This is a genomic window from Lelliottia sp. F153 (assembly GCF_002870005.1).
Classification (GTDB): domain Bacteria; phylum Pseudomonadota; class Gammaproteobacteria; order Enterobacterales; family Enterobacteriaceae; genus Enterobacter; species Enterobacter nimipressuralis.
In genome coordinates, this window is sequence record NZ_PKFT01000001.1 from 571,240 (window position 1) to 628,910 (window position 57,671).

51 protein-coding genes (2 of these 51 only partly in view) are annotated in these 57,671 nt (G+C 56.4%); 17 read left to right on the top strand and 34 right to left on the bottom strand.

Annotated elements, in window-relative coordinates; translation table 11 throughout:
• Positions 1-1,542: the 5' portion of a U32 family peptidase gene (locus tag F153LOC_RS02735; RefSeq protein ID WP_102103698.1), read on the bottom strand. The gene continues 423 nt to the left of window position 1, outside the view; the window shows 1,542 of its 1,965 coding nt (coding positions 1-1,542); it begins with the start codon at positions 1,540-1,542; the stop codon falls past the left edge of the window.
• A gap of 80 nt (positions 1,543-1,622) precedes the next feature.
• Entirely contained in the window at positions 1,623-2,150 is a 528-nt protein-coding gene (locus tag F153LOC_RS02740) for a helix-turn-helix domain-containing protein (RefSeq protein ID WP_100780199.1), read from the bottom strand.
• Positions 2,151-2,220: 70 nt separating this feature from the next.
• Here F153LOC_RS02740 and F153LOC_RS02745 point away from each other — a divergent pair, with 70 nt between their 5' ends.
• The gene (locus F153LOC_RS02745; protein ID WP_255409575.1) at positions 2,221-3,408 is read left to right on the top strand and encodes a benzoate/H(+) symporter BenE family transporter; all 1,188 of its coding nucleotides are present in this window, start codon (positions 2,221-2,223) and stop codon (positions 3,406-3,408) included.
• Here the strand turns inward: F153LOC_RS02745 and F153LOC_RS02750 are convergent.
• Positions 3,385-4,260, bottom strand: coding sequence for a helix-turn-helix transcriptional regulator (locus tag F153LOC_RS02750; RefSeq protein WP_102103697.1), 876 nt, complete (start codon positions 4,258-4,260; stop codon positions 3,385-3,387). The two genes, F153LOC_RS02745 and F153LOC_RS02750, sit on opposite strands and share 24 nt — an antisense overlap.
• A gap of 170 nt (positions 4,261-4,430) precedes the next feature.
• Between F153LOC_RS02750 and F153LOC_RS02755 the strand changes: the two genes are divergently transcribed.
• Positions 4,431-5,327, top strand: coding sequence for a DMT family transporter (locus F153LOC_RS02755; protein WP_100780201.1), 897 nt, complete (start codon positions 4,431-4,433; stop codon positions 5,325-5,327).
• A gap of 33 nt (positions 5,328-5,360) precedes the next feature.
• Here F153LOC_RS02755 and F153LOC_RS02760 read toward each other — a convergent pair whose 3' ends face one another.
• Positions 5,361-6,035, bottom strand: a complete 675-nt coding sequence (locus F153LOC_RS02760) for a DUF3313 domain-containing protein (protein WP_102103696.1) — start codon at positions 6,033-6,035, stop codon at positions 5,361-5,363.
• Between the two features lie 139 nt (positions 6,036-6,174).
• Positions 6,175-7,767: an ABC transporter substrate-binding protein gene (locus F153LOC_RS02765; RefSeq protein ID WP_102103695.1), complete on the bottom strand. Its 1,593-nt coding sequence runs from the start codon at positions 7,765-7,767 to the stop codon at positions 6,175-6,177.
• Between the two features lie 112 nt (positions 7,768-7,879).
• Here F153LOC_RS02765 and pepT point away from each other — a divergent pair, with 112 nt between their 5' ends.
• Positions 7,880-9,109 (top strand): peptidase T, encoded by a 1,230-nt coding sequence (gene pepT, locus F153LOC_RS02770; protein WP_102103694.1) that lies wholly within the window; start codon positions 7,880-7,882, stop codon positions 9,107-9,109.
• Here the strand turns inward: pepT and tehB are convergent.
• The gene (gene tehB / locus F153LOC_RS02775; protein ID WP_102103693.1) at positions 9,106-9,702 is read right to left on the bottom strand and encodes a tellurite resistance methyltransferase TehB; all 597 of its coding nucleotides are present in this window, start codon (positions 9,700-9,702) and stop codon (positions 9,106-9,108) included. The two genes, pepT and tehB, sit on opposite strands and share 4 nt — an antisense overlap.
• The gene (tehA, locus tag F153LOC_RS02780; RefSeq protein ID WP_102103692.1) at positions 9,699-10,703 is read right to left on the bottom strand and encodes a dicarboxylate transporter/tellurite-resistance protein TehA; all 1,005 of its coding nucleotides are present in this window, start codon (positions 10,701-10,703) and stop codon (positions 9,699-9,701) included. The genes tehB and tehA overlap by 4 nt, the downstream gene beginning before the upstream one ends.
• 122 nt (positions 10,704-10,825) lie before the next feature.
• Between tehA and ydcK the strand changes: the two genes are divergently transcribed.
• A complete protein-coding gene (gene ydcK, locus F153LOC_RS02785) occupies positions 10,826-11,806 on the top strand; it encodes a YdcK family protein (protein ID WP_102103691.1) in 981 nt (326 codons plus the stop codon).
• Here ydcK and rimL read toward each other — a convergent pair.
• The 4 genes from rimL to F153LOC_RS02805 all read right to left on the bottom strand — a co-directional run bounded on the left by rimL (position 11,801) and on the right by F153LOC_RS02805 (position 16,251).
• The gene (gene rimL / locus F153LOC_RS02790; RefSeq protein ID WP_102103690.1) at positions 11,801-12,349 is read right to left on the bottom strand and encodes a 50S ribosomal protein L7/L12-serine acetyltransferase; all 549 of its coding nucleotides are present in this window, start codon (positions 12,347-12,349) and stop codon (positions 11,801-11,803) included. The two genes, ydcK and rimL, sit on opposite strands and share 6 nt — an antisense overlap.
• Positions 12,350-12,394: 45 nt before the next feature.
• A complete protein-coding gene (locus F153LOC_RS02795; protein ID WP_102103689.1) occupies positions 12,395-14,050 on the bottom strand; it encodes a glucan biosynthesis protein D in 1,656 nt (551 codons plus the stop codon).
• 246 nt (positions 14,051-14,296) lie between these two features.
• Positions 14,297-15,070, bottom strand: a complete 774-nt coding sequence (locus tag F153LOC_RS02800) for an ABC transporter substrate-binding protein (protein WP_100780209.1) — start codon at positions 15,068-15,070, stop codon at positions 14,297-14,299.
• Positions 15,071-15,081: 11 nt separating this feature from the next.
• Positions 15,082-16,251, bottom strand: coding sequence for a pyridoxal phosphate-dependent aminotransferase (locus tag F153LOC_RS02805; protein WP_102103688.1), 1,170 nt, complete (start codon positions 16,249-16,251; stop codon positions 15,082-15,084).
• Positions 16,252-16,701: 450 nt separating this feature from the next.
• Here F153LOC_RS02805 and ompC point away from each other — a divergent pair, with 450 nt between their 5' ends.
• Positions 16,702-17,826, top strand: a complete 1,125-nt coding sequence (ompC, locus tag F153LOC_RS02810; RefSeq protein WP_102103687.1) for a porin OmpC — start codon at positions 16,702-16,704, stop codon at positions 17,824-17,826.
• Between the two features lie 114 nt (positions 17,827-17,940).
• Positions 17,941-18,807 carry a LysR substrate-binding domain-containing protein gene (locus F153LOC_RS02815; protein ID WP_102103686.1) on the top strand — a complete coding sequence of 289 codons (867 nt, stop codon included), beginning with the start codon at positions 17,941-17,943 and terminating at the stop codon, positions 18,805-18,807.
• Here the strand turns inward: F153LOC_RS02815 and F153LOC_RS02820 are convergent.
• Together F153LOC_RS02820 and F153LOC_RS02825 are read right to left on the bottom strand one after the other, a co-directional pair.
• On the bottom strand, positions 18,770-20,278 hold the full coding sequence (locus F153LOC_RS02820) for a carboxylesterase/lipase family protein (RefSeq protein WP_102103685.1): 1,509 nt from the start codon (positions 20,276-20,278) through the stop codon (positions 18,770-18,772). The two genes, F153LOC_RS02815 and F153LOC_RS02820, sit on opposite strands and share 38 nt — an antisense overlap.
• A 42-nt stretch (positions 20,279-20,320) precedes the next feature.
• Positions 20,321-21,664, bottom strand: coding sequence for a VOC family protein (locus F153LOC_RS02825; protein ID WP_100780214.1), 1,344 nt, complete (start codon positions 21,662-21,664; stop codon positions 20,321-20,323).
• Positions 21,665-21,942: 278 nt separating this feature from the next.
• Between F153LOC_RS02825 and F153LOC_RS02830 the strand changes: the two genes are divergently transcribed.
• Both F153LOC_RS02830 and F153LOC_RS02835 read left to right on the top strand, forming a co-directional pair.
• The gene (locus F153LOC_RS02830; protein WP_100780215.1) at positions 21,943-22,866 is read left to right on the top strand and encodes a LysR substrate-binding domain-containing protein; all 924 of its coding nucleotides are present in this window, start codon (positions 21,943-21,945) and stop codon (positions 22,864-22,866) included.
• 288 nt (positions 22,867-23,154) lie between these two features.
• Positions 23,155-25,539 carry a glucose/quinate/shikimate family membrane-bound PQQ-dependent dehydrogenase gene (locus F153LOC_RS02835; protein WP_102103684.1) on the top strand — a complete coding sequence of 795 codons (2,385 nt, stop codon included), beginning with the start codon at positions 23,155-23,157 and terminating at the stop codon, positions 25,537-25,539.
• Between the two features lie 123 nt (positions 25,540-25,662).
• Here the strand turns inward: F153LOC_RS02835 and F153LOC_RS02840 are convergent, their stop codons facing one another.
• The 3 genes from F153LOC_RS02840 to F153LOC_RS02850 all read right to left on the bottom strand — a co-directional run bounded on the left by F153LOC_RS02840 (position 25,663) and on the right by F153LOC_RS02850 (position 28,939).
• Entirely contained in the window at positions 25,663-27,354 is a 1,692-nt protein-coding gene (locus F153LOC_RS02840) for a methyl-accepting chemotaxis protein (RefSeq protein WP_102103683.1), read from the bottom strand.
• 161 nt (positions 27,355-27,515) lie between these two features.
• Positions 27,516-28,634, bottom strand: a complete 1,119-nt coding sequence (locus F153LOC_RS02845) for an S-(hydroxymethyl)glutathione dehydrogenase/class III alcohol dehydrogenase (protein ID WP_100780218.1) — start codon at positions 28,632-28,634, stop codon at positions 27,516-27,518.
• A 29-nt stretch (positions 28,635-28,663) separates the two neighbouring features.
• Positions 28,664-28,939 carry a metal/formaldehyde-sensitive transcriptional repressor gene (locus tag F153LOC_RS02850; protein WP_032610935.1) on the bottom strand — a complete coding sequence of 92 codons (276 nt, stop codon included), beginning with the start codon at positions 28,937-28,939 and terminating at the stop codon, positions 28,664-28,666.
• Between the two features lie 683 nt (positions 28,940-29,622).
• Between F153LOC_RS02850 and F153LOC_RS02860 the strand changes: the two genes are divergently transcribed.
• On the top strand, positions 29,623-30,051 hold the full coding sequence (locus tag F153LOC_RS02860; RefSeq protein ID WP_102103681.1) for a DUF3828 domain-containing protein: 429 nt from the start codon (positions 29,623-29,625) through the stop codon (positions 30,049-30,051).
• 357 nt (positions 30,052-30,408) lie between these two features.
• On the opposite strand, the gene cybB is transcribed toward F153LOC_RS02860, so the two are convergent.
• Positions 30,409-30,939 (bottom strand): cytochrome b561, encoded by a 531-nt coding sequence (gene cybB, locus F153LOC_RS02865; RefSeq protein WP_100780220.1) that lies wholly within the window; start codon positions 30,937-30,939, stop codon positions 30,409-30,411.
• 194 nt (positions 30,940-31,133) lie between these two features.
• Between cybB and gap the strand changes: the two genes are divergently transcribed.
• On the top strand, positions 31,134-32,135 hold the full coding sequence (gene gap / locus F153LOC_RS02870; protein ID WP_102103680.1) for a type I glyceraldehyde-3-phosphate dehydrogenase: 1,002 nt from the start codon (positions 31,134-31,136) through the stop codon (positions 32,133-32,135).
• Between the two features lie 38 nt (positions 32,136-32,173).
• Here the strand turns inward: gap and aldA are convergent, their stop codons facing one another.
• Both aldA and F153LOC_RS02880 read right to left on the bottom strand, forming a co-directional pair.
• Positions 32,174-33,613, bottom strand: coding sequence for an aldehyde dehydrogenase (aldA, locus tag F153LOC_RS02875; protein WP_102103679.1), 1,440 nt, complete (start codon positions 33,611-33,613; stop codon positions 32,174-32,176).
• 197 nt (positions 33,614-33,810) lie between these two features.
• The gene (locus tag F153LOC_RS02880) at positions 33,811-34,605 is read right to left on the bottom strand and encodes a YdcF family protein (protein ID WP_102103678.1); all 795 of its coding nucleotides are present in this window, start codon (positions 34,603-34,605) and stop codon (positions 33,811-33,813) included.
• Between the two features lie 212 nt (positions 34,606-34,817).
• Between F153LOC_RS02880 and F153LOC_RS02885 the strand changes: the two genes are divergently transcribed.
• From F153LOC_RS02885 to F153LOC_RS02900, 4 genes are read left to right on the top strand one after another with little or no spacing between them, the layout of a single operon-like run.
• Positions 34,818-36,470, top strand: a complete 1,653-nt coding sequence (locus F153LOC_RS02885) for an MFS transporter (protein WP_164971766.1) — start codon at positions 34,818-34,820, stop codon at positions 36,468-36,470.
• A gap of 45 nt (positions 36,471-36,515) precedes the next feature.
• Positions 36,516-37,598, top strand: a complete 1,083-nt coding sequence (locus tag F153LOC_RS02890) for an HlyD family secretion protein (RefSeq protein ID WP_102103677.1) — start codon at positions 36,516-36,518, stop codon at positions 37,596-37,598.
• Positions 37,595-38,977: an efflux transporter outer membrane subunit gene (locus tag F153LOC_RS02895; RefSeq protein ID WP_102103676.1), complete on the top strand. Its 1,383-nt coding sequence runs from the start codon at positions 37,595-37,597 to the stop codon at positions 38,975-38,977. Before F153LOC_RS02890 ends, F153LOC_RS02895 begins: the two co-directional genes overlap by 4 nt.
• Before the next feature lie 11 nt (positions 38,978-38,988).
• Positions 38,989-39,648: an O-methyltransferase gene (locus tag F153LOC_RS02900; protein ID WP_102103675.1), complete on the top strand. Its 660-nt coding sequence runs from the start codon at positions 38,989-38,991 to the stop codon at positions 39,646-39,648.
• A 98-nt stretch (positions 39,649-39,746) separates the two neighbouring features.
• Here F153LOC_RS02900 and hrpA read toward each other — a convergent pair whose 3' ends face one another.
• Entirely contained in the window at positions 39,747-43,649 is a 3,903-nt protein-coding gene (gene hrpA, locus F153LOC_RS02905; protein ID WP_102103674.1) for an ATP-dependent RNA helicase HrpA, read from the bottom strand.
• Positions 43,650-43,851: 202 nt separating this feature from the next.
• Between hrpA and azoR the strand changes: the two genes are divergently transcribed.
• On the top strand, positions 43,852-44,457 hold the full coding sequence (gene azoR, locus F153LOC_RS02910) for an FMN-dependent NADH-azoreductase (RefSeq protein WP_095281956.1): 606 nt from the start codon (positions 43,852-43,854) through the stop codon (positions 44,455-44,457).
• A gap of 228 nt (positions 44,458-44,685) precedes the next feature.
• On the top strand, positions 44,686-44,850 hold the full coding sequence (locus F153LOC_RS21725) for a YnfU family zinc-binding protein (protein WP_215628781.1): 165 nt from the start codon (positions 44,686-44,688) through the stop codon (positions 44,848-44,850).
• 78 nt (positions 44,851-44,928) lie between these two features.
• Here the strand turns inward: F153LOC_RS21725 and F153LOC_RS02915 are convergent, their stop codons facing one another.
• The 14 genes from F153LOC_RS02915 to paaA all read right to left on the bottom strand — a co-directional run bounded on the left by F153LOC_RS02915 (position 44,929) and on the right by paaA (position 56,479).
• Complete coding sequence (locus F153LOC_RS02915) at positions 44,929-45,144, bottom strand: cold shock domain-containing protein (RefSeq protein WP_100780228.1); 216 nt, start codon at positions 45,142-45,144, stop codon at positions 44,929-44,931.
• 170 nt (positions 45,145-45,314) lie between these two features.
• Positions 45,315-45,917 carry a phenylacetic acid degradation protein PaaY gene (gene paaY / locus F153LOC_RS02920; protein WP_102103673.1) on the bottom strand — a complete coding sequence of 201 codons (603 nt, stop codon included), beginning with the start codon at positions 45,915-45,917 and terminating at the stop codon, positions 45,315-45,317.
• 10 nt (positions 45,918-45,927) lie between these two features.
• On the bottom strand, positions 45,928-46,863 hold the full coding sequence (gene paaX, locus F153LOC_RS02925; protein ID WP_100780230.1) for a phenylacetic acid degradation operon negative regulatory protein PaaX: 936 nt from the start codon (positions 46,861-46,863) through the stop codon (positions 45,928-45,930).
• A 97-nt stretch (positions 46,864-46,960) separates the two neighbouring features.
• Entirely contained in the window at positions 46,961-48,280 is a 1,320-nt protein-coding gene (gene paaK / locus F153LOC_RS02930) for a phenylacetate--CoA ligase PaaK (protein ID WP_100780884.1), read from the bottom strand.
• Between the two features lie 28 nt (positions 48,281-48,308).
• Entirely contained in the window at positions 48,309-49,514 is a 1,206-nt protein-coding gene (pcaF, locus tag F153LOC_RS02935) for a 3-oxoadipyl-CoA thiolase (protein WP_102103672.1), read from the bottom strand.
• Positions 49,514-49,936 (bottom strand): hydroxyphenylacetyl-CoA thioesterase PaaI, encoded by a 423-nt coding sequence (gene paaI, locus F153LOC_RS02940; protein WP_102103671.1) that lies wholly within the window; start codon positions 49,934-49,936, stop codon positions 49,514-49,516. Before paaI ends, pcaF begins: the two co-directional genes overlap by 1 nt.
• Positions 49,926-51,353: a 3-hydroxyacyl-CoA dehydrogenase PaaH gene (gene paaH, locus F153LOC_RS02945; RefSeq protein WP_102103670.1), complete on the bottom strand. Its 1,428-nt coding sequence runs from the start codon at positions 51,351-51,353 to the stop codon at positions 49,926-49,928. Before paaH ends, paaI begins: the two co-directional genes overlap by 11 nt.
• A gap of 1 nt (position 51,354) precedes the next feature.
• Positions 51,355-52,143, bottom strand: a complete 789-nt coding sequence (gene paaG / locus F153LOC_RS02950) for a 2-(1,2-epoxy-1,2-dihydrophenyl)acetyl-CoA isomerase PaaG (protein WP_100780234.1) — start codon at positions 52,141-52,143, stop codon at positions 51,355-51,357.
• On the bottom strand, positions 52,143-52,910 hold the full coding sequence (gene paaF, locus F153LOC_RS02955) for a 2,3-dehydroadipyl-CoA hydratase PaaF (protein WP_102103669.1): 768 nt from the start codon (positions 52,908-52,910) through the stop codon (positions 52,143-52,145). Before paaF ends, paaG begins: the two co-directional genes overlap by 1 nt.
• The gene (gene paaE, locus F153LOC_RS02960; protein ID WP_102103668.1) at positions 52,907-53,977 is read right to left on the bottom strand and encodes a 1,2-phenylacetyl-CoA epoxidase subunit PaaE; all 1,071 of its coding nucleotides are present in this window, start codon (positions 53,975-53,977) and stop codon (positions 52,907-52,909) included. The genes paaF and paaE overlap by 4 nt, the downstream gene beginning before the upstream one ends.
• A 7-nt stretch (positions 53,978-53,984) precedes the next feature.
• Complete coding sequence (paaD, locus tag F153LOC_RS02965; protein WP_102103667.1) at positions 53,985-54,482, bottom strand: 1,2-phenylacetyl-CoA epoxidase subunit PaaD; 498 nt, start codon at positions 54,480-54,482, stop codon at positions 53,985-53,987.
• 12 nt (positions 54,483-54,494) lie between these two features.
• Complete coding sequence (gene paaC, locus F153LOC_RS02970; protein ID WP_102103666.1) at positions 54,495-55,241, bottom strand: 1,2-phenylacetyl-CoA epoxidase subunit PaaC; 747 nt, start codon at positions 55,239-55,241, stop codon at positions 54,495-54,497.
• 8 nt (positions 55,242-55,249) lie between these two features.
• A complete protein-coding gene (gene paaB / locus F153LOC_RS02975) occupies positions 55,250-55,537 on the bottom strand; it encodes a 1,2-phenylacetyl-CoA epoxidase subunit PaaB (RefSeq protein WP_100780238.1) in 288 nt (95 codons plus the stop codon).
• A gap of 12 nt (positions 55,538-55,549) precedes the next feature.
• A complete protein-coding gene (gene paaA, locus F153LOC_RS02980; protein ID WP_102103857.1) occupies positions 55,550-56,479 on the bottom strand; it encodes a 1,2-phenylacetyl-CoA epoxidase subunit PaaA in 930 nt (309 codons plus the stop codon).
• Between the two features lie 285 nt (positions 56,480-56,764).
• Here paaA and paaZ point away from each other — a divergent pair, with 285 nt between their 5' ends.
• Positions 56,765-57,671 carry the start of a phenylacetic acid degradation bifunctional protein PaaZ gene (gene paaZ, locus F153LOC_RS02985; RefSeq protein WP_102103665.1) on the top strand. It continues 1,139 nt past the right edge of the window, so only the first 907 of its 2,046 coding nucleotides appear in the window; its start codon is at positions 56,765-56,767; the stop codon falls past the right edge of the window.

A 57,671-nucleotide genomic window follows, 5' to 3' on the forward strand; every position in this document is an offset into this window, starting at 1 on the left:
TTTACGGCTGCCGCGCGGATAGTTTGCCAGACGCGCGTCATCCAGCATCTCTGCCGTTTCGCGACGGAACGCGTTCAACAGGCTGTTCGGGACAAACAGCGCGGAGGGCAGGTTCACCTGAATATCGCGCGCGTAGTAGATTGTCTGCCCGAGTTTCGCCACACCTTCTTTCAGGCTGTTCAGCGCTTTTTCGGCGTTATTCGCCTCTTCAAACTGACCGTCCAGTGTATGGGTGACGCTCACGCCATCTTCGCTGGTCATGGTCAGGATCAGCTGCTCTTCCCAGCCGCCCAGTTCGATATCCACGGCGATGCGACGTTCGCTGGAGGTTTTCAGCAGCGCCTGTTGCCAGTTGTGGTCCAGGTTGCGATTGAGCGCCGCATTCGGACGCGCTTTATAGAGATCGGCAGGCATTTCATTTGGCCACACGCGATACTGATTTTCGCCGGTTTTCTCTACCGTATTAGCGCGGAAACCGACAATTTCACGTTTTATCATCACATTCAGACCGTCGCCGTTGGCGAGCGTCTCGGTCACTTTCACGTCGAGATGATCTTTCGCGACTTTTAGCACTTCTCCCACCGGCAGACCGATAAACTTCGGTGAATCGAACGCGCCGATATCGCCTTTTCGCGCATTCACAAAGTAGTCGGTGCTGCCACGGTGGAAGGTTTTATCCGTCGACGGAATAAAGAAATGCTCGGTACGCCCGGCAGACGCGCGCGCCAGATCGCCGCGATCGTCAATGATGGCATCCAGCATCTGGCGGTAGTGCGCGGTGATATTTTTCACGTAGCTCATGTCTTTGTAGCGCCCTTCAATTTTGAAGGAGCGCACACCTGCGTCGATCAGCGCCGCCAGGTTGGCGGTCTGGTCGTTGTCTTTCATCGACAGGAGGTGTTTTTCGAACGCCACCACGCGCCCCTGATCGTCTTTCAGGGTGTACGGCAGACGGCACGCCTGAGAGCAGTCGCCGCGGTTCGCGCTGCGCCCGGTCTGCGCATGGGAAATGTTGCACTGGCCAGAATAGGCAACGCACAGCGCGCCGTGAATGAAGAATTCGATGGTGGCGTCGGTGGCCTGGTGGATATCGCGGATCTGGTTCAGATTCAGCTCGCGTGCCAGCACGATCTGGGTAAAACCGACGTCAGAGAGAAACTTCGCTTTTTCAACCGTGCGGATATCGCATTGGGTGCTGGCATGCAATTCAATCGGCGGTATGTCCAGCTCAAGCACGCCCATGTCCTGCACGATCAGGGCATCAACGCCGGTCTGGTACAGTTCGGTAATCAGACGCTGGGCAGGCTCAAGTTCATCATCATGAAGAATGGTGTTCAGGGTCACGAACACTTTGGCACCGAAACGGTGGGCAAACGGCACCAGCTCGGCGATATCGCGCAGGCTGTTGCTGGCATTATGGCGAGCGCCAAAGCCCGGGCCGCCGATATAGACCGCGTCCGCACCGTGCAGGATCGCCTCACGCGCAATGGAGGCGTCACGGGCCGGGCTTAAGAGTTCAAGATGATGGGATTGCAGGCGCATACTTCGTCGTTATCCGTTATGGTCAAAATGGCGGCTATTGTAGTCAGAAGTCTACGACAGCGAAACCGTTTTGCGTACCTTTAGCGGGGATAATGTATCAACGAATGAAAGTGCACGGTCTGCCCGCTGCTGTTGCGGTAGGCATGGGGTTTATCGCCCGCAAAACGCACGCCGGAATCGGGTAAAATCGTGCGCCAGACGCCGTCGAGACACATCTCCAGTTCGCCACTGATCACCACCACATGTTCAATCACACCCGCTTCGTGCGGCGTCGATTCACTGAGTGCGCCCGGCGCCAGGGTAATCGAAAAGTGGTCAAACTTTAGTGTCTCGTCCCACGGGAAAAGCGGCTTGACGACCATCGCCTGCTGCTGCGGGTCAAAGACGGGCTGCGGGTGTGTTTCCGGTGTAATAAAGGCGGAGAAAGGGACGTTCAGGCCGGTGGCGATTTTCCACAGGGTCGAAACCGTCGGGCTGGACTCGTTACGCTCGATTTGCCCGAGCATCGCTTTCGACACGCCAGTCTCGTCCGCCAGCTTCGACAGACTCCAGCCACGCGCCTGACGCTCGTTTTTCAGCGTTGACGCCAGATGTTGAGTGATATTCATAGATCCTCCCGTTGCCGGGAGTGTACCACTTGTACGCTATAGCGCACAGTGCTACATTCCCACGGACGCTATAACGCACAACGGAGTCTTTATGCGCCCTTCCTCCTCACTTTTTCCGGCGGTGCTGGCCGGTTTCGTCGCCGTGCTGGTGGGCTACGCCAGCTCTGCCGCCATCATCTGGCAGGCTGCGGCCGCAGCGGGCGCCACGCCCCAACAGATTGCAGGCTGGATGACCGCGCTCGGCATCGGGATGGGGGTAAGCACGCTCGCCCTCTCCCTGTGGTACAAATCGCCGGTGCTTACCGCCTGGTCCACGCCTGGCGCGGCGCTGCTGGCGACCAGCCTGCAGGGCGTCACCCTTGCCGAAACCATCGGCATTTTTATCTTCGCTAACGCGCTAATTCTGCTTTGCGGCGTGACGGGTCTGTTCGCCCGGCTGATGAAAATTATCCCACATACTCTCGCGGCGGCGATGCTCGCCGGTGTGCTGCTGCGCTTTGGCCTGCAGGCGTTCAGTCATCTTGAGGGCCATTTTCTGCTGTGTGGAAGCATGCTGCTGGCATGGCTTGTCGCAAAAGCCTTCGCGCCGCGCTATGCCATTGTCGCTACACTGCTGGTCGGAAGTGTGGCAGCCTGGGTGGGAGGTGACGTTGTCACGGATAATCTTGCTTTTCGCGTGGTGCTTCCGGAATTTATCGCGCCGAAGTTTACCTTCACCACGCTCGTCAGCATCGGCCTGCCTTTCTTTCTCGTGACCATGGCGTCGCAAAACGCGCCGGGTTTCGCCACCATGAAAGCCTCCGGATATCCGGTCGCGGTTTCGCCGCTGATCATTTTCACCGGCGCACTGGCCCTGCTGTTCTCACCGTTTGGCGTCTTTTCCATCTGCATCGCGGCGATAACCGCCGCCATTTGTCAAAGCCCGGATGCGCACCCGGACGCCAACAAGCGCTGGCTGGCCGCGGCGGCGGCAGGCGTGTTTTATCTGCTGGCAGGCATTTTCGGCGGATCGATTACCGCGCTGATGGCGGCGCTGCCGCTCAGTTGGATCCAGACGCTGGCCGGGCTGGCGTTGCTGGGCACCATCAGTGGCAGTCTGTATCAGGCGTTACAACATGAGGCGGAGCGCGATGCGGCCATCGTCACTTTTCTGGTGACCGCCAGCGGTGTAACACTGCTCGGGATTGGGTCGGCGTTCTGGGGGCTTATCGCGGGTGGGATCTGTTTTGTCGTGTTATCGCGCTTTCGCCGCGCGTAGCTGCGAGGGGGTTAATCCGAGGGTCGCTTTAAAGCGATTGCTGAAATGGCTGGCCGAGCTAAACCCGCAGGCCAGCGCGATGTCGGTCAAAGGTTGCTGAGTGAACTGCACCAGATTCTTCGCCTTTTCCATACGCTGCTGCATGACGTACTGATGCGGCGCCATATTCATCGACTGGCGGAACATGCGGGCAAAGTGGTATTCGCTCAACGCCGCTACCGCAGCCAGCTCAGCCAGCGTTAACGCCTGGGAGAGATGGTTATTTACATACTCCAGTACGTTGCGCAGCACGAACGGCGAAAGGCCGCCCGTGACGACGGGCAGCTTCCACTGCACGCTGGAATAGTTCTGGATCAGGTGGGTCAGCAGCAAGGTGCTGGCAGTGCTGAGCGTCAGCTGATTGGCCTGCTGCTGCCAGTCGCAGCCGAGCAAAAACTGGCGATAAAGCATCGCGATTTTAGGATCGCTGGCGAAGGTTTTTTCATCCAGCGCGATCGCCGCCGGGCTTTTATCCCAGATCTTCTCACCCAGTTCGCGCAGGTGCTCGTCAGTGCAGTAGAGGTGCACAAAGGATAAATCGTCGCGAATGTCCCAGCTAGACTCGCTCTCTTTTGGCATCAGGCAAAAACGGTCCGGCCCGCCGCCGTTTTTCCAGCCGCTGGCCGTTTTGTGGTAACTCTCGTAGCCGTCCGCCACATACAGGCTCAGGGTGTGGTGGTTACTTTTTACCGTCACCGTATCGTGCTTGTTGTACCACGCCGCCAGCTGGATGCCCGAATTGAGGGCGACCGTCTCCCGCAGCACGGCGTTCTGTTGGCGAAGGGTTTCAAAGGTGTCGTAAGCGTGAGACATAACCGTAACTGACAAGTAAACAGATCGACAGTCTAAGAAGTGTTGCCCCGCGATACCAGTCATGAGGAAACAAAAAAGCGCAAGAATTTGCAAGTGAGCCGCAAGTGGCTGAAAGCGCGGCGGTTCAGTTCCGGTCACACTTCACTTTTACCCTTTGATAAGAGAGAACGATGAACGCACTTCTGTATGGGCTGGTGGTGGTGATCTGGGGGACGACCTGGATTGCGATTTTTCTGCAACAAGGACCGGTTGCCGCGCCGGTGTCCATTTTCTGGCGCTTTGCCGTGGCGAGCGCCGCGATGATGCTGGTCCTGCTGGCGCTGGGGCGTCTGCGTAAACTGGCGTTGCGCGATCATCTGTTCTGTATGGTTCAGGGCTGCTGCGTGTTTTGCTTCAACTTCTGGTGTTTTTACACAGCGGCGAAGTTTATCAATACCGGGCTGGAGTCGGTCATTTTCTCGATGGCGGTGCTGTATAACGCCATTAACAGCTTTATTTTCTTCGGCCAGCGACCACCGGCGCGCTTCTGGGCCGCCGCGATCCTCGGGCTGCTCGGCATCATCACCCTCTTCTGGGACGATCTGCTGGCCAGCGGCTGGAGCCACGAACTGCTGCTGGGTATCGGCCTGTCAGCGCTTGGAACCTACGGTTTCTCGCTGGGCAATATGATCAGCCTTCGCCATCAGCGTAACGGTCTGGAAACCATGACCACCAACGCCTGGGCGATGACCTACGGTACGCTGGTGATGGGTGCGATTGCGCTGGTGCGCGGCGACAGCTTTGTCCCCGAGTGGACCATGAGCTACATCGGTGCGCTGCTGTATCTGGCGATCTTCGGTTCTGTGATTGCCTTTGGCGCGTACTTCACCCTCGTCGGTCGCATCGGTGCAGGCAAAGCGGCCTACAGCACCCTGCTGTTCCCGCTGGTCGCGCTGTCGATTTCTACGGTGTATGAGGGCTACGTCTGGCACATGAACGCGGTGGCGGGATTACTGCTGATACTGACGGGGAACCTGGTGATGTTCACCCGACCGGAAACCTGGTTCAGGCGTCTGCGGATGGCATAAAAAAACCGGCGGTGTGAGGCCGCCGGTTTCAGATTATTTTTTGGTATTGTTCACATCAAACATGGTGGCATCCGTCGCCATGTCATCCACGACCTGTTTCAGCGTCGCCACGGTCATCGGTGAATTTTCGTTACTTAGCTCTTTCCCTTCGCCTTTACGAACCACTTTGATCACCGGTTTACCCGTTGACGCATCGATCAACTCACCTTCAAAGAAGAGATGGGTGTCCATCGTGCGGTGTCCTGTCGCCATTTGCGTACCTGCTACTACCAGCGCAACCGGCACCACTTCATAGAACTGCAGCCCTTCGCTCTTCGAACTCACACCCGTAATCGCGCCGCGGAAGATCAGACTACGTGGCCCTGGTGTTGTCACCAGCGGTTTCGTCTGGCCAATGGCCGCTTTCATTTTGGTATTGGTGTAGGCCAGCAGATCGTCCAGTAACTTTTGCCCTACCTGCGTGGTGGGTTTTGGCACCGGATAATAGGTGATTGGATTCCAGACAATATTATCGTAATTAGACGGTTTGTAGGATGGATCTACCCAGCGCAGCGTCGGTTTGCCCGTTGCTGACGTTGTCTGCTGCAAGCCTGAATAATCTTTCAAAAAGCCCGAATATTGATCGGGTTGCGCCACTTTGGACGCGCAGCCCGCTAAAACCAGCAGGCTAGAGAGCGCTGCAACTTTAAAAAAAGTCTGAGTACGCATGGTTGTGAATCCCTGTTATGTGCAGATATGCATATGAAGTTATAGCAAAAGAATCAGGGGTTTGTTGTGACAAAAAGGGTGCTGGCGGCACAATTCAAAAAACAAACTGCCCGGAATAGTCACGGGCAGTGATTTATGGTTATTTAATATCCACTTGCCAGAAGAGGTGTTTACCAAACGGATCGATTTCGTAACCCGTCACCTCTTTTCTCACCGGTTCGAAAATGGTGGAGTGCGCAATCATCACCGCAGGCATTTGATCGTGCATCATCTGCTGCGCCTCTTTGTACAGCGCCACGCGTTTCTCGTGATCGGTTATCGATTTCGCCTCGTTGATGATCTTATCAAACGGCTGATAGCACCATTTCGCCGAATTCGAGCCGCCGTTAGCGGACGTACAGGTAAACAGCGGGCCGAAGAAGTTATCCGGATCGCCCGTCGCCGTGGTCCAGCCCATCAGCGCCGCCTGGTGTTCGCCGCCCTTCACACGCTTAAGGTATTCGCCCCACTCATAGGTGACGATTTTGGCCTGCACGCCGATTTTCGCCCAGTCAGCCTGAATCATCTCGGCCATCCGTCTGGCGTTCGGGTTATACGGGCGCTGCACCGGCATCGCCCACAGTTCAATACTCACGCCGTTGGCAAATCCCGCCTCTTTCAGCAGCGCTTTGGCCTTATCGGGGCTGTAATCGTAATCCTTCAGCTCGCTGTCGGCGCTCCAGACGCCGGGCGGCAGCAGGTTTTTCGCTGCGGTTCCCGTGCCATGGAACACCGCGTCAATGATCGCCGGTTTGTTGATCGCCATCGCCAGCGCCTGACGCACATTCACGTTATCCAGCGGCGGCTTTTGGGTGTTAAACGCCAGGAATCCGGTGTTCAGCCCCGCTTTGCTCATCAGGTTAATATCGTTGTTGGCCTTCATGCGCGGCAGATCGGCAGGATTCGGGAATGGCATCACCTGGCATTCGTTTTTCTCGATTTTAGCAAAACGCACGGAGGCGTCCGGTGTGATGCTGAACACCAGTCGGTCGAGTTTTGATTTGCCCTGCCAGTAGTCCGGGAACGCGGTAAAGAGGATGCGCGAATCTTTCTGGTACTGCGTCAGTTTAAACGGCCCGGTGCCTATCGGGTCCATATCCACTTTTTCCGGCGTACCCGCTTTGAGCATCGCGTCGGCGTATTCTGCTGAGAGAATCGAGGCGAAATACCAGGCCAGATCGGCGACAAACGGCGCTTCCGGATGCGCCAGGGTAAAGCGCACGGTGTGGTCGTCCACCTTATCGATGGCGGTAATCAGGCTGCCGAACTCCAGACTTTCAAAGTTGGAATAGCTGCCGTTGGAGACGTTGTGGTACGGGTGGTTAACGTCTTTCTGCCGCATGAAGGAGAAAATCACATCATCGGCATTAAAATCGCGCGTCGGTTTATAGAATTTATTGCTCTGGAATTTAACGCCCTTGCGCAGATGGAAGGTGTAGACCTTGCCGTCCTCGCTGACATCCCAGCTTTCGGCCAGGCTTGGCACCAGCTCCGTCGTGCCGGGTTTAAAATCGACCAGTCGGTTATAGACCGGTACGGCACTGGCATCCACACTGGTGCCAGAGGTGTATAACTGGGGATTAAAATTCTCCGGCGATCCTTCGGAGCAATACACCAGTGTCTTTGCCGCCACGGCGGAACTTACCGTTAATGCAGCAATTGCCAGGGTTAAGGTTGTCAGTTTGCTATTCATCGCATTTTCCTGTCTTTTTAATTCGACGGCTAATTAATTCTTTTGCCATTGCATAAATACCATTAAAGTGACAATGCAAACACCTGATAATACAAATAAAGAGAGAATCACTATGACGAATTCGCTTTCCAGTCAATTAACCCAACGCTTTTATCGCTACCTGGCCATCACCAGCCAGAGCGATCCGAAAAGCGCAACCCTCCCTTCCACACCGGGCCAGCACGAGATGGCGCGGGTGCTGGCAGAAGAGCTGAAATCACTGGGGTTGAGCGACATCGTGATCGACGAATTTGCCACGGTGACCGCCGTCAAAAAAGGCAATGTCAGCGGCGCTCCGCGCATTGGTTTTATTACCCATATTGATACGGTAGACGTGGGATTATCACCGGATATTCATCCGCAAATATTAACTTTCGCAGGAGAAGACCTCTGTCTGAATAAAGAGAAACAGATCTGGTTACGGGTGAATGAGCATCCAGAAATACTGGCTTATCCTGGCGAAGAGATTATTTTCAGCGACGGAACCAGCGTATTAGGCGCAGATAATAAAGCCGCGGTGACGGTGGTAATGACGGTTCTGGAAAACCTGACGGCAGAAGATCAGCACGGCGATATCGTGGTGGCGTTTGTACCCGATGAAGAGATTGGCTTATGCGGGGCGAAAGCGCTTGATCTAAAACGTTTCGACGTTGATTTTGCCTGGACCATCGACTGCTGCGAAATTGGCGAGATTGTTTACGAGAACTTTAACGCGGCAGCGGCAGAAATCCGCTTTACCGGCGTAACCGCCCACCCCATGTCGGCGAAAGGCGTGCTGGTGAACCCGCTACTGATGGCGATGGACTACATCAGCCACTTCGACCGTCAGCAGACGCCGGAATGCACCGAGGGCCGCGAGGGGTATATCTGGTTTAACGGCATTCAGGCCGGGCAAAGCGAGGCGGTACTGAAAGCCAATATCCGTGATTTCGACACAGCGAGTTTTGCCGCGCGCAAGCAGCAGATCGCTGACGTTGCCGGTAAAATCGCCGCGCAACACCCTACTGCCCGCGTCGAGCATCACATTGAAGACACCTACAGCAATATCAGCAATGCGATTGGGGAAGATCGTCGTGCTATCGACCTGATGTTTGAGGCGATGACGTCGCTCGGCATCACGCCAAAACCGACGCCGATGCGCGGAGGCACCGATGGTGCGGCCCTGTCGGCGAAAGGACTGTTGACCCCGAACTTCTTCACTGGCGCGCATAACTTCCACTCGAAGTTTGAGTTTTTGCCGCTGTCGTCGTTCGAGGCCTCTTACAAAACGGCCCTGCAACTCTGCCTGCTGGCGGCGCGTTAGGCCGGTTTACGGGCAAGCAGTGTGGCGAAACGCAGTTTGATGCGGTTGCCATTGGCGTCGGTGCGGTGTAATTCACCGACGTCTTCATTATATTTCAGCAGTTCCCAGCCTTCGTAGTAGCGGCTCAGCTCGCCGCTTTTAAAGGCGAACGGGAAACCAACGGTGCACGGATAATCTTCCGTATCCATCGCCGCCACAATCAGGTTGTAACCGCCAGGCACGGTGCAGCGCTGCATGTTCGCAATCAGTCCTGGAATGGTTTTGGCTTCCAGGAACATCATCACCACGGTCGAGAGAATAAAATCGTACTCACCGTCAAAGCTCAGGCTGTTCAGATCCTGCACGGAAGCCTGCAGATTGACGATCCCTTCTTTCGCCTGGATGCGCGCGATGTTATCGATGCTCATCGGGTTTTTATCCCAGGCGGTTACGTCATAACCCTTCGCGGCCAGATACAGACTGTTGCGACCATTGCCGCAGCCCAGATCCAGGGTTTTGCCGGGTTTGACGATCCCGGCGCTGTAAACCACATCCGAGTGGGTGCGGGTCAGGCCATATTTTTCCGTAAAATAGTTTTCATCAAAGTGAGTCATCTCTTTTCCTCAGCGTGCATAAGCGTGGCTTTATCTGAACGAACTAATAGCTTTCCCTGCACCAGTAAAATGAAGGTGCGCACCAGTAAGAGCGCAATGATGCAGTTGGTAAAAATAAACAGCGGTACCGCAATGGCGTGGAAAAAGCCCGATGGACTGCTCTGCCCCAGATGCAGCCCGGTGGTGGCGAGCGCAGAAACGCCGAACGAGAAACTCCAGAAGGAGGCGTTGAACGGCTGGGAGAGATACCAGGGCATCAGGCGCAGCATAAACAGCAGCTGCAACAGCCCGTAGCCAAACAGCATTTTGGCGAAGGTATCTACCTCACCGCCGTTGACGCTAAACCAGGCGCTGCAGGCCACCAGCGCAGGCGCCAGCTGGATACCCAGAGAGGTGCGCAGCGCCGCCGGTAGCTCGCCGGAACTGCGCAGACGCTGCAATATCACTGGCTCAAGGCTCAGCCAGGAGAAAACGCCGGCCCCCAAAAATACCAGCCCGGCATCGTGGAAACCGAGCGCGCCGCAGGCCATCGCACTGATGAAATTATTGGCGACCGTCGGGAGATACAGGCCCGGCGTGGTGGCCTCTTCGGGGTGTTTTCCCCGCCATAAACCGGCGCTTTGCCAGGCGGCATAGCTCAGCTGCACCACAACGCCGATACCAAACAGCACCAGCGAAACGGGTCGACACCAGGGGACAAACCCTATCGCCACCAGCAGTGTGGTGGCCGGAAACAGACTGACAAAACTGCTCATCAGTGGATGGCGCATCTCCGCAAGAACACTGTGCGGGAAGCGTACGGCGCGGGTAAGCATTGCCAGGGTCAGCAAACACCAGATGAGGATCGCCAGAAGCACCAGAATCTCACCCGGCCAACGGGAAACCGGCCAGATCATGCTGGCATAGCGCCACGCGAAACCCATGCCAATAGTCCCTAATACCATGCCAAAGTAACCGAACGGTAAGTTAAGAACCTGTTGGGATTTGTGTCTATTATGCATTCATTTTAAAGTATAAATTACATTTGAAATGCTAGTTTAAGGGGTTTCAGACGCGGTTGCCAGCACTTCAGAAGGCGTAAAGTTTGCTACGGTTAGTAAAGACCCTTAGCCGAGATCATGAGATGCAAAAATACCGACTCAGCGACGAAACCCGCCTCCACCACTGGCAGAACGGCGAAACAAAAGCAGCCGTAAAGCTCCGGCAAATCATCGCCACACGAGATTTCAGCGATGTGACCGCCGGGACAAAAGGCGGCTGGCTGGAGGATGAAAGCGCCCTGTCCCATGACGGCAACTGCTGGGTTTATGATGAAAACAGCGTAGTTTTCGCACAGGCGCAAATTCGCGATAACGCGCGTATCACCCAGCCTTGTGTGATCAGCCACGGCGCGAAAATCGCAGATAACAGCTGGGTCGACGGTTCACTCATCAGCCATGGCGCAAAGTTAAGTGACAACGTCACCGTTCAGTCTTCCGAAGTGCGCGGTATCTGCCATCTTTACGGCAATGCACGCATTCTGCATCAAAGCACTGTTATTGCAGCCCTTGGCCTGACGCCGGATCGTGAACAGGTTCTGAAAATTTACGATAACGCCACCGTCAGCCAGTCCAGGATTGTCCATCAGGCACAGATTTACGGGGAGGCGATGGTCAATTTCGCTTTTATCGAGCATCGGGCCGAAGTGTTCGAGAATGCGCTCATCGAAGGCAACGATCTGAATAACGTTTGGGTCTGCGACTGCGCAAAAGTGTATGGCAATGCCCGGCTGGTTGCCGGCCGTGAAGACGATGCGATTCCGACGCTACGCTACAGTTCGCAGGTGGCAGAAAACGCCGTGGTCGAGGGGAACGTGATCATCAAACATCATGTACTGATCGGCGGCCAGGCCTGGCTGCGCGGTGGCCCGATCCTGATTGATGACAAAGTGGTGATTCAGGGACGGGCGAGAATCAGCGGCGATGTGCTGATCGAACATCGTATTGAAATCACCGACGATGCGGTGATTGAGGCATTCGGTGGCGATAACATCCATTTACGCGGTGAGAAGGTGATCAACGGGAAACAGCGCATCACCCGTACCCCGCTGCTCGGCGCGCTATAGACGAATGATTTTGGCGTAGCTGTTTACATCCTGGAACTCGCCGTTTAAAAATTCGGCTTCTTTCAGGCATCCTTCCAGCTCAAAACCATTGCGCACGGCTACGCTGTTGCTTTGCGCATTCGCCACGCGGCATTTGATGACGAAACGGCGGACTTCCCCGCGCTCAGCGTAATAGCGCATAAATGCCTGCAACGCGTTTGACACAATACCCTGCCCCTGGCTGCCTTTATCCAGCCAGTAGCCGATATACCCCGTCTTATTCGTCGGCTCAATCGAGTTGAATGACAGCACACCTTTCAGGGTCTGATCCTGAAAAATCAGGAACATTTTCGCGTAACCGCGCTGATGCAGCATGTGATTGCTGAGCACATTTTTGCGCGTGTCGTCTTCCGTTCCCACATACTGCGCCCAGTCAAAGGCGGTTTGTAGCCAGCTTTTATTTTTGACCACCAGATTGTGCAGTTCAGCGGTATAGCGCTCGTCGATGGCCCGCAGTTCGATGCGGTCGGTAACAGGAATGATTTCAGGGGTGTTAGCCGTCATGGGTCCTCACTTTCCCTCTCCCGGTTTGGGAGAGGGAATTCAGCGTTAGCGCATCACGCGATCGTCAACGTAGTTGCGTTTATCAGGCGCAGGCGGGAAATACTGATACAACCAGGTTTCACTGATCGCATCCCCCTGACAGCGCAGGAACATGCGCATTTCGACCGGATCGGTGGAATCGTCCGTTGGGTACCAGTCAAACAAAATACGGTAACCGTCGAACGGTTCGACGTAGAGGATTTCGACCTGTTTCGCTTCGCCGTTAGAGAGCGTAATCACCGGCTCGATGCCTTTCGGCGCAGCGGCTTTCAGATCGCCTCCCACGAAGTCGATAGCAAAGCGACGCGCCCAGACTTTCGGGTAGTTTTCGCCTGGTGCCCAGCCTTCCGGGAAGCCGCCCATACCGGTGCGGGTGGCATAGACGTTCGCCAATGGAGAGCGAACCGGCGGCTGCGCGCTCCAGTAGAGACGGTATTTGAAGTCCAGCTCATCGCCAGCTTTAACCGGTTTTTCCGGCTGCCAGAAGCAGACGACGTTATCCAGCGTTTCACCGGTGGTAGGGATCTCCATCAGACCGACGCTGCCTTTGCCCCACTGATTGCGCGGCTCAACCCACAGGCTCGGACGCTTGTTGTACCAGCCCATGATGTCCTGGTAGTGGGAGAAATCGCGATCCAGCTGCAGCAGGCCAAAGCCTTTCGGGTTTTTATCCTGGAAGGCATTGAACTGCAGTTTTTGCGGGTTGTTCAACGGACGACAGATCCACTCGCCGTTACCCCGCCACATCGCCAGACGATCGGAGTCGTGGATTTGCGGATGGATAGTGTCACACATGCGGCGCTCGTTATTCCCGCAGCTGAACATGCTGGTCATCGGCGAAATGCCGAGCTGCTTGATGTCTTTACGGGCATATAAGTGGTTATCCACCTCCATGATCACCTGGCTCTTCTCGCAGTGGATCACGAACTTATAGGCACCGGTGATACTTGGGCTGTCGAGCAGCGCATAGACGGTAAACGTAGTGTCGTTCGGCTTGACGGTTTCAAACCAGAATGAGGTGAAGTCCGGGAACTCTTCCGGCGTATCGGTAAAGGTGTCTATCGCCAGACCGCGCGCAGACAGGCCGTACTGATAGGTATCATCCACGGCACGGAAATAGCTCGCCCCCAGGAAGGAGACGATATCGCGACGCGCCAGTTCCGGCGCTTTAAAGGCGCGGAAACCAGCAAAGCCTAAATCGCTCTGCCCCTGCAGCTGTTGGGTGTCGACATCCGTATCGTTGTAGCTAAACAGCTCCGGGCGGAAGTGAATTTCACGCGCCTGGGATGTCGCAGAATCAAGCGAGAACATACGTACACGCCGGCGGAATCCCATTCCCATATGGAAGAACTGCACGTCGAGCTGGCGGTCTTCAATATTGTTCCACAGGGACTGTTTCTCGTCGTATTTGATGGCGTTGTACGCCTGCGGCGTCATGGTCGCCAGCGTATTGGGCAGCGGACGCGGCGCACCGCCCCACGCAGTTTGCGCCAGATCGTGCGCCATGGATTGCAGTACAGAGAAGTCAAAACGACGACTCTGACCGTCGGCAATATCCGATTCCGCGGCAAATGCCGCACGGGAAAAGAGCGATGAGAGTCCAGCGGTACCGCTCAGCGCAGCCATTGCCAGCGAGCCTTGTAAAAAACGTCTGCGATTCATGCCTGAGAAAACGTCCTTATGGTCGTGTGAATGAGTTTCGCGGGCAGCGAAACGACGGCAAGAAAGAACGCACAGCCTAAACAAAAACGGTTAGAAATCCAATTGTTGAGCGGCGATATTCTGAGCAAAGCGAGAAATATTTTCTGTCGAGGGGAAAGGACTGAATTGACGGTAAAGTTATGTATAAATCAAAAATAAAAAGCCTCTGATGGACATCAGCATCAGAGGCGAAGAGGCGCAATATTATTATTTTACGCTGACATCGATACCCGGGAAGTATTTCTTCGCAAGCTGGTCGATGGTGCCGTCAGCGCGGACTTTTTCGATAGCCGCATCGAGCTGTTTTTTGGTGGCCTCGTCACCTTTGCGCAGCCCGAAACCGATCCCGCTGCCGAGGATAGTGTCATCCGACACCGGTTTGCCAATAAAGCCAAACCCTTTCCCCTGCGGCTTACTCAGGAAACCTGCCTGCCCGGCCGCGGACATCACCAGCGAGGCATCAATACGGCCATTCAGCAAATCACCCCAGGCCATATTCTGATCTTTATAAGACACCACGGTGACACCGTGCTTCTCCCAGTGCTCTTTCGCATAGGTTTCCTGAATGGAACCCTGCAACACACCGATGGTTTTACCTTTCAAACCTTCCGGCGTCGCGTCGACGCCACTCCCTTCTTTCCCGACCAGCTGGGAAGGAATACGGTAGATCGGCTGGGTGAAATCAATGCTCTGACGACGCTGATCCGTAATATTCATGGCCGAGTTGATAGCATCGAATTTCTTCGCCATTAACCCTGGGATCAACGCATCAAATGAGGTCTCGACCCAGCTGCACTTTAGCTCAGCGGCTTTGCAAATCGCTTTGCCCAGATCGATATCAAAACCTTCCAGTTCACCCGACGCATTGCGGCTTTCAAACGGCGGATACTCCGCTTCCAGGCCATAGCGCAGCTCGGTTGCAGCGAAGGAAGAAAAAGAACACAGCAATCCCATGCCGACAACTAACGCGTTAAATTTCATCTCAACACTCCTTAGCGTGGTTTAACCCGACACAGGGCCTGCGCACCTGCCCGTAATGTTGCCTCGTCTTTCGCAAAAGAGAGGCGGATCAATTTGTTATCTGTACCGTCTGTGTAAAACGCTGACAGCGGAATGGTCGCAACGCCGGATTCCACGATCAGCCGTTTGACCATCTCACTGTCGCTTTCGTCGCTGAAGTGGCTGTAATCGGCCAGCAGGAAGAACGAACCTGCGCTCGGCAGCAAACGGAACGGCGACTCCGCCAGTAGATTTTGCAGTAAATCGCGTTTGCGTTGATAGAACGCCGACAGCGACAGCCAGGTCTGAGGATCGGCCATGTGCTCTGCAAAGGCGTACTGCATAGGGGTATCGGCAGAAAACATCAGGAATTGATGCACTTTGCAGATTTCGTCCATCAGTTCAGCGGGAGCCACACAATACCCTACTCGCCAGCCGGTGACATGATAGGTTTTTCCAAATGATGAAATGATCACGCTACGCTCCGCCAACTGCGGGTGCGTTGCCATGCCGTGATGCGGCTGGCCGTCAAACACGACGTGTTCGTACACTTCATCAGACAAAATAATGATATCCGTCTGGCGGGTAATCGCCGCCAGCTGTTCGAGGTCTTTCGCTGAGAAGACCTGACCGCTCGGGTTGTGCGGGGTATTAATGATGATCATGCGTGTGCGCGACGTCACCGCGGCGCGGACTTCATCCCAGTCGACGGCAAAATCGGGCACCGTCAGCTTAATCGCCACCGGCGTGGCGCCCTGTAAGCGCACAATCGGCGCGTAGCTGTCGAACGACGGCTCAAAATAGATCACCTCGTCGCCAGGATGCACCAGGCCGCTGATCGCCGAGTACAGCCCTTCGCTGGCACTGGCGGTAATCAGCACTTCGCTGCTGGCGTCATAACGGGTGCCATAGAGTGTGGCAATTTTATCGACGATGCGTTCTTTCAGCGGCTGCAGGCCGGTCATAGCCGCATACTGGTTGTGCCCCGCCTCCATGGCGCGGGTTACGCCCGCAATGAGCTTAGGATCGCAGGAGAAGTTAGGTGCCCCCTGAGAAAGATTGATGGCGTTATGTTGAGCAGAAAGCTGCCCAATCACCGTAAAGATAGTCGTGCCAACGTCAGGCAGTTTCGAGCGGGTGTGCACGGGAGTACGCAGAGTCATCATCAATCCTTTCTCGTGGATATTGCATAACTATTCAACGCGAAGGGAGCTTTGGCGACAACCGAATTGTTGTCATAGTAGCCATGATGAAAACGCATGGCTGACCCATTTCGCCGGGCGAAATTCTGACAAAAAAAGAGTTTTTATTTTTCCATTAAAAACTCATGCAGCGGTCACAATTATTAAATCACACTGGTGAAAACATAATAAACAAGACGAAATTTGCAGCACTGTTAATTAACAATTAATAATTCACATCAATAAATAATAGCAACTCATAACTCAATATAATTGAGGTTTCATTCCGTTACGGCGGAATTAATTCTTAACATTTTATAAATGCATACTGTTTGCCGCCCTATTAAAAACAATATTAGGATTCGGGTGATTCTTGTAATGGGCAAAAGTTCATTTCAAATCATAATAAAAACCTTTCTAAGGAATGAAAAAATGAATAGAAAAGTATTGGCAATTGTTATCCCGGCGCTTCTGGCAGCCGGTGCTGCTCACGCAGCAGAGATTTATAACAAAGACGGTAACAAACTGGATCTGTACGGTAAAGTTGATGGCCTGCACTATTTCTCTGATGATTCTGGTGTGGATGGCGATCAGAGCTACGTGCGTATTGGCTTTAAAGGCGAAACGCAGATCAACGACCAGTTGACCGGTTTTGGCCAGTGGGAATACAACGTTCAGGCGAACAACACTGAAGGTTCGTCTAACCAGTCCTGGACCCGTCTGGGCTTCGCAGGCCTGAAATTTGGTGACTACGGTTCATTCGACTACGGTCGTAACTACGGCGTACTGTACGACGTAGAAGGCTGGACCGACATGCTGCCAGAGTTTGGTGGCGATACCTGGGCACAGTCTGATGTCTACATGACCAGCCGCGCAAACGGCGTTGCAACCTACCGAAACAGCAACTTCTTCGGTGCAGTTGATGGCCTGAACTTCGCCCTGCAGTATCAGGGTAACAACGAAGGTGATGGCAACGGTAACGAAGGCACCAACAACGGCCGCGATATTCGTCATGAAAATGGCGACGGCTATGGTATGTCCACCACCTATGATTTCGGTATGGGCTTCAGCGCAGGTGCGGCGTATGCCTCTTCCGACCGTACTACCGACCAGGTTAACTCTGGTGGTGGCCGTTATGCTGGTGGCGATAGAGCCGAAGCATGGACTGCAGGTCTGAAATATGACGATCACGATATTTACCTGGCGACCATGTATTCTGAAACCCGTAATATGACCATTTACGGTAACAGCGATGATGGCGGTATTGCGAATAAAACGCAGAACTTCGAAATTACTGCTCAGTACCAGTTCGATTTCGGTCTGCGCCCATCTATCTCCTACCTGCAGTCTAAAGGTAAGGACCTGAGCTATAACGGCAACACCGATAAAGATCTGGTTAAATACGCTGATATTGGCGCGACCTATTACTTTAACAAAAATATGTCCACCTACGTTGACTATAAAATCAACCTGCTGGATGAAGATGATCAGTTCTACAAAGATTCTGGCATCTCTACTGATGATATCGTAGCCCTGGGTCTGGTTTACCAGTTCTAATTCTGCGCATAATCCCAAAACCCGCCACCCGGCGGGTTTTTTTTCGCCGATTGACAGGCACCTTAAGGTCAGGTGTTATGAACGACATGATAAAAACGCATACCTGGAGTGTTTATGTCGCGCCGTTCATTTCCGCACAATGCTGTGGCCGCATTTCTGGTCACCGCTCGTCATCTGAATCTCACCCACGCCGCGAAAGAGCTGTGTCTCACTCAGGGTGCCGTTAGTCGTAAAATTGCCACGCTGGAGTCGTGGTTCGGCTTTTCTCTTTTTGAACGTCATGCGCGCGGGCTGCGGCTGTCGTCCCAGGGCAGCGCCCTGCTTCCTGATCTACAGGCCGCCTTCGAACACCTGCTGACCGTCGCGGAACAGGCGCGTGCTCAGCAAACGGTGGTGCGTCTGAAGGTCCCGACCTGCGCTATGCGCTGGCTGGTTCCACGCCTGCTTGAAGTGGAGCGCGATCAGCCTGAACTGCAAATTGCCCTCACCACCACCACCGATCACACGGTGAATTTCAAAACCGAGTCCTACGATGCGGCTATCGTCTTCGGAACACATCTCAGCGCAGGCGATCTGCTGTTTGAAGAGGCGCTCACGCCGGTGATGAGTCCATTACGAATGAGCGCCCCTCTGGAGTCGCTGACATTCCTGCACCCTACGCGGGATAAAACCGACTGGTCGCTGTGGCTGTCCAGGCAGGAAGAGCTCGCGCTGACAATGCAGCGAAATCAACACTTCGACACCATGGATTTGGCGATAACCGCCGCGATGCAGGGGCTGGGCGTGGCGATTGCTGACGAAACGCTGGTGAGAGAAGATATTCGCGCCGGGCGCCTGGCGCGCCCATTCAATACCAGCGTGAAAACCGGCGCCAGCTATCGGCTGGTGTTACGGGAATCACGCGCAAAAGCCGCCGGGCTGGCCGCGTTTCGCGCGTGTCTGCTCAATCCAGGCTCACGTGATGCTTCATCACCCGTTTAAACAGGCTCATTCTGGCGCGCATGAAGCGGTTTTCCAGGCGAAATCCTGCATGTTTATTCAAACCAATGCGTAACAGCACATCACGCCCTTTCCGGCAGGCGGGCCAGCGCGTCGGGCCATGTAGCGCATCACAGGTTCGGCTCGCGAAACGCGCAAAATTGACCCAATAATCTGCCACCTGCGCGGCAAAGGCCAAATCGCGCTCGTTCACATACTGGCTGGCAGGTTCCACCTTTCCGAGCGTGTCAAAGACATACGGCACTTCGTTGCCGTGCCACGCGCCGTTCTGATAGGTTTCGTGTTCCGCTTCCGCAACGTAATCAAACCAGTAGCGCCAACAGGGTTCACCGACCCGCTGCTGAGCCTGCATCACCACAAATCCCATGGTCGTAAAAGCCATGTCACGACACACCTGCCGCCCCAGCTCTTCATCCCCTTTCACACCAGGGTAAAGCAGCTTGATCAGCCCCAGGCCAAACCGACGTTCCCGACGCAGCTTCTGAATTTGCCCGGCGAGATCGATGCCAAACACCGCCATCACGCTGGCTTCGTCACTGTTGGAACCAATCATCACCGGCACCGGATGCTGGCGGGCCGAGAAAAACACATCCAGCATTGCTTCTGGCAGCACGCAGTCGCCGACAATCGGCGTCGGGGCAATATTGAGGGGAGCCGTCAGTGACCAGAACGCATCGGCGGGGATCGCCCGTAGCTGTTCAGCCGTCGCATTCTCAATGCCAAAATGCGCCGCCAGCGCCTCACCTTTTTGCAGCGCCTGCTCGCGCGGGGTATCAGGAAGCGTGTAACCGCTCTGCACGATCGCCTTGTGAAACAAGTCTTTTGCTAGCGGCGAAGCCAGCAATGACAGCACGCTTCGCGCCCCGGCGGATTCGCCAAACAAGGTCACGTTATCCGCATCGCCGCCAAACGCAACAATATTGTCCTGTACCCAGTGAAGCGCCGAGATTTGATCGCACAGCGCAAAATTGTGCACCACATCGGCTTCCTCACCGGCGAGCGCCGGGTGAGCAAAGAAGCCAAGATGGCCCAGACGGTAGTTAATGGTGACAACAATGACGTCGCGATGTGCCAGCGCTTTCCCCTGGTAAGGCGGTAATCCGCCCGCGCCAATGGTATACCCGCCGCCATGCAGCCAGACCATCACGGGAAGTGGCCCGGTACGGTTTGCGGGAGCCCAGACGTTGAGATAGAGACAATCTTCCGAGAATCGCCCTGGGTCGCCCCCGCCCAGTTCCCGACAGTAGTCGATATTTTGCCAGCTGGATGCCGAAAACGTATTGGCCGGGCGGATACCTTCCCAGGAGTCGGGGGGTTGCGGCGAGCGCCAGCGCAGCGCGCCAACGGGCGGCGCGGCATACGGAATACCGCACCAGACGTGCACATCATCATCAATAAAACCGCTTACTGCGCCCTGGCGGGTGGTCACTACTGGGGTCGTGGAATTTTCCATACTTGCCTTCTTTTTCCATCACACCCCAGCAGAGTAGCGATTTCAGAGCAAACCGCAACGCCGTTTACTGCGGTCTTCGGCCTGCTGATACAGCGCAAACTCGTCGTTTACCGGGCATCCCAGTGCGGCTTCGAACGCTTCACGACTCGAATTTCCACGGCTGCGCGCCTGGGTTTCATTCCCCAGATTGGACTGGAAAATCCCCGCCGCACTCACTGGCAGAAAATCCTCATAGATAATCGGCTGCGCCACTACCCAGCCACGCTCAATGAGCGGCTGGGGATCGTCGCCCGGGCGGAACGCCTGTCGGTGCGCTTCGCCCGCAGGGGTCAGACGATAGCGGAAATAGGCCAGCTCCTGACGGCGCAGGAACATTTCGCTGTCCGGAAAGGTCTGGAACACCTCTCGCAGATGCAGCTGATGCGTCAAATTATCCTTGCCGGTTCCGGCTTGATTCAGCAGACGGTCATACAGTTCGCGGCCTTTTGGCGTGAGCGCAACTCCGCGCTGTTCGATTTCGCCAAAGCGCGCCGTATGGGTGCCTTTATGCTCTCCGGCAAAAAGCACCGGCTCCTCCAGCGCTTTAAAACTGGTCTGGCGCAGTAAAATCGGCACTTCACGACGCGGCGGTCCCTCGATCAGAATCTTCGGCTCAATGCCATATTTCGGCATCAACTCCTGCACCCGGTCGATATCCAGGGTGCGCGGCGTAAGATGGTTGATATGACATCCCGGGAAACAGACCACATCGGCAATCAGACGGTGCTCATCGTGCAGCGCCTGATAGGTCTCCTGATCGACGGTGGCGTGGCGATGCCAGCGGAACGTCTCCAGTGCTTCTTGAACAAACTCGCGCGCCTGCGTTTCAGTAAACTGCCCTTCTGACTCATGCAGCGCAATCAGTTCCAGGCAGCGTGGGGTAAAAATAGTACGTTGGGCGAGGATCTCAGCCGCGCGTTCGCGCAGGGCGACATTTTCGATAAGCTCCATGCGCAGCAACGAGGTAAACACGCGGAACGGGTTGCGCGACAGCGCAGCGTCATCAATGGGACGAAACGCCGTAGAATGCACCGGGACGCCCGCCTGGGAGAGATCGTAATAGCTGACAGGATACATGCCCATAATGGCAAACATCCTGCGCAAGGTGGACAGCTCCTGAGCGCTTCCGACACGAATCGCCCCGTGGCGTTCGACGTTTAACCGCGCCAGCTCATCGGCGTTGGCCAGCTGTTCATGTAAGTGCGGATTGTTTTCCAGTACCGCCAGATTCACGTCCGCTACCAGTTCCAGCAGCGTGCCGTACTGCGGAACTTCCTGCTGGTACATCGCTGACATAGCCTGCGAAAAGTGTTCCCGAATATCATCAGCCGTGATGGTGTTCGCCATGATGTCATGCCTCCAGTGAATATTACCTGGAGTGTAGAGAAGGCCGCTGGCGTTGGGGGGAAGAATTTGCGATTTGTGATCGTGACAGACAAGTGGTTATTCCCTGCGCTTTTTCTCTTTCTGCGCGAAGAAAAAACCTCATGAGAATCACCTCATCCATGGGTGAAAAAATTCTTGTAACTCAAATAGATCAAATGTTAATAATATTTTGCTATCAAGTTATCAAAATTAAACATCTTCCCTTGTCACTCGCACGGCTCTGTTCTTAACATCGCATCATGGAAAAAAATGGTTTGTTTAGTCAGCGCATACGCTTGCGCCATCTGCACACTTTTGTGGCCGTCGCTCAACAGGGAACGCTGGGGCGTGCGGCTGAAACTCTTAATCTTAGCCAGCCAGCCCTCTCAAAGACCCTGAACGAACTGGAACAACTCACCGGCGCACGCCTGTTCGATCGCGGGCGCCTTGGTGCACAGCTCACCTTAGTCGGCGAACAGTTTCTCACCCACGCCGTCAAAGTGCTGGATGCGCTCAATACTGCCGGTCAGGCGCTGAATCGTAAGGACGATCAGATCTCGGATGTGGTTCGCGTTGGCGCGCTGCCTACGGCGGCGCTCGGCATTCTGCCTTCGGCGATTGGTCAGTTTCATAAGCAGCAAAAAAATACCACGCTGCAGGTCGCCACGATGAATAATACCATGCTGCTGGCCGGGTTAAAGTCTGGCGAGCTGGATCTGGGCATTGGGCGAATGTCCGATCCAGAGTTGATGGGCGGTCTGAATTACGAGCTGCTGTTCCTGGAATCGCTGAAGCTGGTGGTTCGCCCGAATCACCCGCTGCTGCATGATACGGTCACACTGAGCCGGGTCATGGAATGGCCGGTGGTGGTATCGCCAAAAGGCACTGTTCCGCGCCATAACGCCGAAGTGATGCTGCAAATGCAGGGCTGCAAGCTGCCATCGGGGTGTATCGAAACCCTCTCAGCCTCTCTGTCGCGCCAGCTGACGGTAGATTATGACTATGTCTGGTTTGTGCCGTCCGGGGCGGTAAAAGAAGATCTCCGCCAGGGCACCCTGACCGCGCTGCCTGTCGCGTCGCCGGGCGCCGGTGAGCCGATTGGAATCCTGACCCGCGTAGACACCCCGCTCTCCTCGGGCGCACAAGCGTTGCTGAGCGCCATCCGCAAGTCGATGCCGATTTAACCGTCTCCCTTCGCTTTCCAGCTGACCCGTCGTGATGACGGGTTTTTTATCGCTTTTAATCAAATAATGCGAAATTTTTTATTAACAATTGCAACAAACAATTTAACAGACTTATCATAGCCACGAATTCACCAAATGGTTCACACCCTATTTCATTCGGTGGATTTCAAAGCCGTATAAACGGTATTCATCGTATAAATCATCATTAAACCCGTATTCGGTTACCCATTTGGTACAGGCTCTGCGCCCGTGCCACCGGAGGAATACGAGGTCTTTAAGGAGATAGACATGGCATTTGGCAGCGCGCCACGCGGGGTTCCGAGACTCCTGCAGTGGCTCCTGGTCGTCCTGATGGCAATCATCGGACTGGCGGTAGGCGGGCTGGGCTTTAAGCTCGCCACCGTAGGCGGAAGCTGGTACTTCCTGATCATTGGCGTGGTGATGGTCATCTCCGCCGTTTTAATCCTCATGAACCGCACCAGCGGCATCATTCTGTATGCCATCGCGTTTATCGCGTCGTTATTCTGGGCCGTCAGTGACGCAGGCTGGGATTTCTGGCCGCTCTTCTCGCGCCTGTTTACCCTCGCCGTGCTGGCCTTTTTATTTGCCATTGTCTGGCCGTTCCTGCGCGCAGCAAACGGCAACCAGGCCGTAAATAAAACCCCGGCGTTTACCCTTGCCGCCGTGCTCGCCGTGGCGATGCTGGTGAGCTTCGGCTGGATGTTTAAGCCGCAAACGCTGGTTACGGCTAACGAAGCGGTGCCGGTGAAACCCGTCGCCCCAGGCGAGGAGCAGAAAAACTGGGAACACTGGGGTAACACCACCCACGGGGACCGTTTTGCCGCGCTGGACCAGATTAACAAGCAAAACATCGGCGAGCTGAAAGTGGCCTGGACCGCGCACACGGGTGATATCCCGGTGAGCAACGGTTCTGGCGCAGAAGATCAGAACACGCCACTGCAGGTGGGCGACACCCTGTTTGTCTGCACGCCATACAGCAAAGTGCTGGCGCTGGACGTGGATTCCGGTAAAGAAAAATGGCGCTACGATTCCAAAGCCACCGCGCCAAACTGGCAGCGCTGCCGTGGCCTGGGTTTCTTTGAAGATCACAGCGTCGTGACAACGTCACAAACAGACACGCAACCGGCCGCCTGTGCCCGTCGCCTGTTCCTGCCAACCACCGATGCGCGCCTGATTGCCATCAACGCCGATACGGGCAAAGTCTGCGAAGACTTTGGCGATCACGGTATTGTTGACCTCAGCGTCGGCATGGGTGAAATCAAACCGGGCTACTACCAGCAAACCTCTACCCCGTTGGTGGCCGGTAATGTGGTGGTCGTTGGTGGCCGCGTGGCGGATAACTTCTCGACTGGCGAACCGCCGGGCGTGGTTCGCGCCTATGACGTGCACACCGGCAAACTGGCGTGGGCCTGGGACCCCGGCAATCCGGAGCTGACCGGTCTGCCGCCAGAAGGCCAGACCTATACGCGCGGTACGCCGAACGTCTGGTCTGCCATGTCTTACGACGCAAAACTGAACCTGATCTATCTGCCAACCGGCAACGCAACGCCCGATTTCTATGCAGGCGAACGTACCGCGCTGGACGATAAATACAGTTCGTCAATTGTGGCGGTAGACGCGACTACCGGTCAGGTGCGCTGGCATTTCCAGACCACACACCACGACCTGTGGGACTTCGACCTGCCGTCGCAGCCGCTGCTGTACGATCTCCCTGACGGTAAAGGTGGCACCACGCCGGTGCTGGTGCAGACCAGCAAACAGGGCATGATCTTTATGCTCAACCGCGAAACCGGCAAGCCGGTAGCCAAAGTGGAAGAGCGTCCGGTTCCGGCAGGTAATATTGAAGGCGAACGTTACTCCCCAACGCAGCCGTATTCCGTTGGCATGCCGATGATCGGCAACCAGACGCTGACCGAATCCGACATGTGGGGCGCAACGCCGGTCGATCTGCTGCTGTGCCGCATTCAGTTTAAAGAGATGCGTCACCAGGGCGTCTTTACCCCACCGGGTCTTGACCGCTCCCTGCAGTTCCCTGGCTCCCTCGGCGGGATGAACTGGGGCAGCGTCTCCGTTGATCCGAATAACGGTCTGATGTTCGTCAACGATATGCGTCTGGGTCTCGCGAACTATATGGTGCCGCGCGCGAACGTTGCCAAAAACGCCAGCGGGATCGAGATGGGTATTGTGCCGATGGACGGTACGCCGTTTGGCGCAATGCGCGAGCGTTTCCTCTCTCCGCTGGGCATTCCGTGCCAGAAACCACCGTTCGGCACCATGTCCGCCGTGGATCTGAAAAGCGGCAAGCTGGTGTGGCAGGTTCCGGTTGGTACCGTTGAAGATACCGGTCCACTGGGTATTCGTATGCACATGCCGATCCCAATCGGGATGCCGACGCTGGGCGCATCGCTTTCGACCCAGTCTGGTCTGCTGTTCTTCGCGGGCACTCAGGATTTCTACCTGCGCGCGTTTGATACCGCAACCGGGAAAGAGATCTGGAAAGACCGTCTGCCAGTGGGCAGCCAGTCAGGCCCGATGACCTACGTGTCGCCGAAAACCGGCAAACAGTACATCATCATTAACGCAGGTGGCGCGCGTCAGTCACCGGACCGTGGTGATTACATTATTGCGTACGCCCTGCCCGATAAGGCGTAAAAGCAGTAATGAAAAAAGGGGTCAATCGGCCCCTTTTTTTATCGCCCCGCGACGTTTCACGTTTACGGACGTATGATGTTATCGATGGGGTAAGACATAGCGGCCTGGCGATATGTCACCCACTCAGAACGTTTCCCAGTTATCCCCACCGTCAACTACCGCCTGACGCAATGGCGCAGGCGGCGTAGCTGGTGCCGCTTTATTCCCGCGACTGGCGGTTGTGCCGTTAAGACGGAACGCGCCCACGGCTTCGGTCAGACGAGCCCCCTGTTCTTCCAGCGATGCCGCCGCCGCAGAAGCTTCCTCCACCAGCGAGGCGTTCTGCTGGGTCACTTTATCCATCTCAGAGATCGCCTGGCTCACCTGCACGATACCCCGGCTCTGCTCGTCGGAGGCTGCGGCGATCTCCAGCATGATATCGGTGACGCGTTTCACGGCTTCAACGATTTCATTCATGGTATTCCCCGCGGCAACCACTTCGCCGGAACCCTGGTCGATCAGGGTGACAGATTCATTAATCAGGCCTTCAATCTCTTTTGCCGCGTTGGCGCTGCGGCTTGCCAGCGTACGCACTTCGCTGGCGACCACGGCAAATCCGCGCCCCTGCTCACCCGCACGGGCCGCTTCCACGGCGGCGTTAAGGGCCAGGATGTTGGTCTGGAAGGCGATGCTGTTGATCACCGCCGTGATTTCCGAGATTTTCTTCGAGCTGGTAGAGATATTGCTCATGGTTTTCACCACGCCAGAGACCATCTGGCCGCCACGGCTGGCTTTCCCGGAAGCGTCTTCCGCCAGTTTGCTCGCATGATGGGCGTTATCGGCGTTCTGTTTCACCGTCGCCGTCAGCTCTTCCATGCTGGCAGCGGTCTGTTCGATGGCCGCCGCCTGCTGTTCGGTACGGGAGGAGAGATCGGTGTTACCAGCAGAAATCTCGCTGGTGCCACGGTAAATCTGCTCCGCGCCCTGGCGAACTGTCCCGACGGTATTCACCAGCGAGTGCTGCATGGTTTGCAGATCGCGGGTTAAACGCCCGATCTCGCTGCGACCGGTCAGGTCGTCCGCCATGGTCAAATCCCCCTTCGCAATCTGTTCGATGCGGCGGGCAGCGCGTTGCAGCGGATGAATTACCGTGCGGCGCAGCACCACGAAGGTCATCGCGGTCAACACCAGCGCCAGCGCAAAGGCGCCGACCATAAACATCAGGCCAAGCTGAGTGCGCTTGTGGGCGTCCGTCGTGAGGGCATTCGCGCGGTCGGTACGGATCTTAATCGCCTTCAGCAGGATTTCGTTGTAGCCATCGTCCAGCGGGCGAGCAGACTCATTTTCGTGATTAATGATGGCTTCAAACATGCCGTTTTTGGCGTATTTCAGCATCGGCTGCAGGCCGGTAATATAGGCATCAAAGCGAGTTTTCAGCTCACCATCCAGCGCTTCGTCCGCAGGCGTGCGCACGGCACGATTCATATAGGCGGCGAAGCTCTCCTGCGACTGCTTAATACGCGTCTCGGCTTCAGCGATGTTTTGCTTCATCGCGTCCATCTCAGCGATACGGCTGGCCGCACCGGCATGGATCATATTGATGCGCGCCGTGCGTAAATGGTTCGAGCTATTCGACAGCCCCGTACGTACCTGGATTTCAGACGTGACATCCTGCAAATCCGTGTCAGCCTGCAGCAGGAAATACCCCGCCAGAGCCGAACTCAATGCGAATAACAAAATGATGCCACCGAGAATTGAGGAAAACAGCGGAACCAGCCGGATATGATGCAGGAAGCTCAGCGTTTGCGGGCTGCGCATCGTTTTTGTGTTGTCCATGACCGTCGACTCTCTTTATAGGTAAATGCGTGAAAAACACGCCTGTAAAATAGTCATCGGCACGGCAGGAAATTTGCTTACGGCTAAAAGCGCCAGACAGGTCACACTTTAGAGAAGAATATGCAGGAAGGGCCAGCGGCAAAAAACCGCTGGCAGAATAATTAGTTGCTGCCGAAATGTATGACGGTGCGGATCGACTTTCCTTCGTGCATCAGATCGAAGGCTTCGTTGATCTGCTCAAGCGGCAGACGGTGGGTAATGAACGGGTCGAGATTGATTTTCCCGGCCATTGCATCCTCGACCATCCCAGGCAGCTGGGTGCGCCCTTTTACGCCGCCAAATGCGGAGCCGCGCCAGACGCGCCCGGTCACCAGCTGGAATGGACGGGTTTTGATCTCCTGACCCGCCCCTGCCACGCCGATGATGATGCTCTCACCCCAGCCTTTGTGGCAGCATTCCAGCGCAGAGCGCATGACATTCACGTTGCCGATACATTCAAAGCTGAAATCCACGCCGCCGTCGGTCAGTTCAACAATCACATCCTGAACCGGTTTGTCGTAGTCTTTCGGGTTGATGAAATCCGTTGCGCCCATTTCACCGGCCAGTTTGAATTTCTCCGGATTGGTATCGACTGCGAGGATGCGCCCGGCTTTCGCCTGTACCGCGCCCTGAATCACCGCCAGACCGATCCCCCCGAGACCAAACACCGCCACGGTGTCGCCCTCTTTCACTTTCGCCGTGTTGTGTACCGCGCCGATACCGGTGGTCACGCCGCAGCCCAGCAGGCAGACTTTATCCAGCGGCGCCTGTGGATTCACTTTCGCCAGGGAAATCTCCGCACAAACGGTGTATTCGCTGAAGGTACTGGTGCCCATGTAGTGATAAATCGGCTCACCGTTGTAAGAGAAACGCGTGGTGCCATCAGGCATCAGGCCCTTACCCTGCGTGGCGCGAACGGCCTGACAGAGGTTGGTTTTACCGGATTTACAGAACTTACACTCGCCACATTCTGCGGTGTACAGAGGAATAACGTGATCGCCCGGCTTCAGGCTGGTGACGCCTTCACCGACTTCCACTACCACGCCACCGCCTTCATGGCCTAATACCGCCGGGAAGACGCCTTCCGGATCGTCACCCGACAGGGTAAAGGCATCGGTGTGGCACACGCCCGTATGGGTGATTTTGATCAGCACTTCGCCCTTCTTCGGCGGCGCAACGTCAATTTCGACGATCTTCAACGGCTGGCCAGGGCCAAATGCGACAGCTGCACGTGATTTCATATTGCTTTCCTTTATGTGATGCCAGTGTTTTATTTTAGATAAGAGCGTAGCAAATGACCGACTTCCGCCATGCGAACCGCACGCTGGTCGGCGGTGGTTTCGCCCGTCACCAGCTCATCTTTAAGGTGAATTTCGACCATCTCGCCCATCAAACCGTTCGCCGCGCCGCGAACCGCCGCGATTTGCTGCAGGATGGCAAGGCAGGGTTCGCCGGACTCCAGCGCACGTTCAAGGGCATCAACCTGCCCCCGAATGCGCCGCACGCGAGTCAGAACGCGTTTTTTGTCTTCGGGTGAATGAGGCATACGCCCTCCTCATGGATACTGTAGGGGGGTATAGTAACTATTTTCAGGTATACATGTAAACAAGGGATTTGAGGCACTAAGCGTTAGTAATACCAGGTGACTCATTAACGCAGTGCTTCATATTTCATTTAACCCTGGATGAAGTCCAAAAATATAAAACCGTAGAACGCCAACAAACATTATATCTGCAAATAGTTGATTTATTTTTTATAACGTACACAAGGAATGGTTAACATCACTTAACCATGTATTACAAAATAATATTCGCAATGGGCGTAAAACATGACTTATTTCTTCTTCAATAATAAGGACGTTGAAAATGATATGGTCAAAACACGTCGCAGTGACCTATGCTCGTCAGCATGCGCATCTCCATAGTACGGGTTATTGCGCACGTGCCGTAGCCGCTGCAATTCGGGCAGGAGGAGTTAAGATTAATGGCGCCGATGCCATGTATTTCGGGCACTCACTGGAAATGACTGGATTCAGTCAGGTATACGGCACACCTATTGAGGGAGATGTTGCGGTCATTGACGCCCTCCCCGGGGAAAACCAGCACGGTCACGCATGTATTTATGATGGCTCCGGCACCTGGTACTCTGACTTTATCCAACATGGAATGTACCCCGGCCCACGCTACAGAGAATTAAAGCCAGCCTTCAAGCTTTACAGGCACTATTAGCATGAAAAGTTTATTATCGCTGTTAATGATCACGACGTCAGTTCTCGCAAATACTCACGATGCGGCTACCCAGGCCGCTGCATTTAATAAATGGTATGTCACTCAGATTAGCGAAAATCACTTTCCTATCACTGACAATCATGAAATTGATCGTTATGTTACTGCATCCACAATGCAGAAACTGCGTCATACGCAAGATCCAGATTATGATGATGAACCATTTTATGATGCAGACTTTTTTCTTAAAGCGCAGGATATTGGTGAAGATTGGCCCGATAATATTAACGTCGTTTCAGTAGACACCGATCCGATTTGCGTCAACATCTATATCGCGTTCGGTAAAAACAAGGATCACACCATTATTGACTGCATGGTCAGAGAAAGTGGGCGCTGGAAGGTGCAATCTGTTGCGGCTCGAGACATCAAATAATTCGACTTAAGTAAATTTTGTACTTTAGGAAGGCGTTGAAAGTCGCTCTTTTGAAGCACCGGGGAAAATCCGGGAACCTGCCGACATCGGTCAGGTCCCGTAAACACACAGCACTGCAGATTTGGATACACCCTGTCCGTGGTGGATAGTGCATTTATAATCGTTCACCCTGTGTTTGTCATGGATATATTCATAACTGAAATACAACAGACTTAAAGCAAATCATCGGGTTAAAGCTCACCTTAAGAACGAATGTTTATTCGCTTAACTGGAATGGCTCTTTTTATGGATTGATGTCGGAAATAAACACAAAAAACCCGCTGACGAGAGCGGGTTTAGGACAGGCAGGAAAGATTATCAGGAACGCTTTTTCGGCATCATGCGCAGCAGCGTATTGTCTTTCCAGTAATAGTGATGCAGCAGCGCCGCAAAAGCGTGAATGCCGATGACGAAATAGCCGATGTTCGCAAGCGTCACGTGCCACGCCTTCAGGCTGTCCACCAGATCGAAATTCGCTTCTGCCGCATGGGGCATCACCAGGCCGAAGGCCAGCCACGGGTTGCCGCGGTTGTACATCATCACCAGGCCAATCAATGGCAAAGCAATAAACAGCAGATACACCACCAGATGCCCCAGATGTGACATGCCGGTGATCATCGGTTTTGGCTTAGGCTGAATCGGCGGTGCCGGGAATTTCAGGCGTACCAGCAGACGCGCCACCATCAATACCAGGATCGAAATCCCGCAGGAAACATGAATCATATTAATTACCGGACGCGCGCTGCGGGGGAAGAATCCTCGCAGCTCCATCGCCGCGTAAGCCACGATAACCAAAAGAAACACCAGCCAGTGAATGCCAATTTGCAGGCCAGTATATTTATTACGCATATGATTTCCTGGAAAAGGTCGAACAAAGGGTCAACATAACGGGCTTTCCTTAAAAATTCATTAACTTTTCTTTATGGGTTTTCAAAAACTTCGCCTGCTCATGAATCATCTTCAATTGCCTCACCCGCCGACATGGTCTAAGCCTGGAGGAGTTTTCAAACTGTCGCATCGTTCAGTTCATACAGGAGTCAACCATGAGTAAAATTGGCATTAATGGTTTTGGTCGCATCGGACGCCTCGTCCTGCGCCGTCTGCTTGAAACTCAGGACAGCAACACCGTCGTCGCCATTAACGACCTCACCTCCCCCAAGGTGCTGGCGTATCTGCTAAAGCATGACTCGAATTACGGTCCCTTCCCCTGGAGCGTCGATTTCACCGAAGATTCCCTGATTGTCGATGGGAAATCGATCTCCGTGTACGCCGAAAAAGAGGCCAAACACATTCCATGGACCACGGCGCGCGTGGATCTGGTGGTTGAATGCACCGGTTTTTATACCTCGGAAGAAAAGTCCAAAGCCCACCTGGACGCCGGGGCGAAAAAAGTGCTCATCTCCGCGCCCGCAGGCGAGATGAAAACCATCGTCTTTAACGTCAACGACGACACGATTGACGCCAGCGACACCATTATCTCGGTCGCCTCCTGCACCACCAACTGTCTGGCGCCGATGGCGAAAGCACTGCACGACGCCTTTGGGATTAAAGTCGGGACCATGACCACCATCCACGCCTATACCGGCACCCAGGCCCTGGTCGACGGGCCGCGCGGGAAAGATCTGCGCGCCTCACGCGCGGCGGCGGAGAACATTATTCCGCACACCACCGGGGCGGCAAAAGCGATTGGGCTGGTGATCCCGGCGCTCAGCGGCAAGCTCAAAGGCCACGCCCAGCGCGTGCCGGTAAAAACCGGATCGGTGACAGAACTGGTCTCGATTCTGGAGAAAAAAGTGACGGTCGATGAGATTCACGCCGCGCTGAAAAAAGCGACCGAAGGCAACGACTCTTTTGGGTATACGGACGAGGAGATCGTCTCTTCCGATGTGATCGGCTCCCACTTTGGCTCGATCTTTGATGCCACTCAAACAGAAGTGTCCGAGGCGGGCGACCTGCAGCTGGTAAAAACCGTCTCCTGGTATGACAACGAATACGGCTTCGTCACCCAGCTGGTGCGCACGCTGGATAAGTTCGCCGCACTCTGATTTACAGCGGGCAGCCAGGCTGCCCGCATATCGCAAAATTAAGACTGCAGATACACCACCTGGGTTTGCAGATATTCATGCAGACCGTGTTTCCCGTCTGCCCCGCCGATACCTGATTTCCGCCAGCCCGCATGGAAGCCCTGCATCGCTTCAAAGTTCTCGCGGTTGATGTAGGTCTCGCCGAACTTCAGCCCTTTGATCGCTTGCATCGCCACATTCAGATTTTGCGTGTAAATGGACGAGGTCAGGCCATACTCACTGTCGTTAGCCATCGCCAGCGCCTCATCCAGAGAATCAAACGCCACCACCGGCAGCACCGGCCCGAAGGTCTCTTCGTGCATGATGGTCATCTCCTGGCGCACATCCAGCAGCAGCGTCGGCGGATAGAAATAGCCTTTGCCTTCCACCGCTTTACCACCCAACGCCACTCTGGCCCCTTCCTGTACCGCACGCGCCACTTTTTGTTCAACACGCTCAAGGGCAGCGGCGTTAATCAGCGGGCCCATCGCAATATCATTCCGCTCGGCCGGATTGCCAAACTGCACCGCTTTCATCGCTTCACCCAGACGGTTCACGAAGCGGTCGTAAATGCCTTTTTGCACATACACGCGCTCGGCGCAATTACAGACCTGCCCGGTGTTAATGACGCGCGAATCGACAATCGCTTTCACCGCCAGCTCAAGATCCGCGTCATCCATCACGATAGCTGGCGCTTTGCCGCCCAGCTCCAGGCACACTTTGGTGATGTTTTTCGCCGCAGCGGTCATGATTTTCTCCCCGGCGGTGACGCTGCCGGTCATGCTCACCATCGCCACTTTCGGGTTGCCCGCCAGCTCCTGCCCGACGGTTTCGCCGCGTCCAAGCACCAGGTTAAAGACCCCTTTTGGCAGCCCGATGTCATCGACAATTTTGGCAAACGCAATCGCATTATTTGGCGTGAATTCGCTCGGCTTGATGACGATGGTGTTGCCCGTCAGCAGCGCAGGTGCCAGCTTGCGGGCAATCAGGAAGAACGGGAAATTCCACGGCAGGATGCCGGTCGTTACGCCCAGCGCACGTTTAAACACCAGAATGTTCTCGCCCGGACGGTCGCTCTGAAGAATTTCCCCTTCGTAGCGGCGCGCCCATTCGGCCATATAGTCGATGTAATCGGCGGTGAAACTGACCTCCACGTCGGCCAGCTGCTGAATTTTGCCGCCTTCGGCCACGATCAGGGCGCTGATCTCACTGGCACGCTCACGGATACCGGCGGAAATTTTGCGTAGCCAGTTGGCGCGTTCAATCGCCGGGAGTGCTTCCCAGCCGGCCTGCGCGCGTTCGGCGGCCTCTATCGCTTTGCGGGCGTCTTCGGCACGCCCATCGGGAATACGGGAAATGACCTCTTCGGTGGCGGGATTGGTTACATCAATCCAGGTTTCACCTTGCCAGGCAACAAACTGTCCATCGATATACATAGGATGTTGTACGGGTACTGTCATGACCTGCTCCTGTAATTGCACTGTTTTTAACAAGTAAAATTAATGTTAAAAGTTACAATCAGGCGTCAGGTTGCCTATCGTATCGCGCTGTTTTTGTGAGATATCTCAAAAAAGAAACGGGTCAGCAAAACAATGACATTACAGACCGGCAACATAAAATGCCCGTTTGCGACACAGGATGCGCAAACGGGCATCACTTACAGCAGAGAGCGACTGACCAGCGCGTCGGTGAGAGTGGTATCGTGACGCAAAATCTGCCACGCGGCTTCCACATCAGGCGGGATCTCGACGTGAGCAATAAAGTCCCGCCCCGCCGGGCCGTAGCCGTTCGCGTCGTCTCGCAGCCGCGGGAGTTCACCCAGCACCAGCGACAGATAGCGCTCAACCGGCCAAAGCCCCTCACCGCCGCCGCTAAACACCAGGCCGTTTTCGCTGTTTTGCAGATGCGGAGTGATCCCAGGATGGCTGATAAAGTGCGGCGACTCGCGCTCGTCACGGCACACTCTGGCAAAGGTCGCCATCGTGCGCCGCTGCATGGTCGGGTCCTGTACCACGAGAATGCGTTGCGGGATGGGCGCGTGCTGCTTCAGCAGGTTCCAGCTAAAGCGCGCATTTTCACCACAGTTGGTGGACTGGTCGTCAATCAGAATACGGTCGTCAGGAATGTGCCAGAACTGACGCGCGATATCCGCCAGAATCGCCGCCTCGGCGCGTCCGGTGGTCGGCACCGTGTTATAGCGCGGGTGGCGCGCCGTCGCCGCGTACAGAAACGTCGTCGAGTGGCCGATACCGCCGCTAATTAGCAATGGGATCGCCTGTTCAGACGCGACCCGACAGGCGGCGTCAATGGTCGGGATCACCGCATTCCCGGCAAGGATCACTGCGTCAAACGGCTGGTCGCGCGGGTTATCGTCCTGCGCCAGCCAGTTGCCCACCGTGTTAACCGCCGCCAGCGTGGTCTCGGGCAGGCAGGGAAAAAGTGTCAGCGTCATCGTTACCTCCTTACATCAGGTTACTTTCAGGGTAGCGCGTATGAGGTTGTGAAACAGAGGATCTCTCCGAAAGCCGCCCGCACGATACCGCAGTTGAGGGCAATCATATTTGATTTAATGAACTATTTCATATTCACTTGAATTATGATTTCTGCCACAGGTAGAATCCTTAGCCCACTAACTATTCAACTATTCCAAAGGTAACCGACGTTATGCGCCTGCCTCAACGCGATCCTTATGCTCCTCGCGAGTGGCAGCCACATGAAAAACCCGCCCTGCTGGGGTCCCCTTCCACACCGCTGCACAGCACACCGAAAAGAGTGGCCTACGGCGTGGTCGGTTTACTGGTTTGCCTGACGGGAGCGCTTGGCAACGCGATGGTTGCCGCCAACCTGCAAAATCTGCAGGGGACATTCGCCGTCTGGTCGACGGAGATCGCCTGGCTCCCTGCCGTTTACGTGATGACCAACGTCTCGATTAACCTGCTGCTGGTGAAGTTTCGCCAGCAGTACGGGCTGCGCGCGTTTACGGAAGGGTTTCTGGTGCTGTATGTGCTGGTGACCTTTTTCCACCTGTTCGTTAACGATCTCAGCTCGGCGCTGATGGTGCGCGCCGCCCACGGCATGGTGGCCGCCGCTTTGAGTTCACTGGGGATTTACTATCAGATTCAGGCCTGGCCGGCGAAACATCGCCTGAAAGCGCTGACCATCGGCATCACCGGGTCGTCGCTGGCGATCCCCATTGCGCGACTGTTTTCGACGGAGCTGCTCCAGCTCGATGAATGGCGCGGGCTGTACTTCTTTGAACTCGGTCTGGCGCTGATTTCGCTCGGCTGCGTGATTGCGCTGAAACTCCCGCCGGGCGACCGCCGTAAAGTATTCGAAAAGAAAGATTTCATCACCTTCTTCCTGCTGGCACCCGGTATGGCGCTGCTGTGCGCGGTGCTCTCGCTCGGGCGGCTCGACTGGTGGTTTGAAGCGCCGTGGATTGGCTGGTCGCTGGCTCTGTCGCTGGTGCTGATCCTCTCGGCCATTGTTTTCGAGCATAACCGCAGCAATCCCCTGCTCAATACCCGCTGGCTCTCCAGCGGCAGTATTCTGCGCCTGGGATTGATTATGCTGCTCATCCGCATCGTGCTGGCGGAGCAAAACACCGGGGTGATCGGCTGGCTACAGTATGTCGGCCTGCAGAATGAACAGATGACGCATCTGGCCTGGTCAATCCTCGCCGGGATTGTCTGCGGCATAGTCGCCAGCTGCCTGACCATCAAACCCACCAGACTGGCCTGGCCGATAGTCACCTCGCTGGTGCTGATGATTGTCGCGTCGCTGCTGGACAGCCAGTCGAACAACCTGACACGTCCGGACCAACTGATGCTGAGCCAGTTTTTGCTCGGCTTTGGCAGCGCATTTTTCCTCGCCCCGGCGATGCTGGCAGGTATTGGCGGTGTGATTGCCGATCCGCGCAATCTGGTCAGCTTCTCGGTGCTGTTTGGCATGAGCCAGAACGTCGGCGGCCTGCTGGGTTCCGCCATCCTCGGCACCTTTCAGACCTGGCGCGAGAAATACCATTCGAACTTACTGGCCGATCAACTCACCACGCTCAATCCGCTGGTCAACGAGCGGCTACAGATTTACACCCAGATGTATCAGAACCTGATTGGCGACAGCGCCCTGCTTAACACCCAGGCCGTCACGCAGCTGCAAACTGTCACGACGCTGGAAGCCAATATTCTGGCCTATAACGATACTTATCTGCTGACCGCAGGCATTGCCACCGCCACGCTGGTGTGGATTTTGTGGCGCCTGCTACGCCTGAGAATCACCGCCCGTCTGGCGCTAAAACACGCCACGGGCACCAAATAATGGAAGAAAACCAAGAATGAACAGCGCATTACCTCCGGAGAGATTATGAGTCAGCAGGATGCCGCCAAAGAGCAGGCCACTACCCGCAATAATTTGCGCATTGTTTCCATTTTTACCGCAGCGGCGATAGGGATTGTCGGGGTGCTGGTGATCCTCTACGCCTGGCAACTGCCGCCCTTTACCCGCCACAGTCAGTTCACGGATAACGCCTATGTGCGCGGGCAGACCACCTTTATCAGCCCGCAGGTTAACGGCTATATCACCGAGGTAAAGGTGCAGGATTTCGTGCAGGTCAAAAAAGGCGATCTGCTGCTGCAAATTGATGACCGCATCTATCGCCAGCGCGTACATCAGGCGCAGGCGCAGCTGGCAATGAAAATGGCAGCGCTGAATAATAATCTGCAACAGCGCAAAAGCGCCGAAGCGGTGATTGCCCGTAACGATGCGGCGCTAAAAAACGCGCGCGCCCAGAGTGTGAAAACGCAGGCGGATTTAAAGCGCGTTAAAGATTTGACCGCGGACGGCTCCCTGTCGATTCGCGAACGCGATGCGGCGCTCGCCAGCGCTGCTCAGGGCAGCGCCGATATTGAGCAGGCCAAAGCGACGCTTGAGATGTCGCGTCAGGACCTGCAGACGGTCATCGTCAATCGCGGCTCGCTGGAGGCCGACGTCGAGAGCGCAAAAGCCGCGCTGGAGCTGGCGCAAATTGATTTGCAGAACACGCGGATTGTCGCCCCGCGCGACGGTCAGCTCGGGCAAATTGCCGTTCGACTCGGCGCCTACGTCACCGCCGGAACCCATCTCACTACCCTGGTGCCGCCGCAGCACTGGGTGATCGCCAATATTAAAGAGACACAGCTGGCGGATCTGCGCGTCGGACAGCCCGTCACCTTTACCGTCGACGCCCTGAACGGCAAACGCTATCAGGGCCGCGTGCAGAGTATCTCTCCGGCGACCGGCGTCGAGTTCAGCGCCATCACGCCGGATAACGCCACGGGTAACTTTGTGAAAATTGCCCAGCGTATCCCGGTGCGCATCGAAGTGCTCGGCAAGCCCGAAGAGTCCGCGCTGCTGCGCCCTGGCATGTCTGTTCAGGTGAACATCGACACGCGGGAGACGAAACAATGACGCTTCGCCCCGTCGTCTGCATGCTGGGTGCGCTGTGGCTGGCAGGTTGTCAGTCGGTGGATGTCGCGCCAGCCAAAAGCACGCTGCATATCCCCGCCGAGTGGCGCGAAACCCGTGGCCCTACCAGCCCAGCGGAGCAGCTGTGGTGGCGCAATTTTCACGATAATCATCTCAATCGCTACGTGGATCAGGCGCTGCAAAATAACAGCGACGTGCTGATCGCCCGCGAGCGGATCAACGAATATCAGGCGCAGGTCTATGCCGCCGACAGCAGCCTGTTCCCCTCCCTGGATGCGGGTGTGAGCGGCACGCGCGCCCGTGCCCAGTCGGCTGCGACCGGCCTGCCTGTTTACAGCACTTTGTATAAGGGAAGTCTCACTGCCAGCTACGATGTGGATATCTGGGGCGTCAATCGCAGCACCGCGAATGCCGCCGAGGCAACGCTGGAGGCGCAAAAAGCCGCGGCTGCCGCGGCGGATCTGACCGTCGCCTCGTCGGTGGCCTCGGGCTATGTCACCCTGCTTTCTCTTGATGAGCAGTTGCGCGTCACCCAGTCCACGGTGAAATCACGGGAAGATGCGCTGGCGCTGGCCAAACGCCAGTTCGAGACAGGCTATAGCTCGCGCCTGGAGCTCATGCAGTCGGATTCCGAGCTACGTTCGACGCGCGCGCAGATCCCGCTGCTCCAGCATCAGATCGCCATACAGGAAAACGCGCTCAGCCAGCTTCTGGGTGCGAATCCCGGTGCAGTAGCGCGCAGCGACAGTTTCAGCACGCTCACGCCGCTGCCATTGCCGTCGCAGCTGCCGTCGACGCTGCTCAATCGCCGCCCCGACATTGTGCAGGCGGAACGCCAGTTGATCGCCGCCGATGCCACGCTCGCCGCCTCCCGCGCCAGCCTGCTGCCGTCGATCAATCTTACTGCCACAGGATCGATACAGGATCGCACGCTGCCCGGTTTGCTCGACAACCCGCTGCAGCTCTGGAGTCTCGGCGGCAGCATTCTGGCACCGCTGCTGAACCGCCAGACGCTGAACGCACAGGTGGATATCTCCCAGTCCCAGCGTAATCAGGCGCTGTACAGCTATGAAAAGACCGTGCGCAATGCGTTCCGTGAAGTGAACGACAGTCTGGATGCCATCACGCGCTATCAGGAGCAGCTGACGGAGTTAATGGCGCAGCAGGATGTGGCCCAGGAGACACTGCGCATCGCGCAAAACCGCTATCGCAACGGCTACTCCTCCTATCTGGACGTGCTGGACGCCCAGCGCACGCTGTTCTCGGTGCAAACCAATGTAGTACAGGTGAAAAATAACCTGCTGCTGGCGCAGATTGATTTGTATAAGGCGCTGGGCGGCGGGTGGTCTGAGAAAAACTAAGGGGTCAGTCTATGCAACAAACGTGGTCTGCAGTAGATAACTATATGATTTCTTCTCTTATTCCCCAGGATACCGTGCTGGAAAGCGTTCTGGAAAATAACAAACGAGCCGGGCTGCCGGAGCATGACGTCGCGGCAAATCAGGGGCAGTTACTGGCTTTATTTGTCCAGATGACGCAGGCAAAGCGCATCCTGGAGATCGGCACTCTGGGCGCTTACAGTACGATCTGGATGGCGCGTGCGTTACAGCCTGGTGGCAAAATTATCACCCTTGAGGCCGACCCTGTTCATGCCGAAACCGCCAGGCAGAATATCCGCCTTGCCGGGTTGCAGGCGCAGATTGAGCTTATCGAGGGGCCTGGATTGCAATCGCTGGAAGGTTTCGGCGATATCCCCCCTTTTGACCTGATCTTCATCGATGCCGATAAGCCGAATAATCCGGGCTATCTGGAGTGGGCGCTGCGCTACTCCCGCCCTGGCACCGTGATCATCGGGGATAACGTGGTGCGTGACGGCGAGGTAATCAATGAGCAAAGCAATGATGAGCGCGTACAGGGCGTACGGCGTTTTATCGATATGATCGGGGAAAACCCTCGCCTCACGGCCACCGCGCTGCAAACCGTGGGGGTAAAGGGTTGGGATGGATTTACCCTGGCAATGGTGAATAGCTGAACCGTGTTTAGCGCCCGGTTAGCATTGCGCCACCGGGCGTTAATCACACACGTCTTACGACCCGCCGGATGGCGGCGACGCCTAATCCGGCCTGAAAACTACGCCGTAATCTGTTCCATCGCCTGCAAAATACGCTTATCGGAGATCGGATACGGCGTACCGAGCTGCTGCGCGAAGAAGCTTACGCGCAGCTCCTCGATCATCCAGCGGATCTCTCGCACATCCTCGTCCTCACGACGCGCCGGCGGCAGTTTGTTTAACCACTGCTGCCATGCCTGCTGGACACTCTCCACTTTCAGCATTTGCGCACGATCGCGATGCGGATCGACGGCCAGCTTCTCAAGGCGTTTTTCAATCGCATTAAGATAACGCAGGGTGTCGCCGAGGCGCTTGAAACCGTTGCCGGTGACAAACCCGCGATACACCAGCCCGCCCATCTGCGCTTTCACGTCCGATAGTGCCAGCGCCATGGTCATATCCACGCGCCCTTTCAGGCGTTTGTTGATATTGAACACCGCCGTCAGGATCTGCTCGACCTGCTTGGCGATGGTCACCACGGTGTCGTTCAGCCCGGCGCGCACTTTGTCGTGCAGGGCCGCAAAGCCCTCTTCCGTCCAGACCGGACCGCCCGCCTCGTCTATCAGCTTATCGACCCCACAGGAGATGCAGTCGTCGATCAGATCCAGCACCTTGCCGTACGGGTTGAAGTACAGTCCGAGCTTGGCTTTGTTCGGCAGTTTTTCATGCAGATATTTGATCGGCGACGGAATGTTCAGCAGCAGAAGGCGGCGCAGACCGCGCCACATGGCCTGCTGTTGTTCCAGCGGATTATCAAACAGCTTGATCGCCACGCTGTCACGCTCATCCACCAGCGCAGGCCACGCCTTCACTCTGTAGTTGCCGCGCTTCTGCTCGTAGTGATTCGGCAGATTGCCGAAACTCCAGATATGCAGCCCGCTCTGCTCGATACCGTCATCGGCAACCGCCGAGAGCGTCTCCTGCACTTTGCCTTTCAGCGCCTCTTTCAGCTCCGTCAGCGAACGGCCTTCGTTGAGCTTTTTGTTTTTATCATCCACCACCCGGAAGGTGATTTTCAGGTGATCGGGTACCTGATCCCAGTGCCAGGATTCGCGGTCAATGGTCACACCTGTCATGCGTCTAAGCTCTTTCTCAAGCGCATCCAGCAGCGGCAATTCCAGCGGCGTGACGCGGCCTAAAAAAGCTTCCGCATAGTTCGGGGCCGGAACAAAATTACGGCGCACCGGTTTCGGCAGGGATTTGATCAGCGCAATCACCAGTTCGCGGCGCAGGCCGGGGATTTGCCACTCAAAGCCGCTCTCATCCACCTGATTCAGCAGCGGCAGCGGAATGTGCACCGTCACGCCGTCGGCGTCTGCCCCCGGTTCAAACTGGTAGGTCAGACGCAGCTTAAGGTTGCCCTGATGCCAGAAGTTCGGATAGTCGAGCTTGCTGACCTGCTCCGCGCCCTCTTTAATCAGCATGCTCTTTTCAAAGTTGAGCAGATCCGGTGACTCTTTGCTGGCCTTTTTCCACCAGCTGTCGAAGTGACGCGCAGACACCACGTCATGGCTGATGCGCTGGTCGTAGAACTCAAACAGCGCTTCGTCGTCCACGAGGATGTCGCGACGACGGGATTTGTGCTCCAGCTCTTCCACTTCAGCGCGCAGCTTAAGGTTTTCGCGGAAGAAAGCGTGGCGAGTCTGCCAGTCGCCTTCCACCAGCGCATGGCGGATAAACAGCTCGCGGGAGAGCGCCGGATCGATCAGGCTGTAGTTCACCTTACGCGCCGCCACGACCGGCAGGCCGTAAACGGTCACTTTTTCCGTCGCCATTACCGCGCCCTGCGCGCGCTCCCAGTGCGGTTCACTGTACGAGCGTTTCAGCAGGTGCTGCGCGACAGGTTCGACCCACTCAGGATCGATACGCGCCGCAATGCGTCCCCACAGACGGCTGGTTTCGACCAGCTCCGCCACGATAGTCCATTTCGGCGGTTTCTTGAACAAACCGGAACCTGGGAAAATCGAGAAGCGGGCGTTGCGCGCGCCGGTATATTCCTGCTTATCGGCATCTTTCATGCCGATGTGCGACAACAGCCCGGTCAGCAGCGCCATGTGGATCTCGCGATACTCCGCCGGCTCACTGTTCACCGGAATGCCCAGCTCTTTCACCACCTGCCGCAGCTGGGTGTAGATATCCTGCCATTCGCGTACGCGCAGATAGTTTAGATACTCGACCTTACACTGGCGGCGGAACTGGTTCGACGACAGCGCTTTTTGCTGCTCACCGAGATAATTCCACAGATTCACAAAAGCGAGGAAATCAGACTCTTTATCGTGGAAACGCTGATGCTTTTCATCGGACGCCTGCTTTTTGTCCATTGGCCGCTCGCGCGGGTCCTGAATCGACAGCGCCGAGGTAATGATCATCGCCTCGCGCACGCAGCCATGTTTCTGCGCTTCGAGCACCATGCGGGCCAGACGCGGGTCCACCGGCAACTGGCTGAGCTGGCGTCCCAGCGGCGTCAGCTTATAGGCGTTCGCCTGTTCGTCGGTGGTGATCGCCCCCAGCTCTTCGAGCAGGCGCACGCCGTCCTGAATATTGCGTTTATCGGGCGCTTCGACAAACGGGAACGCCGCGATATCGCCAAGCCCGAGGGCGGTCATTTGCAGAATAACGGACGCCAGGTTGGTTCGCAGAATTTCGGGATCGGTAAATTCCGGGCGCGACAGGAAATCGTCTTCGGAATAGAGGCGAATACAGATCCCTTCCGACACACGTCCACAGCGGCCTTTACGCTGATTCGCCGACGCCTGTGATACCGGCTCAATCGGCAGGCGCTGCACCTTGGTGCGATAGCTGTAGCGGCTGATGCGCGCCGTACCCGGATCGATCACATACTTAATACCCGGCACGGTGAGTGAGGTTTCGGCAACGTTGGTCGCCAGCACAATCCGGCGACCGCTGTGGGCCTGAAATACGCGGTTCTGCTCGCTGTTAGACAGGCGGGCATACAGCGGAAGGATCTCCGTGTGGCGCAGATCGCGCTTGCTCAGCGCATCGGCGGTGTCGCGGATTTCGCGTTCACCGCTCATAAAGATCAGAATATCGCCGGGGCTTTCACGGCCCAGCTCGTCAACGGCATCAAAAATGGCCTGCAGCTGGTCGCGATCCGTGTCGTCCGCCTCTTCCACAATCGGGCGATAGCGCACTTCCACCGGATAGGTGCGGCCAGAGACTTCAATGATCGGCGCGTTGTTGAAGTGACGCGAGAAGCGCTCCGGATCGATCGTCGCGGAGGTAATGATGATTTTCAGGTCCGGGCGACGCGGCAGCAGCTCGCGCAAATACCCGAGCAGGAAATCAATATTCAGACTGCGCTCGTGGGCTTCATCGATAATGATGGTGTCGTACTGCATCAGCAGCCGGTCCTGCTGGATTTCAGCCAGCAGAATACCGTCGGTCATCAGTTTGACCATGGTGTTGTCACTGACGTGATCGCTGAAGCGCACCTTGTACCCGATGCAGCCACCCGGCTCGGTTTGCAGCTCTTCGGCGATGCGGTTCGCCACCGTGCGCGCCGCCAGACGACGCGGCTGGGTATGACCGATCAGGCCCTTGATCCCACGACCCAGCTCCATACAGATTTTTGGCAGCTGAGTGGTTTTGCCAGAGCCAGTCTCCCCGGCGACAATCACCACCTGGTGATCGCGCACGGCTTCAAGAATTTCCTGTTTTTTCTGACTGACAGGCAGGTTTTCCGGGTATTCAATCGTTGGACGCGCCGCTTCGCGCAGCACGACTTTCCCTGCTGCCTGTTCAATCTCTTTCGCCATCTCCTGGTAAATGGCCTGTTGTGCATCAGGATTTTTAACCTTTTTAACGCCGTGCAGGCGACGCGCAAAGCGCTGCTTATCTCGCAGCATCAGCGTATCAAGCTGTTGCATCAGCATCGGGAAGGTTAATTTTAGTTGTTCTGTCATAGTGTTAGGGGGCAGTGCTCTGCCAGGCTAAATCTCACTTGAATGATTGCTATAGAGTACCACACCGCCGCTTTGACTGCCTTATTCAAAAAAATCGAACATAGAATTCGATATATTGCGCTATCTCTGCGACAGGATTGTGAATAAAGTGTCAGCAAGCAACGGGGAAACCCCCAATCCAATACAATTTAAGGAATCACCCATGAGCAAAGTATTAGTTCTCAAATCCAGTATTCTGGCAGGGTACTCTCAGTCTGGTCAGCTGTCTGATTATTTCGTTGAACAGTGGCGTGAACAGCACAGCGCTGACGAAATTACCGTTCGCGATCTGGCTGCAAACCCGATTCCGGTACTGGATGGTGAGCTGGTTGGCGCGCTGCGTCCGAGCGATGCCCCACTGACCCCACGTCAGCAGGAAGCGCTGGCGCTGTCTGATGAGCTGATTGCCGAGCTGCAGGCGCACGACGTGATCGTGATCAACGCCCCGATGTACAACTTCAACATCCCGACGCAGCTGAAAAACTACTTCGACCTGGTGGCGCGTGCTGGCGTAACCTTCCGTTACACCGAAAACGGTCCGGAAGGTCTGGTGAAAGGCAAACGCGCAATCGTGCTCTCAAGCCGTGGCGGTATCCACAAAGATACCCCAACTGACCTGGTTGCACCGTACCTGACCCTGTTCCTGGGCTTCATCGGTATCACCGACGTGAACTTTGTCTTCGCTGAAGGCATCGCTTACGGTCCGGAAGTGGCAACCAAAGCACAGACCGACGCGAAATCCGCTATCGACAGCCTAGTCGCTGCATAAGATTTTCCCCCTCTCACCGCCCGGTGGGAGGGTTTTTCTTCTCGCTTTATCCGCACCCTATTTCCACCACGCCATGACGCCCCCGCAAATAATAATACGGAATTATTCTGAAATATTTTCGGCAGGATTTGGATGCGAAGAGAAGATAATTTTTTACAGCAGAAATGAATGCGAGCTATTTGAGGATGATACGTGTATGGTAGCAGGCCAATTACACAGGAAATGCCTATGTCCGATCGCAAAGATGGAAAAGCCCGCCGTAACTTTCTGATTAAATGCCCTTGCCCAAACTGCACTAAAGACTCTGAACACAGCTATACGCGCGTTCAAAAAGGGTCACTGCTCGTTTGCCCTTACTGCAGCACAATGTTTAAATCCAACCAAAAAGTCTGATTTGTTGATCCTCTGCGATTCTGACTACTGAGGCTTTCGCCGTCATCGTGGTTGCAGACTCGCAGAGATCAAAACAGGTTAGTCGCGCAGAACCACGTTAGCGGCAGCCGGGCCTTTCGCGCCAGCGCCCATCACGAACTCCACTTTCTGACCTTCAAACAGTGTGTTGAAATTATCGCCCTGCAACGCAGATAAATTGACAGAAACATCTTTGCTGCCGTCTACCGGAGAAATAAAGCCAAAGCCTTTATCTTCGTTAAACCACTTTACTAAACCAATAATTTTTGCAGACATATAAGGCTCCTTTATTCTGGCCTTTCGGCTGGCAAATTTGTTTAAATCGTAAACGCTGGGCATTAATGCACGGCAGGGCATAATAAGCAATGTTTATTTTAACCGTGCATCATCGATGCCCCTGAAAAGGCCGACGAAAATAATTTTGCCCTGACATAAACAGACAAAATTTATTTCGCTTGCGAGGATTTGGGGCGCAGGTTTTCATCAAAGACCAGACGCGTTCTGCCCGGCTCCACTTCCCGCAGCGGTTCTACCTGATGCAGGGTCATTTTGCAGCGCTCGACCAGCACCTGGTATTCACGCGTCCCCTGCTTTTTCCATTCGAGCTCCTGATCGCTCAGCTGACGAATGGCTTTTGCCGGACTGCCGATAATCAAATAGTTGGCGGGCATTTCAGCTTTGGCTTTCACAAACGCCGCCGCGCCGACGATGCTGTTTTCGCCGATCACCGCGCCGTCCATCACCACCGCGTTCATGCCGACCAGCGCATTTTTACGGATCACGCAGCCGTGCAAAATGGCGCTGTGACCGATATGCCCGTGCTCTTCCACCACCGTATCTTGCTCAGGGAAGCCGTGCATCACACAGTTATCCTGAATGTTTGCACCGTCTTTTACCACAATCCGGCCAAAGTCGCCGCGCAGGCTGGCGTTCGGCCCGACGTAGACGCCTTTGCCCAAAATGACATCGCCAATCAGCACGGCGGTAGGATGAACGTAGCTCTCATCAGGCACGACAGGTGTAAGACCATCTATTTGATATACAGGCATTCTTCCTCCGTTATGGAATATTCAGGCCGCCAAAGCGCTGGAAATAGAGCGCCCCCGGTACCGGTAGCTCCCCGACCGAGGTTTCCCCTTTTTCACTGACAAACGCCAGGGCACCCGGTGCCACGCGCTGGTAGATATTAATGCACAGCTGGCGGGCAGTTTGCCCGGCCCAGTGCGCGGGGAGTAGCTCCTCCGGCAACAGCGGATCTTTCAGCACCACGCGGCGATAAAAATGGATCAGCAACAGCTGGATCTGGAAACAGCGCTCCGGCGTCAGCTCATCGGCTCTCGCCTCTTTCAGCAGAGGGAGTAAAGGCCGGAACGAGTCGATAAAGGTTTCGTACATCACGTTTTGTTCCGTGAGCTGCCAGCACTCTTCCACGCGGGAGCGCAGCGCCGCACGCGACAACGCCAGCGGAGAGTGCGCTTCAAAACAGATCACGTTTTCGGCCACACCCGCTTCATGCAGCAGGGATTGCACATCGGCCATTTTCTGCGACGGTGAGGCCATCAGGCTGGAGGCCAGCGTGCCGAACCCCTGCCAGATGAGCTGTTTTTTCACATCGGCGAGGGTATTTTTATCCAGCCCTTCCGAGAGCAATAACAGCCATTTTCCGTCCCACGCCGGTAGTTCAGCGCGGTAAATTTTGTTCTCTGCGCGACGGGTTAATCGCAGCCCCTTGTCGCTCAGACGATAAAAACTGCGCCTGCCAATTCGCGAGACATCCAGCCAGCCCTCTTTATTCAGGCGAAACAGCGCGGTACGCACAAAGCGCTCGCCAAATCCCATCCCTTCCAGCAGCGCAGCCAGGCTCCCGAGCCAGATTTCACCGCCACGGTGCGAGAGCGAATCGCCATATAAAGATGAAATCAGCGACGTTCCGCTGATGGGCACAGAGCTGACGGCGTGCTGAATAAAAGTATCGAGTTTACTCATCTGATTCATTCTGTTGTGATTTTTGTCCTGGATGAATCATAGCACACAGATACCGCGAAGCGCTGCGCTTGCCCGGCCTACGATAGTTTATAGGCCGGGCGGAGGGTTAACCGTTAGCCGCTACCTTACGCAGATCAAACACCCGGCAGGCTTTGCCTTCGGAGCGCGGGATACTGCCGCAGTTGACAATCGTCACGTCCGTCGAGATCCCGACCATCGATTTAATGCGATGACGCAGCTGATGACACACCTGGCAGCGCTGCTCGTGGCTCAGCACCAGGCTGCTCTCTTTCAGCTCGACTTTTACCGAAAGTGAATCAAGATGCCCGCGACGGTTCACTTCCAGCTGGTAGTGCGGCGACAGATGCTCAAACTTGACGATCTCCTCCTCCAGCTGTGACGGGAAGACGTTCACCCCGCGAATAATCAGCATGTCATCGCTGCGCCCGCTGATGCGATCCATGCGGCGCATGGTGCGCGCCGTCCCCGGCAGCAGTCGCGTCAGGTCGCGGGTGCGATAGCGGATCACCGGCAGCGCCTCTTTGGTCAGGGTGGTAAACAGCAGTTCGCCCTGCTCGCCGTCGGCCAGAGGTGTGCCGTCGTTCGGGTTGACGATCTCCGGATAGAAGTGATCTTCCCAGATGGTCGGGCCGTCGGCGGTGTCGATGCACTCCATCGCCACGCCCGGTCCCATCACCTCTGACAGGCCGTAAATATCCAGCGCGGTAATCCCCAGACGTCGCTCAATTTCATGGCGCATCGCCATCGTCCATGGCTCTGCGCCAAACACGCCGACGCGCAGGGAGCATTGGCTGGCGTCGCCGCCCATCTGACGCTCCAGCTCTTCAATCAGATTCAGACAGTAGGACGGCGTTACCATGATCATATCCGGCTGGAAATCGCGGATCAGCTGCGCCTGTTTCTCCGTCTGCCCACCGGACATCGGGATCACCGTCGCGCCTAACCGTTCAGCGCCGTAGTGCGCACCCAGCCCGCCGGTAAATAAACCGTAGCCATAGGCCACGTGAATTTTGTCTTTCGCGGTGCCACCGGCCGCGCGCAGGGAACGGGCCACGATATTGGCCCAGTTGTCGATATCGTTTTGGGTATAGCCCACCACCGTTGGTTTACCGGTGGTGCCGGACGAGGCGTGAATGCGCACCACCTGCTCCATCGGCACCGCGAAGGTATCGAACGGGTAGTTATCCCGCAGATCCTGCTTGGTCGTGCAGGGGAATTTATTGAGATCGGACAGCTCTTTGAAATCGTCAGGATGCACGCCCGCAGCGTCGAATTTGCGTTTGTACATAGGTACATTGTTATAAGCATGCTTCAGCGTCCACTTCAGGCGTTCAGTTTGCAGCGCCTGTAATTCGTCCACCGAGGCTGTTTCAATGGCATCAAGTTGTGTTGTTGTCGTTGTCATTTTGTAGGGTACTCGCAGGTAGTTTTGCTCAAACACGCTCCAGGATCAGGGCAATGCCCTGGCCCACACCGATGCACATCGTACAAAGCGCGTAGCGCCCGTTGCGTCGATGCAATTCATTACTGGCCGCCAGCACCAGTCGTGCGCCGCTCATCCCCAGCGGATGGCCCAGGGCAATCGCGCCGCCGTTCGGGTTTACGTGCGCGGCATCATCCGCTAACCCCAGCTGGCGCAACACACCCAGAGCCTGCGATGCAAACGCTTCGTTCAGCTCAATCACGTCCATATCGTTAATGCTCAGACCCGCGCGCTCCAGCACTTTGCGTGTGGCCGGAACCGGGCCAAGCCCCATCAGTCGCGGTTCGACGCCTGCACTGGCCATCGCCACGATGCGCGCACGCGGGGTTAACCCCTGCTGCTGCGCCATCTCACCGCTGGCAATAATCAGCGCTGCCGCACCGTCGTTCACCCCCGATGCGTTCCCGGCCGTCACGACGCCGTTTTTACGAAACGGGGTTTTGAGGGCGGAAAGCTGCGCTAAGGTGGTGTCGGCGCGGGGATGTTCATCCACCCGCACTTCGGTGACAACGCCCTTTTTGCCCGCCACGCTCACCGGCACGATCTCCTGCGCCAGAATGCCGTTCTGCTGCGCCTGCGCGGTACGCTGTTGGCTGCGCAGTGCAAATGCGTCCTGATCGGCGCGGCTAATATTTAACAATTCAGCTACATTCTCTGCCGTTTCGGGCATGCTGTCAGTTCCGAATTGCTGATGCATGAGCGGATTCACAAATCGCCAGCCAATGGTGGTGTCGTACATCTCCGCCTGACGCTGGAAAGGCGTGGTGGCTTTGCCCATCACAAACGGCGCACGGGACATGGACTCAACGCCACCGGCGATCAGCAGATCCGCATCGCCCGCTTTAATTGCGCGTGCCGCAAACCCCACGGCGTCCAGTCCGGAGCCGCACAGACGGTTGATGGTCGTGCCCGACACCGTCTGCGGAAAGCCCGCCAGCAGCGCGGCCATGCGCGCCACGTTGCGGTTATCTTCCCCGGCCTGGTTTGCGCAGCCGAAAATCACATCGTCAATACGTTCTGCATCCAGATGCGGATAACGCGCCAGCAGCGCGCGCAGCGGGACGGCCGCCAGATCGTCAGCGCGCACGCCAGATAACGCACCGCCATAACGCCCCACCGGGGTACGAACACCATCACAGATAAATGCATCACGCATCAGGCTTCTCCTGTCACACTGCCGCCAATGCGGTGCGATTTACCGCGGAACAAGGCGACTGTTTTTTGTTGTTGGTTAGTAATTTCGATGTCGTACACGCCGGTCAGTTTGCCCTGATGTTTCACGCGGGCGCTGGCGGTCAGCTTGTCTCCGGAAAACCCAGGGCGCAGAAAATCAATGGAGCAGGCCGAGGCCACCGCCGCCAGCCCCTGGCTGTTGCAGGCGTAGGCGAACGCCGTATCCGCCAGCGAGAACAGCTGGCCACCGTGGCAGGTTTTGTGGCCGTTGAGCATCTGCGGCGTGATGGTCATGGTCAGCACCGCGTAGCCCTCGTCCATCTCGATAATGTCGATCCCAAGCGCCTGGGCGCAGGCATCGTTTTCATACATGGCGCGGGCGTTGTGCCAGGCGTTATGACTCATAGCTACTCTCCAGAAGCGCACGCTGGCGCAGCAGTGAACAGGGGCGATAACGTTCTTCGCCGTAGTGGCGTTGCAGGTTTTCCAGCAGAATCAGCAGGCGCTGCCAGCCCAGACGTTCACCCCAGGCGATAGGCCCGACGGGATAGTTCACGCCGAGGCGCATCGCGGTGTCGATATCCTGCTCGCTGGCCACCCCTTTCTGCAGGGCATCCAGCGCTTCGTTGATGATCATCGCCACGGTGCGCCAGATCAGCAGACCGGGATAATCCGCACTTTGCAGAACGCGTTTTCCCTGCTGCTGCAGGTGATAAATCGCTTTTTGCGTGGCGGAGTGCGGATTACTGACCGCTGCGGCAATCACCACGGCGTCGCCGTCCATCCGATCGACCACCACCACCGGTGTATTAAGGCGCAGGGCGAGGCTTTGCGCGGTTTCGCCGGTAGTTTCCACCAGCAGCACCTCGTCGATTTCCGTGACACCGTCACTTCTTTTAGCGATGGTCGTCGGGCTAAAGGTCGCGCCGACCGGTTCCAGCCACTGGGCGGCTGGCCGCTTGCTGTGCCAGTCGTAAACCCCCTGCCCGGTTTTCTTACCGAAACGTCCGCCAAGCACCAGCTCCTGCTGAACCAGCGACGGCAGAAAACGGCGCTCCTGCCAGAAAGCGTTAAACACCGAGCAGGTCACGGCAAAGTTCACGTCCTGCCCGATGAGATCCGTCAGCTCCAGCGGCCCCATCGGGAAACCGCCGCCTTCGCGCAGCGCGGCGTCGATGTCCTGCGCCGGGGCGACATTCTCTTCCAGCGCGCGCCAGGCTTCGGAGTAGAACGGGCGCGCCACGCGGTTGACGATAAATCCAGGCGTGGACTGGCAGCGCACCGGCTGTTTGCCCCAGTTCAGCGCCAGCTCGCACAGCAGATCCGCCACTTCGGTTGACGTCCCCAGCCCGCTCACCACTTCCACCAGCTTCATCACCGGGGCCGGGTTAAAGAAATGCAGCCCGGCGACGCGTTCCGGATGGCGCACCTCGGCAGCCACCGCGGTGATCGAAATCGACGAGGTGTTACTGGTGAGCAGCGTCTGCGGCGGGCAGATATCGCCCAGCTGTTTAAACAGCGCTTTTTTCACCTCAAGGCGCTCGGAGGCCGCTTCAATCACCAGATCGGCGGCGGCAAGCGCCTGGATATCGTTAACGGATAGCAGACGGGCGACAATTTTTTCGCTGGCCTCGGAGGACAATTTTCCGCGCGCGACGCGGGATTCCAGCCGCGTGCGGATGCCCTCGATGGCGCGAACCACGGCGTCTGAAGCGATGTCGTACACCAGTACCTGATGTCCGTTGCTGGCGGCCACTTCTGCGATCCCGGCCCCCATGGTGCCGCTGCCGATCACGGCGACGGTGTGAATTCTCATCGTCATCTTATTTCCCCGTGAAATTCGGCGGGCGCTTGGCGAGGAACGCGCTCACGCCTTCGCGATAGTCGTCGCTGCGCCCGGCCAGTCGCTGATAATCACGCTCCAGATCGAGCTGTTCGTCCAGGGTGTTGGTTTCGGCGGCGTTCATCGCCTGTTTGATCAGCCCCAGACCCAAGGTCGGCTGAGAGGCAAAATGGATCGCCAGTTTCTGCGCGGTGGATGAGAGTTCTTCATCGTCAACCACCTGCCAGATCATCCCCCAGGCGTGCGCCTGCTCTGCGCTCAGTTTATCGCCCAGCAGCGCCAGACCCATGGCCCGCGCACGTCCGGCGACGCGCGGCAGCAGCCAGGTGCCGCCGCAATCCGGCACCAGCCCGAGCTTGCTAAACGCCATCATGAAATTCACGGAACGCGCGGCGATCACCATGTCGCAGCCCAGCGCCAGCGTCGCGCCTGCTCCCGCTGCCACACCGTTCACCGCTGCAATCACCGGTTTCGGTAGTTTTGCCAGGCGGCGTACCAGCGGGTTGTAGAAGGTTTCCACGGAGTAGCCGAGATCCGGCGCGGGGCCGTTCGGGTCAACGTTGCGGTCATTCAGATCCTGCCCGGCGCAAAAACCGCGTCCGGCACCGGTAATCAACAGGCAGCGGATAGTGTCATCCCGTTCGGCCTGCTTCAGGCACTCGGAAAGCTGCTGATGCATGACATCGTTAAAGCTGTTCAGACGCTCCGGGCGGTTCAGCGTAATGGTCATCACGCCCTGCTCAACATGACTCAGAATAAATTCCACAATTAGCGTCCTTTAAAGTCGGGGGTGCGTTTTTGTAAGAAAGCGGCGATGCCTTCCCGGCGGTCTTCCGTGGCAGACAGCAGCGTAAACAGCTGACGCTCCTGAGCCAGACCGGCCTGTAGCGGCACTTCCTGCGACTGGCGCAGCGCCTGTTTCGCGGCTTGCAACGCCAGCGGAGAATGACGCGCCATCAATGCGGCCTGCTTCAGGGCATATTCCAGCACCAGCGCCGACGGGAATACGTCGCTCACCAGCCCCGCCGACTGCGCCTGCTGCGCGCTAATGCTTTCGCCCGTCAGCACCATTTTGCTGGCGAGGGACTTGCCGACGCAGCGAATCAGACGCTGGGTGCCGCCCGCGCCCGGCATAATGCCAAGTGTGATTTCCGGCAGACCAAAACGGGCATTGTCCCCGGCGATCACCACGTCACACAGCAGTGCCAATTCGCAGCCTGCGCCGAGCGCAAAACCGTTTACGGCGGCAATCAGCGGTTTGTTAAAAGCGTTAATGCGCGCCCAGAGCTGCGGGCGAACGTCGTTCAGCGTGGCGGGCAGATCTTTCTCCGCCATCTCGTTGAGGTCGGCCCCGGCGGCAAAGCAACGCTCGTTGCCATAAATGACACAGGCGGAGATCTCGCCATCAACCGCAGCGGCTTCCAGCTCATCTGCCAGTTGCGAAAGCAGCGCGTTGTTGAGGGCGTTGCGCGCCGCCGGACGGTTCAGCGTCAGCTGCAGCACGCGGCCATGACGGGTGACAATCAGTTCGCTCATGCCATCCCCTTCGCGTCAAAATCGACCACCACGTCGGCGGTCAGCGGCAGCGCCTGGCAGCTCAAGACATATCCCGCCGCCAGTTCGTCCGGCTCCAGGCTGTAGTTGGTCGCCATATCGACTTTTCCGCGCAGCACTTTGCATTTGCAGGTGGCGCAGACGCCACCCTTGCAGGCGTACGGCAGATCTGCGCCCTGACGCAGGGCGGCATCGAGAATGCTTTCGTCGTCAGCTGTGAGCGTGATTTCGCGGTCGCGGCCATCCTGACGAACGGTCACTTTCTGCCCCTGCGCCTGAATCGTCGTCGCGCGTTTCACGGCGCTCCCCGGCGTATTAAAGCGCTCAAGGTGTATAGTTTTCTCCGGCATCCCCAGCGCTTTCAGCGCCAGCTCGGCGTCGTCCATCATCGCCGAAGGGCCGCAGATAAAGGCTTCGTCGAACAGGCTGAAATCGATCAGCGTTTTTCCCAGCTGCTGCAATTTTTCGCCGTCGATACGCCCGTGCAGCAGTTCACTGTCGAGGGTCTCCTGACTGAAAATATTCACCAGCTGCAGACGTTGCGGCCAGGTGTCTTTCAGATCCGCCAGTGCCTGGCGGAACATCATGCTCTGGCTGCTGCGGTTACCGTAGATCAGGGTGAAATGGCTCTGCAGCTCGGCCCGCAGGGTGCTGGAGATAATCGCCAGCATCGGGGTGATCCCTGAACCGGCGGCAATCGCCAGATAGCGCCCGGCGCGTTCCGCCTGCGGCTGATAGCCAAAGTGGCCCTGAGGCACCATCACCTCCAGCGCCATGCCCTGTTTGATCTCATCGCGGGCATAGCGAGAAAAACGCCCGCCGTCGATGGCTTTCACCGCCACGCTGATTTCGCCCGGCGTCACGCTGCGACAAATGGAGTAGCAGCGGCGTAGCTCTTCGCCTGCCAGCTTCGCTTTGAGCGTCAAATGCTGACCGGGGCGGAAACGGTAGGCGTCCTGCAAAGTTTGTGGGATCGCGAAAGTAATGGTCACCGCATCGCGGGTTTCGGGTTCCACTTTTGCCACCGTTAAGGAATGAAACGTTGTCATGGCAACCTCAGATACATTTGAAATAGTCGAAAGGTTCACGGCAGGCGTTACAGCGATAGAGCGCTTTACAGGCCGTTGAACCAAATTCACTGATAACCGACGTGTCGGTGCTCGCGCAGCGCGGGCAGGCCACCTCGGCAGGGGAATGCACATGGCAGCTATGGCCTACCGGCGGGCTGATGCCGTATTCACGCAGTCGCGCGCGGGCGTCGTCGGTCATCCAGTCGGTCGTCCAGGCCGGGTCAAGCTGCAGGACGATATGCACCGGCGTAAAACCGTGGGCGGTCATCGTCTCGCGAATGGCGCCGAGCAGATGCTCCGTCGCCGGACAGCCCGAATAGGTTGGCGTAAAGCCAATCACCCAGCCGCCCGCCTGTGCGCAGACGCTGCGCACCATGCCTAAGTCGGTGATGGTGAGCACCGGCACTTCCGGGTCCGGGATCTGGCTTAACAGCGACCAGATTTGCGGGATTTCCGCCGGGGCAATCTCAGCGAGACGTTGCATAGCGACCTCCTCTTACCACTGCTGACCGGGATACATGCGCTGGAGATACTGCATCTCCGCCAGCATCAGTCCCAGATGTTCGGTGTGCAGCCCTTTTTTGCCGCCGGTGCGATACGCCGCCTCTTCCGGAATGTTCAGGCTGGCCTGCTGGAAAACGGCAAACACTTCCGCTTCCCACTCGGCGCGGAGTTCGCGTGGGTCGACGGCGATCCCCTCGGCAATAAGCTGCTCTTCCAGCGCATCGGCTTCGAACAGTTCGGCGGTAAAGCGCCACAGGGAATCGATCGCCTGCTGCATTTTTTGCGCCGACACCTCCGTGCCGTTGCCCAGACGCTCCAGCCAGCCGCGGCTAAAGCGCAGGTGGTAGCGCGCCTCTTTGATCGCTTTCGCGGCAATCGCGGCCAGTTGCGCATCGCGGCTTTGGGTCAGACGGGTAAAGAGCGCCACGTGCCAGGCGTCGATGAAATACTGACGCACCAGGGTGTCGGCGAAGTTGCCGTTCGGCTGCTCCACCAGCAGCAGATTACTGAACTGACGCTCATCGCGGCCAAAGGCCAGCGTGTCTTCGTCGCCCTGTCCTTCCAGTTCGGCGGCGTAGGTTAAGAAATTGCGCGCCTGTCCGAGTAAATCCAGGCCGATATTGGCCAGCGCCAGATCGATCTCCAGCTCCGGCGCATGGCCGCACCACGCGCCGAGACGCTGCGACAGAACCAGACAGTTATCGCCGAGGCGCAGGGCATATTGCGTTGTTGCTTTCATATCCATCCTCACATGTGCTCGATGCCATCAGGGAGGGTGTAAAAGGTCGGATGACGGTAGACCTTGCTCTCTGCGGGGTCGAAAAATTCTCCGCGCTCTTCCGGCTGCGAGGCGACGATTTCGCTGGCTTTCACCACCCAGATCGAACAGCCTTCGCTGCGACGGGTGTAGGCATCCCGCGCATTTTCCAGCGCCATGCGGTCATCGGCGGCGTGCAGGCTGCCAACGTGACGGTGGGATAACCCCTGTTTGCTGCGAACAAACACTTCATATAACGGCCAGTAGACATTGCTCATGGTTAATTCCTCTTACGCGGCGGTGCGGGCGTGTTGTTTTTCTGCGTGCGCCAGTGCAGCTTCGCGCACCCACGCCCCTTCTTCCCAGGCTTTACGTTTCGCGGCGAGGCGCTCGTGGTTGCAGATGCCGCGTCCGTTAATCACTTCTTCAAATTCATGCCAGTCGATTTCACCAAAGCGGTAGTGGCCGCTCGCTTCATCGAAGTGCAGATCCGCATCCGGCACGGTCATGCCCAGCATCTCGACCTGCGCGACAGTATTGTCGACAAAGCGCTGGCGCAGTTCGTCATTGCCGAAGCGTTTGATTTTCCAGGCCAGGCTGCGGGCGCTGTTGGGGGAGTTGTCGTCGTTCGGTCCGAACATCATCAGCGCGGGCCACCAGAAACGGTTGATGGCGTCCTGCAGCATCTGGCGCTGAGATTCGCTGCCCTGCGCGAGTGCCATACAGGCTTCAAACCCCTGACGCTGGTGGAAGCTCTCTTCTTTACAGATTTTCACCATTGCGCGGGCATACGGCCCGTAAGAGGTGCGGCACAGGGCCACCTGGTTAACGATGGCCGCGCCATCGACCAGCCAGCCAATCACGCCGATGTCGGCCCAGCTCAGGGTTGGATAGTTGAAGATCGAGGAGTATTTCATCTTGCCGTCGAGCATCTTCTGGTAGATGTCTTCCCGCGCACAGCCCAGGGTCTCCGCCGCGCTGTAGAGATACAGCCCGTGCCCCGCTTCATCCTGCACTTTCGCCAGCAGAATCGCTTTGCGGCGCAGTGTCGGCGCGCGGGTGATCCAGTTTCCTTCCGGCAGCATGCCGACAATTTCGGAGTGCGCATGCTGACCAATCTGGCGGATCAGGGTTTTGCGGTAGGCGTCCGGCATCCAGTCTTGCGGCTCGATGGCTGTCTCCTGTGCGATGCGCTGTTCAAAGCGTTGTTCTTCCGTCACGTCGTCACCTTTATGATTCGTTAAATCGTCAATCATCGTTTAATGATGAATCACTTCGTTTCTTAAAAGTTACACAAAGGTTAAATATAACCCCAAGGAGTGTTTGTCTATTTTGTGATGTCGCTCGCAAGGCTTTTACAGCAAGCCGCTTATGGCGGGCGCTGTTCGCTTGAAGATTCATCCGACAAGATCACATTGTTAACAAATCATTAAAACATCACTTGCTTTTTATGATTCATAATCAAACTATCTATAGTGAAATTACGTAACATTTGGAGAAGAGAGATGCAGCAGTTAGCCAGCTTCTTGTCCGGCACCTGGCAGTCTGGCCGGGGCCGTGAGCGCAACATTCATCACGCCATCAGCGACGAAGCCCTGTGGAGTGTGACCAGCGAAGGTCTGGATATGGCGGCAGCGCGTCGCTTTGCCATCGAACGCGGCGGTGAATCACTTCGGGCGATGACCTTTATCGAACGTGCGGCGATGCTGAAAGCGGTCGCCAAACATTTGCTGAGCCAGAAAGACCATTTTTATGCCCTGTCGGCAGAGACCGGCGCGACCCGCGCGGACAGCTGGGTGGATATCGAAGGCGGCATCGGCACGATGTTCACCTACGCCAGCCTCGGCAGCCGCGAACTGCCCGATGACTCCCTGTGGCCAGAAGACGAGCTGATCCCCCTGTCGAAGGAAGGCGGCTTTGCCGCGCGCCATGTGCTGACGTCCAAATCCGGCGTGGCGGTGCATATCAACGCCTTCAACTTTCCCTGCTGGGGGATGCTGGAAAAACTGGCGCCGACCTGGCTTGCCGGGATGCCCGCAATCATTAAACCGGCTACCGCTACCGCGCAGGTCACCCAGGCGATGGTCAAATCCATCGTCGACAGCGGTCTGGTCCCGGAGGGGGCGATTAGCCTGATCTGCGGCGGTGCGGGCGACTTGCTGGATCATCTCGATTTCCAGGACGTAGTGACGTTTACCGGCTCCGCCTCCACCGGCCAGATGCTGCGTGTACACCCGAATATCGTCGCCAAATCCATTCCGTTCACTATGGAAGCAGACTCGCTGAACTGCTGCGTGCTGGGGGAAGACGTGACGCCGGAGCAGCCGGAATTTGCGCTGTTTATCCGCGAAGTGGTGCGTGAGATGACCGCCAAAGCCGGGCAAAAATGTACCGCCATTCGCCGCATTATTG

Coding starts and splice junctions, on each gene's coding strand:
- F153LOC_RS02805 (WP_102103688.1), bottom strand. CDS start 16,251: ATGACTCTGCGTACTCCCGTGCACACCCGCTCGAAACTGCCTGACGTT.
- F153LOC_RS02860 (WP_102103681.1), top strand. CDS start 29,623: ATGAAAAGTTTATTATCGCTGTTAATGATCACGACGTCAGTTCTCGCA.
- hrpA (WP_102103674.1), bottom strand. CDS start 43,649: ATGACAGAACAACTAAAATTAACCTTCCCGATGCTGATGCAACAGCTT.
- gap (WP_102103680.1), top strand. CDS start 31,134: ATGAGTAAAATTGGCATTAATGGTTTTGGTCGCATCGGACGCCTCGTC.
- F153LOC_RS02825 (WP_100780214.1), bottom strand. CDS start 21,664: ATGGCGAACACCATCACGGCTGATGATATTCGGGAACACTTTTCGCAG.
- F153LOC_RS02850 (WP_032610935.1), bottom strand. CDS start 28,939: ATGCCTCATTCACCCGAAGACAAAAAACGCGTTCTGACTCGCGTGCGG.
- F153LOC_RS02835 (WP_102103684.1), top strand. CDS start 23,155: ATGGCATTTGGCAGCGCGCCACGCGGGGTTCCGAGACTCCTGCAGTGG.
- F153LOC_RS02795 (WP_102103689.1), bottom strand. CDS start 14,050: ATGAATCGCAGACGTTTTTTACAAGGCTCGCTGGCAATGGCTGCGCTG.
- paaK (WP_100780884.1), bottom strand. CDS start 48,280: ATGACAACGACAACAACACAACTTGATGCCATTGAAACAGCCTCGGTG.
- paaE (WP_102103668.1), bottom strand. CDS start 53,977: ATGACAACGTTTCATTCCTTAACGGTGGCAAAAGTGGAACCCGAAACC.
- F153LOC_RS02815 (WP_102103686.1), top strand. CDS start 17,941: ATGTCGCGCCGTTCATTTCCGCACAATGCTGTGGCCGCATTTCTGGTC.
- tehB (WP_102103693.1), bottom strand. CDS start 9,702: ATGACTCACTTTGATGAAAACTATTTTACGGAAAAATATGGCCTGACC.
- F153LOC_RS02750 (WP_102103697.1), bottom strand. CDS start 4,260: ATGTCTCACGCTTACGACACCTTTGAAACCCTTCGCCAACAGAACGCC.
- F153LOC_RS02840 (WP_102103683.1), bottom strand. CDS start 27,354: ATGGACAACACAAAAACGATGCGCAGCCCGCAAACGCTGAGCTTCCTG.
- azoR (WP_095281956.1), top strand. CDS start 43,852: ATGAGCAAAGTATTAGTTCTCAAATCCAGTATTCTGGCAGGGTACTCT.
- F153LOC_RS02885 (WP_164971766.1), top strand. CDS start 34,818: ATGCGCCTGCCTCAACGCGATCCTTATGCTCCTCGCGAGTGGCAGCCA.
- paaB (WP_100780238.1), bottom strand. CDS start 55,537: ATGAGCAATGTCTACTGGCCGTTATATGAAGTGTTTGTTCGCAGCAAA.
- cybB (WP_100780220.1), bottom strand. CDS start 30,939: ATGCGTAATAAATATACTGGCCTGCAAATTGGCATTCACTGGCTGGTG.
- F153LOC_RS02900 (WP_102103675.1), top strand. CDS start 38,989: ATGCAACAAACGTGGTCTGCAGTAGATAACTATATGATTTCTTCTCTT.
- pcaF (WP_102103672.1), bottom strand. CDS start 49,514: ATGCGTGATGCATTTATCTGTGATGGTGTTCGTACCCCGGTGGGGCGT.
- aldA (WP_102103679.1), bottom strand. CDS start 33,613: ATGACAGTACCCGTACAACATCCTATGTATATCGATGGACAGTTTGTT.
- tehA (WP_102103692.1), bottom strand. CDS start 10,703: ATGCATAATAGACACAAATCCCAACAGGTTCTTAACTTACCGTTCGGT.
- ydcK (WP_102103691.1), top strand. CDS start 10,826: ATGCAAAAATACCGACTCAGCGACGAAACCCGCCTCCACCACTGGCAG.
- F153LOC_RS21725 (WP_215628781.1), top strand. CDS start 44,686: ATGTCCGATCGCAAAGATGGAAAAGCCCGCCGTAACTTTCTGATTAAA.
- F153LOC_RS02845 (WP_100780218.1), bottom strand. CDS start 28,634: ATGAAATCACGTGCAGCTGTCGCATTTGGCCCTGGCCAGCCGTTGAAG.
- F153LOC_RS02895 (WP_102103676.1), top strand. CDS start 37,595: ATGACGCTTCGCCCCGTCGTCTGCATGCTGGGTGCGCTGTGGCTGGCA.
- F153LOC_RS02880 (WP_102103678.1), bottom strand. CDS start 34,605: ATGACGCTGACACTTTTTCCCTGCCTGCCCGAGACCACGCTGGCGGCG.
- F153LOC_RS02755 (WP_100780201.1), top strand. CDS start 4,431: ATGAACGCACTTCTGTATGGGCTGGTGGTGGTGATCTGGGGGACGACC.
- F153LOC_RS02890 (WP_102103677.1), top strand. CDS start 36,516: ATGAGTCAGCAGGATGCCGCCAAAGAGCAGGCCACTACCCGCAATAAT.
- F153LOC_RS02830 (WP_100780215.1), top strand. CDS start 21,943: ATGGAAAAAAATGGTTTGTTTAGTCAGCGCATACGCTTGCGCCATCTG.
- F153LOC_RS02800 (WP_100780209.1), bottom strand. CDS start 15,070: ATGAAATTTAACGCGTTAGTTGTCGGCATGGGATTGCTGTGTTCTTTT.
- F153LOC_RS02915 (WP_100780228.1), bottom strand. CDS start 45,144: ATGTCTGCAAAAATTATTGGTTTAGTAAAGTGGTTTAACGAAGATAAA.
- pepT (WP_102103694.1), top strand. CDS start 7,880: ATGACGAATTCGCTTTCCAGTCAATTAACCCAACGCTTTTATCGCTAC.
- paaY (WP_102103673.1), bottom strand. CDS start 45,917: ATGCCTGTATATCAAATAGATGGTCTTACACCTGTCGTGCCTGATGAG.
- F153LOC_RS02740 (WP_100780199.1), bottom strand. CDS start 2,150: ATGAATATCACTCAACATCTGGCGTCAACGCTGAAAAACGAGCGTCAG.
- F153LOC_RS02820 (WP_102103685.1), bottom strand. CDS start 20,278: ATGGAAAATTCCACGACCCCAGTAGTGACCACCCGCCAGGGCGCAGTA.
- paaX (WP_100780230.1), bottom strand. CDS start 46,863: ATGAATCAGATGAGTAAACTCGATACTTTTATTCAGCACGCCGTCAGC.
- paaD (WP_102103667.1), bottom strand. CDS start 54,482: ATGCAACGTCTCGCTGAGATTGCCCCGGCGGAAATCCCGCAAATCTGG.
- ompC (WP_102103687.1), top strand. CDS start 16,702: ATGAATAGAAAAGTATTGGCAATTGTTATCCCGGCGCTTCTGGCAGCC.
- F153LOC_RS02760 (WP_102103696.1), bottom strand. CDS start 6,035: ATGCGTACTCAGACTTTTTTTAAAGTTGCAGCGCTCTCTAGCCTGCTG.
- paaC (WP_102103666.1), bottom strand. CDS start 55,241: ATGAAAGCAACAACGCAATATGCCCTGCGCCTCGGCGATAACTGTCTG.
- paaI (WP_102103671.1), bottom strand. CDS start 49,936: ATGAGTCATAACGCCTGGCACAACGCCCGCGCCATGTATGAAAACGAT.
- F153LOC_RS02765 (WP_102103695.1), bottom strand. CDS start 7,767: ATGAATAGCAAACTGACAACCTTAACCCTGGCAATTGCTGCATTAACG.
- rimL (WP_102103690.1), bottom strand. CDS start 12,349: ATGACGGCTAACACCCCTGAAATCATTCCTGTTACCGACCGCATCGAA.
- paaF (WP_102103669.1), bottom strand. CDS start 52,910: ATGAGCGAACTGATTGTCACCCGTCATGGCCGCGTGCTGCAGCTGACG.
- paaH (WP_102103670.1), bottom strand. CDS start 51,353: ATGACGATGAGAATTCACACCGTCGCCGTGATCGGCAGCGGCACCATG.